We start from the raw sequence: 52,963 nt of genomic DNA, 5'->3' as shown, positions 1-52,963 counted from the left end.
ATCCAGCGGTCTCCCCACCATCTGCCATACCCAGAGCCCCTGGGTCCCGCTGATCTTACGAATGATCATTTCGAACCCACCAGAAAGGTAGGGCCACCTCCATGTCTTCCCGCACACGTCTGCGTATCGCTCTGGCCTCCCTGGCCACACTGGCGTCCGCCGCCATCGCCCCCTTCCCCTCGCCGACTGCCCAGGCGGACCCGGTGGCCACCACCCACCTCACCGGCACCCTCTCCGACGGCGCCACCTGGATCGCGGAGGTCCCCGACGCCTGGAACGGCACCCTGCTGCTGTTCAGTCACGGCTTCGGCCCTACCGCCGCCGAGGACGCCCCCTCTGACGCCGTACGCACCGAGTTGCTCGCCGAGGGCTATGCGATGGCCGGGTCGTCGTACGACCCCCATGGCTCGATGTGGGCCATGAACAGCGCCGAACGCGACCAATTCGCCACGCTCGACGCCGTCACCGCGAAGATCGGCACACCGCGCCGCACCCTGGCCGTTGGCCAGTCCATGGGCGGGCTCGTCAACGCTCAGATCGCCCGCGACGGTGCCGGCCGTGTCGACGGCGCGCTCGGCCTGTGCGGTCTGGTCGCGGGCGGCACCGACCTGGACAACTACCAGCTCGACGCCGAGTACACCATCGCCCGGCTGCTCCTGCCGGGGCAGGACGTCCGCCTGGTCCGTTTCGGCTCCGCCGACGACGCGGCCGCTACCGCGAAGAAGCTCACCGACGCCGTCACCGCCGCGCAGTCCACCCCGCAGGGCCGCGCCCGGGTCGCGCTGGCCGCGGCTTTCCTCAACCTGCCCGCCTGGGCGCCCGGGAAGGACCGGCCCGCCCCGACCGACTGGGCAGGCCAGGAGGAGCAGCAGTACACGTGGTTCGCGCAGGGCATCCTGTCGTTCGTCGAGGGTGGCCGGTACGCCATCGAGCAGTCCGTCGGCGGCAACAACTCCTGGAACCAGGGCGTCGACTACACCCGACTGCTCGCCGGTTCCGTCCATGCCCCGCGGGTCCGCGCGCTGTACCGGACGGCCGGACTGGACCTGCGCGTCGACCTGATGTCCCTGGCCCAAGGCGCCTCGATCGCCGCCGACCCCGCCGCGGTCCGAACCGCGCAGCGCACCTCGTCCGCTGGTCAGGGCCTCGCCGTGCCGCTGCTGGACGTGCACACGATCGCCGACAACCTTGTACCCGTCGAGCAGGAACGGCAGTTCGGCGACCGAGTGCGCAGGGCCCGGAACGGCGCGATGCTGCGTCAGGCCTACGTCGAACGGCAGGGCCACTGCACGTTCACCACGGCCGAGACCGTGGCCGCCCTGCACGCGCTCGAACACCGCGTCACCACCGGCCACTGGGACGACGCCGCGACCCCGGCCGCGCTCCAGCGGTCCGCCACCGCGCTCGGTCTGGACGGGGCGGCGTACGTCCCGTACCGCCCGGCACGTCTGACGGTTGGCCGCGACCGCCCGGAGAACACCGCCCGCCACTGACGTTGGGACCCTCTCACCTCCGACGCACCCGCCTCTTCTCCCTCCGTATCCGCTGCCCCCGTCTTTCGCGCGGCACGCTCGTCGCCGCGAGCGCCTCCGGCATCCAACAACTGTGGGCGGGGCAGGCGCCGGCCGGTCTCGGCGCCGCCGCGCTCTTCCCCACCTCGCTGATTCCGCCACTCGGCCTGGTCGGCATCGGTTTCGCCTTCACGGTGTCGTCCATCACCGCGACCGCCGTCGACACGGTGCCACTGCCGCCACCTCCCCGCCGGGCGCGGCCCGCGCGTACGCCCTCGATGCCCTCGGCCACGGCTATGCGATCGGCTTCGTGGTGTGCGGCTCAGCCGCCCGGTTCAGGACGGCGAAATGACCGCCGCACCCCGCCGTGGCGGTCAGGACGTCAGATAGGCCTCCACCTCGCTGAACTGGGCCGCCGGCCATCCCGTGTTGGCGGTGACGTGGAGCCTCAGATAGCGCAGGTCGGTGTTCTGGGGCAGGGTGAGGGTGACGGCGTTGCCCCGTTCCGGGGCGAAGCGGTAGTCCTGCGAGCCGACCACCGTGGAGTATGACGAGCCGTCGGTGCTGCCGAGTACGGACAGGGTCTGGATGCGGGCCTGCCATGCGGAGGAGGGCGGCAGCTTCAGCACGACCCGGCGCACCGCCTGGCGGGAGCCGAGGTCCACCGTCCACGACTGGGGGAAGGCGTTGTTGGTGGACTCCCAGTAGGTGTTCGCGTCGCCGTCCACCGCCTTGCCGGGGGTGTAGACGTCCTGTGAGCCGGTCGCGGTGGCCGGCCGGCCCATGAGGAGGTTGCGGGCGGGGTGCGGGTCGGGGTTGCCCTGCCCCGGCTGCGGCCAGGTGGAGCAGTCCGACCAGGTGCCGCTCCAACCGGAGTTGCCGCCACCGTCGGTAAGTTCGAAGGAGCCGGAACCGGCCGGGTAGGGGCAGTTGTAGACGCCCGCCGCGCCGACGCCGGTGGCCGCGACATCGCTGAGCTCCGCCGCCCCCGGCGCCTCGGCTTGGACGACGACGGTTCCGGTGTTCTTCACGGTCGCGCCGCTCACGTTGACGTATCTGACCGCGTAGCCGTGGCCGCCGCCGGAGACGAACTCGAACGCGCTGTAAGGGCTGTCCGTGATGGTCGTGTTGGTGATGTTGACGGTGGCGTTGACGGCGCTGTCGTAGGAGTCGACGCGCAGGGCCCCCATCGGGTGGTTCCAGTTGGGGTTCATGGCGCCGGTGCGCACCAGCGTGTTTCCGTCGACCGTGATCGTGCCGGAGAGAGGATGGAAGGGGTCGAGGAACTTCTGGTTGGAAATGGCGATCCCGCTGCCGAGGGCGTTGGTGTCGGAGATCAGGTTGTTCTTGACCGCGATGTCGGTGCCGCCGTAGATCGCGATGCCGTTGGCGAGGTTCGGTTGCGAGATGGTGTTGTTCTCGAAGCTGCTGTCGGTGTCCGGCGCATACAGAGACCACATGGCGAGCGCGTCGTCGCCCTGGTTGCGCAGGAAGTTGTCGCGGACGCGCACACCCTTCGCACTGCCGTTGAGGTTGAGCCCATCGGCGGTGGTGTCGAGGATGCGGTTGTGTTCGACGACGAGATTGTCGTTGTTGCCCATCAGCCAGAGGCCCACCTTCAGGTGCTGCAGCCACATGCCCGACACGCTGGAGTTCGGGCCGAGTGAGCCGTTGACGAAGTTGTCGGGGTTGGAGTCGACGCGCTCGGTGACCTCCCCGATGACCGCGAAGTCCTTGATGTGGACGTTGCCGGACGAGCTGGACTGGTCGATGAAGCGCGAGGTGTGCACGGTGGAGTACCAGTGCCCGGCGCCCCGCAGGGTGACGTTCTGGACGCCGCTCAGGGAGGAGGTCAGCTTGTAGTCGCCCGGTGGGATCCAGACCACGCCGCCCTGGACGGAGGCAATGGCATCGCGGAACGCCTGCGTGGAGTCGCCCTGTCCGGTCGGGTCGGCGCCCTTCGAGGTGACGGAGACCGATCCCGCGGGCTGTGTGGCGGCCGGCTCCGCCTGCTCGAAGTCGACCACGTCGACGGTGGCCTGGACGTTGCCGGCCTCGAACGCGATCCTGTCGCCGGCCTGGACGCTCCGGCCGAGCAACAGCCGGGCGTTGTCGTAGAAGTGGTGGGTCTTCGCCCCGGGGATCCAGCCGGTGTCCACATACGAGTACTTGGAGGTGACCTGCAGGGTCTTCGCGAGCTTGGTTCCGTTGACGTACACGTTGAGCGTGCCGGACTGGCCGTCGGGCACGCTGTAGGAGACGTTCACGGCATTGGCCGCGCGGGGTGCGGTGAATTCGACGCGTTGGCCTGAGGCGAGACGGACGGCCTGGCGGCCGGATGCCTCGGAGGCGAGGGTGCCCTGGGTGTAATCGGGGCCGATCTTGGTGCCGGTGGTGGTGGCCGACTCGGCCTCGACCGAGGTGAAGGGGAGGGCGGCGCCCCCGGCGGCGTACGCGGAGGTGGGGGGCAGGACGAGCAGCATGCCGGCTGCCAGAACCACGGTTGCGCCGATCGTCGTCATGCGCCTGACCGATCCGAAGGTATTGCTGCGCATGTGCTGATCCCTTCGCGTGTGGGGGTGTGGGGTGGGAAGGAAGTGCGGTGCGGTGGCGGCTCAGGCGCGCAGCCAGGCCGCGGTGTCCCGTGGCAGGTGGCCACGGTCGTCCAGTGGCCCGCTGACCAGCAGGGACCGGGAATGGGCGGGCAGCCGGGCGGGCGCGTCCGCGAGGTTCACCACGCATATGAGCCCGTCCGCGCCGGCGAAGGCGAGGACGTCATCGGGGGCGGGAAGCCAGGTGAGCGGGGTGTCGCCGAAGCCGGACGTGGCGCGGCGGATACGGAGGGCCGCGCGGTAGAGGCTGAGCATCGAGCCGGGGTCCTGCGCCTGGCGGTCGGCCGCGTAACAGGGCCAGTCGGCGGGCTGCGGCAGCCAGGGTTCCACGCGGGAGCCGAAACCGGCGTACGGCGCCTCGGCCGCCCACGGCAGCGGCACCCGGCAGCCGTCCCGGCCCGGGTCGGTGCCGCCGGAGCGGAAGTACATAGGGTCCTGGACGCGAGCGCGGGGGATGTCCGCCTCGGGCAGGCCGAGCTCCTCGCCCTGGTAGACGTAGACGGCGCCGGGCAGGGCCAGCGACAGCAGGGCGGCGGCCCGCGCCCGCCGGGTGCCGAGAGCGAGGTCGGTGGGGGTGCCGAAGGCCTTGGTGGCGAAGTCGAAGGCGGTGTCCTCGCGGCCGTAGCGGGTGACCGTGCGGGTCACATCGTGATTGCACAGCACCCAGGTGGCGGGCGCGCCCACGGGAGCGTGCCGGGTGAGCGTCTCGTCGATCGACGCCCGCAGGCGCCGGGCGTCCCAGGGGCAGGCCAGAAAGGAGAAGTTGAAGGCGGTGTGCAGTTCGTCGGGGCGCAGGTAGCGGGTGAAACGCTCGGTGTCGGGCAGCCACACCTCGCCGACGAAGATCCCGCCGTATGCGTCGGCCACCGTCCGCCAGGAACGGTAGATGTCGTGCAGTTCATCGCGGTCGACGTAGGGGTGCCGGTCACGACCCTCGACGAAGTCGGGCAGGCGGGGGTCCTTCACGAGCAGGGCGGCCGAGTCGACGCGGACCCCCGCGACGCCCCGCTCGAACCAGAAGCGCAGGATGTCCTCGTGTTCCCGGCGGACGGCCGGATGGCTCCAGTTGAGGTCGGGCTGCTCGGGGGCGAACAGGTGCAGATACCAGCTGCCGTCGGGCAGTCGGCTCCACGCCGGACCGCCGAACTGTGATCGCCAGTCGTTGGGCGGCAGCTCACCGTGGTCGCCACGGCCCGGCCGGAAGTGGAACAGCTCGCGCTCGGGACCCCCGGCGAGAGCGGCGCGGAACCAGGGGTGCTGGTCGGAGACGTGATTGGGCACGATGTCGACGATCGTGCGGATGCCGAGGTCCCGTGCCTCGGCGATGAGCTTCTCCGCCTCGGCCAGGGTGCCGAAGGCCGGGTCGATGGTGCGGTAGTCGGCGACGTCGTAGCCGCCGTCCTTCAGCGGCGACAGATACCAGGGCGTGAACCACAACGCGTCGATGCCGAGATCGGCGAGATAGGGCAGTCTGGCCCGGACGCCCGCGAGGTCGCCGGTGCCGTCACCGTCGCCGTCGGCAAAGCTGCGCACGTACACCTGATAGATGACCGCGGAACGCCACCAGTCGCGGTCCCTCCGGGCAGGGGTGGGCTGTGCCACGGCGGTGCCTTTCTGTAGAGGGGGCGGGCCTGCGGGCGGGGGTCAGCCCTTTGTGCTGCCCGCGCTGATCCCGGCGATGATGTGCCGTTGGAAGACGAGGAACAGCGCGACCATCGGGATGCTGGCGATGACCATCGCGGCGATGAGCACGGTCAGCTGGATGTTCTGGGACAGCTGGACCAGTGCCACGCTGATCGGCTGCTTGTCCGGGTCGGAGAAGACCATCAGCGGCCACAGGAAGTCCTGCCACACCGCGACCAGAGCGAAGATGGACACCACGCCGAGCACGGGACGCGACATGGGCAGCACGACCGACCACAGGGTGCGCAGCCTTCCGGCGCCGTCGATCTCGGCGGCCTCCAGCACATCGCGCGGAATCTGGTCGAAGAAGCGCTTGAGGAGATACAGGTTGAAGGCATTGGCGACCGCCGGAAGCCAGATCGCCAGAGGGTCGTTGAGCAGGCTGGTATGGAGCAGTGGCAGGTCGGCGACCGTCAGGTACTTCGGTACGACCAACGCCTGGGCCGGGACCATCAGGGTGGCGAGGATGCCGCCGAGGATCACCTTGCCGAAGGCGGGCTTCAGCTTGGCCAGGGCGTAGGCGGCGGCCGTGCAGAACACCAGCTGGAACAGCCAGGCACCGGCCGCCTGGACCACCGTGTTCCACAGGTGGGTCGGCAGCTGCATGAGCTCCCAGGCGTCGGTGTAGCCACTGAGGCGCCAGTGGGACGGGACGAGGGTGGGCGGGGTCCGGGCCACCTCGTCCGGTGACTTCGCGGCGCCGGTCACCATCCAGTACACGGGGAACAGGAAGGCGAGCGCGAAGAGCACCACGATGCCGGCGAAGACGGTCCAGTAGACGGCCTTGCCGCGGGGGCGGGCCAGGGCCGCGGGGGAGACGAGGGTCCGGGTGCTCATGCGTCCTCCTCCGCGGATCGGGTCAGTCGCAGATAGAGGGCGGAGAAGAGCCCCAGCAGCACCAGGAGCATGACGCTCAGCGCACAGGCGCCGCCGAAGTCGTTGTAGAGGAAGGCGTACTTGTAGATGAGGTACAGAACGGTGACCGTGGCGTCCTCAGGGCCCCCGCCGGTGATCACGAAGGGCTCGGTGAACACCTGGATCGTGGCGATGATCTGCAACAGCATCAGCATGAGGATGACGAAACGGGTCTGGGGAACGGTCACATGCCGGATGCGCTGCCACAGGTTCGCGCCGTCCAGCTCGGCGGCTTCGTACAGCTCACCGGGGATGGACTGCAGCGCGGCCAGATAGATCAGGACCGTGCCGCCCATGTTGGCCCAGGTCGCGACGGCGACCAGGGACAGCAGGGCGGTGTCGGCGCCGTTGGTCCAGTTCGAGGTGGGCAGGTGCGCAAAGCGGAGCGCCTCGTTGGCCAGGCCGGCGCCGGGGTCGTAGAACCACTTCCACAGCAGGGCGGTGACCACCGGCGGGATCATCACCGGCAGATAGACCACGACCCGGAAGAAGGCCTGAGCATGCCGGAGTTCGTTGAGCACCAGCGCCAGGACGAACGGGATCGCGAAGCCGATGAGCAGGGCGAGCAGGGTGAAGGTGAGCGTGTTGCGCCAGGCGGCACCGAACTCGGGGTCGTGCAGGACCCGGGTGAAGTTGGCGGTGCCGACCCACTCGGGCGCGGAGCCCGGTGTGTACTTCTGGAAGGCGATGACCACCGCGCGGATCGCCGGATACCAGGAGAAGAGCGCGAAACACAGCAGGCCGCCGAGGAGGAAGGCGTAGGCGCGGGCCTGGTCGTGCAGGCGGCGCCGCCTCCGGCCCGCCACCGGGGGCGGCGCCTTGACGGGCCGTACGGCGATCGCGTCGGCGGGGCGCCGGGCCACGGTCCTGGTCATCGGTGTCAGCTCCGGGCCAGAATGCTGTCGATCTTGCCGGAGGCGTCATCGAGGAGCGCGTCGATGTCGGCGTCCTTCTTGGTCAGGACCGCGGAGACGGCTCCGTCGAGGACCGAGTAGATCTGCTGCGCCTTCGGCGGCTCGATCTTCATCCGCAGGTCCTGGTTGCCGTCGAGGAAGGCCCGGTAGTTCTCCACGGGGACATTGGCGTTGGCCATCTTGATCCGCTGGTCCTTGGCGTCGGCGGCGCCGGTGAACAGCCGCGGCTCGGGCAGGCCGACGGGGGCGTCGCGCCTCTTGGCGCGGGCGTAGTCGCCGAGGAACCCCTCGCCCGGCGTGAGGAACATGTGGTCGAGCCACTTCAGGCCGGCTCGGATCTGGGCGGGGGAGTCCCCCTTGTGGAACATGTAGCCGTCGCCGCCGATGAGTGTGCCCTTGCCACCGGGCATGGGGGCGATGGCAAGGTCCTTGTAGTCGCCGCCCTTCTCCTTGACCAGGATCGGGATGTTGTCGGGCGCGGCGAGGTACATGCCGAGCTTGCCGGAGCCCATCAGCTGCTGGACGTCGTTGAGGATGAGGAGCTGTTTGCTGCCCATGGAGTCGTCCACCCAGCGCATGTCGTGCAGGTTCTGCAGGACGGCGCGCCCCTCGGGGGTGTCGATGGTGGCCTTCTTGCCGTCGGGGCTGACGACGTCGCCGCCTTGGGAGTACAGCTCCGCCGTGAAGTGCCACCCGCCCTGGTTCTGTGCGCTGTAGTCGGCGTAGCCGACGGTTCCGCCGCCCAGCTCCGCGATCTTCTTGGCGTCGGTGCGGACCTCCTGCCAGGTCGTCGGCGGCTTGTCGGGGTCGAGGCCGGCCTTCTCGAACAGCTTGCGGTTGTAGATCAGGCCCATCGAGTACCCGGTGCGCGGGATGCCGTAGACCTTGCCGTCGACGGTGTAGATGTCGCGCAGTTCCTTCCGGATGGTGCGGTAGCTCCTCAGCTCCTTGATGTACGGGGTGAGATCGACGGCCTGACCGATGTCGACGACGTGCTTGGCGTCGGTGAAGTACGTGTAGAAGACGTTCTCCATCTGGCCGCCGGCCAGCTTGGCGTCGAACGTCTTCGGGTCCTGGCAGGGGAACGCGTCGTGTGCGACAACATCGATGTCCGGGTTCTGCTTTTCGAAAGAGGCGACGTCCTCTTCGAATAACGCGTGGTCGACCCTGGCGCTCTTGGGCGGCATGCAGTTGACGGTGATGCGCGTCTTTCCGCTCGCCGCGTCGTTGTCCGAGCCGCATGCGGTGAGGACGAGGCAGCAGGCACTCAGCACGATGAGGCGACGACGGAACCCGGTGCTTCTCATGGTGGACCCCTCTGGACAGGAGCAGGGAAGCCCGCCGCCGGTGGGTGGAGCGCACACAGCGGTGGGTGCGCCGCACACTCAAGCACCGTCGACATCGTGCTGCAAGATGTCGAGCAGAAACTGAAAAGAATCGACAGGAGGTTTGGGTTCGGGTCGAGCTCACCCCTGCGGGGCTTGTGCGGTGGAGGCGCGCACCACCAGTTCGGGCTCGAACAGCAACTCCTCGGCCTGCACAGCCAATCCGCTGATCTGCGCGTTCAACAGCTCCACCGCCGCCCTGCCCATGGCCTCGATGGGCTGGCGCACGGTGGTGAGCGGCGGCTCGGTGCAGCTCATGAGCGCGGAGTCGTCGTAGCCGATGACGGATACCTGCGACGGCACGCCGAGCCCCTTGCGGCGCGCGGCCCTGATGGCCCCCAGGGCCAGCGGGTCGCTGGCGCAGACGATGCCCGTGACCCCCCGGTCGATCAGCCGGGAGGCCGCGGCCTGGCCGCCCTCGATCGAGAAGATGGCCTGGGCGACGAACTCGTCCGGCAGATCGTCGGCGACGGCTCGGGCGGCGGCCAGCTTGCGGGCCGACGGCATGTGGCCGCCCGGCCCCAGCACCAGCCCGATCCGCTCGTGGCCGAGGGAGGTCAGATGGCGCCAGGCCTGCTCCACCGCCACGGCGTCGTCGCAGGAGACGCCCGGGAAGCCGAGCTGCTCGATGGCCGCGTTGACCAGCACCACCGGGATGTTGCGGTCGGCGAGCAGCCGGTAGTGACCGTGCTCCGCGTCGGCCTGCGCGTAGAGCCCGCCGGCGAACACCACGCCGGAGACCTGCTGTTGCAGCAGCAGGGCCACATAGTCGGCCTCGGAGACCCCGCCCTTGGTCTGTGTGCACAGCACCGGAGTCAGGCCCATCTGGGCCAGTGCCCCGCCGATGACCTCGGCGAACGCCGGGAAAATGGGGTTCTGCAGCTCGGGCAGCACCAGTCCGACCAGGCGGGCGCGGTCGCCGCGCAGCTGCGTGGGCCGTTCGTAGCCCAGGACGTCCAAGGCGGCCAGCACCGACTGCCGGGTGACTTCGGACACTCCGGGCTTGCCGTTGAGCACCCGGCTGACCGTGGCCTCGCTGACTCCCACCTTTTTCGCCACTTCAGCAAGTCGTCGCGTCATGCACGCAAGACTATCGCAAGTTATGCAAGTCGCTTGCGTAAATACTCCAGCGGTCTCTCAGGCTGCTGACCGCACCCCCCAGCCGATGGACAGCGGTCCGCGCTCCGGCCACCGGCTGTACCGGTCCTGGGTCAGTGCGAGGCGGCCTGCGGCGCAGGGGGGACGGGCGAGAGCCGGTAGGCGTCCCCATGGATGACCACGTGGCCGGCGGTGGGCGGCGGGAAGTGGGTGCCCAGCACAAGCGCGCCGGTGCCGGCGTACGAGCCGAGCAGCTTGCGGCGCGATGCCTCGGACTGCTCCGGATCGATATCGACGCAGGAGCCGATGGAGGGGTGGGCGAACTGGACCGGGTGGTGGATGCAGTCGCCGGTGATCAGTGCCGTCTCGCCCTCGCTGGTCAGTTGGACGGCGACGTGGCCGGGGGTGTGCCCGGGGGTGGACAGCAGGCGCAGGCCGGGCACGATCTCGGCGCCCTCGGCGGGGACGTCGACGGTGTCGAGCAGGCCCGCCTCCTCTACCGGGATCACGGAGTCGCGGAACATCTGCTTGCGCGGCTCGTCCATGTCGTAGCCGGCCCAGAACTCCCGCTCGACGCGGGAGGTGACATAGCGGGCGGTGGGGAAGGTGGGGACCCACTTGCCGTTGACTTCCCGTGTGTTCCAACCGACGTGGTCGGTGTGCAGGTGGGTGAGGATCACCAAGTCGAGGGTTTCCGGTGCGAATCCGGCGGCCGTGAGGCGCTCCAGGTAATCGGTCCGCAGGTCGTGCCAGGCGGGGTTGGCTCGCGTCTTGCCGTTGCCGATGCCGGTGTCGACCAGGACGCGCAGTCCACCGACGGTGAAGGCGAAGCTGTGGCTGTCGATGCGCAGGATGCCCTCGTGGTCGGCGAAGTCGGGACGCAGCCAATCGTGTTGGTTGACGACGTCCGCGGTGGCGTCCGGTAGCAGCCAGGGTCCGGTTGCGGGGGGCAGGGGGGTCTCGTCGATGCGGTGGACGATGATGCCGCCCACGGTCCACGAGGGGATGGCGGTGGTCTCGTCGGCGGGTGAAGTGCTCATGGTCGTGTTCCCTTGGTCTTCAGCGGAGGTGAGTGTCTGCGGCGACCGCGCCTGGCCGGCGCAGCGCCGCCGTAGGCAGCGGGCAGGCCGGCACGTGCAGACCGAGCAGGCTCAGGGCGCGGACGGGAGGACGGCCAGGCTTCCGCCGGTGCCGGTGCCCCGGTTGCCCGTGCCGGTGGCGGCGACCGGGGCGATGCTGTTGGTCAGGGTGGATCGGCCAGGGCGCTGAAGACCACCGTGACCGTCAGGGCGGTCAGGCCCCACTGGCCTCGACGGCAGGGGGCGGGCGCGCCTGCTGTGACGCCGGACATGGGACTCCCTTCCCGCTAAACGCAATGAATTTGCCTTAAGCCACCGTAAGCCCTAGGGTCACTTAAAGCAAACCGTTAGCTTTTAATGGGCGGGTTGCTGCTCCGTCGCTCCAGTCCGATCGGGAGGGAACGTCCATGTCCGCCGATGAACTCACACCACCGGAAGCGGCCCGCTGGGCCGACCGTGCCGGTCTCCCGCTTCCGGCCGACCGCCACGCCGCGGTGGCCGCCACCGCCGACCACATCCACTCCGTCGTCGCGATCCTGCGGGAACTGGACTTCGGCGACACCCCGCCTGCCGCCGCCTATCGCGCGGGAGAGGAGATGCGCGATGCAGCCGTATGAACTGCCCCTCGCGGCAGCATCTGAGGCGATCCGGACCCGGAAGCTGTCCCCGGTCGAGCTGGTGGACTCCGTACTGGACCGCCTCGGGGCGGTGGAGCCGCAGCTGGAGGCCTACGTCACCGTCACCCCGGAGCAGGCCCGCCGGGCGGCGCGCAAGGCCGAGCAGGATGTCGCGGCCGGACGGCTGCGCGGCCCGCTGCAGGGCATCCCCATGGGCTTGAAGGACCTGATCGACGTCGCCGGCGCGGCCACCACGGCCAGTTCCAGGGTCCGCGCGGACCACCGCGCCGACACCGACAGCACGGTCGCCGCCCGCCTGACCGCGGCCGGCGCGATCCTGATCGGCAAAACACACACCCACGAGTTCGCCTACGGACTGACAACCCCGCAGACTCACAACGCCTGGAACCGGGATCACGTCGCCGGCGGCTCCAGTGGCGGATCCGCCGTCGCCGTCGCCGCGGGCACCGCGACCTTCGCCCTGGGTACCGACACGGGCGGCTCAATCCGCGTGCCATCCGCGCTCAACGGCGTCGTCGGCCTCAAGCCGACGTACGGCCTCGTCCCCCGCCACGGTGTCACGTCGCTGTCCTGGTCCCTGGACCACGTCGGGCCGATCACCCGCACCGTCGAGGACGCCGCACTGGTCCTTGCCGCCATGGCCACCCACGACCCCCGCGACCCCGCCTCCCTCGCCACGTCCGGGGACTACCGGCCGGGCGCGGACACGGACCTGACCGGCCTGCGCGTCGGAGTGCCGCGCAACTACTACTTCGACCAAGTCGACCCGGAGGTCGAAGCAGCCGTCCGGCGCGCCATTGACACACTCGGGAGCCTCGGCGCCCGCCTCGTCGAGGTCGAGATCCCCATGACGCGCTACATCCAGGCCACCCAGTGGGGCCTGATGGTGCCGGAGGCCACCGCCTACCACGAGCGCACCCTGCGTGCGGTCCCCGACCTCTACCAGGCGGACGTGCGCATCCTCCTCGAGGCCGGTGAACTCATGCCCACCGGGGACTACTTGCGCGCCCAGCGCTCCCGCACCCTCATGCGGCAGGCCTGGGCCCGCGTGCTGGACGACGTCGACGTCATCGCCGCCCCCACGGTCCCGGTGACCGCGGTGAAGGCCGACCAGAACACCCTCACCTGGCCCGACGGCGCCGTCGAGGGCGTTTCCGACGCCTACGTACGCCTCTCGGCCCCAGCCAACATCACCGGGGTGCCCTCACTCTCGGTACCGGTCGGCAACGACACGGCGGGCCTGCCGATCGGCATGCAGCTGCTCGGTCGACCCCTCGATGAGCCCACGCTCCTGCGGATGGGCCACGCCTACGAGCAGACACAGCCCGCGCGCGGACTCGCGACGGTGTGACGAACGGACGAACGCGGGCACCGGCCGAGTGACGGGGATCGAGCGCTTGAAGCAACAAATTTGCTTTAAGCTGGTTTCATGGGTCGAAAACCGATGGTACGCCCTGGTGGGCGCAGCGCCAGGGTGCAGGCGTCGGTGCACGCCGCCGTACGCGAGCTCGAGTCGGAGGTGGGCCGGGAAGGTCTGACCGTCCCCCTGGTGGCCGCCCGGGCCGGAGTCACCCCTTCCACGATCTACCGTCGCTGGGGCGACCTGCAGGAGCTGTTGTCGGACGTGGCGGTTGAGCGCCTGCGGCCCGAATCCGCGCCGGAGGACAAAGGGGATCTGCGTTCAGATCTCGAGGCTTGGACCGAGCAGTTCCTCGAGGAAATGGCCGCCCCGACGGGCCGCGCCTACATCCGCGACGCCCTGCTGGGCGACCCGGACGGCAGCAACGCCGGCCAGTGCTCCGCCTACGCGGCCGAGCAGATCGACGTCATCCTCACCCGCGCGGCCGATCGAGGGGAGAGCACACCCGACGTCGAAATGGTCCTCGACCGCGTCGTCGGCCCGGTGATGTACCGCATCCTCTTCCGCCCGGACGGGCTCGACGCCGCCTACGCGCATCGGCTCGTGACAGGGCTCCTCGGCTCGGCCGATTGATGACGCTCCGCCTCGCCGCCCGCCGGTGATCATCAGGCTCGCACCCGGTGCCCAGACGGTCTTGTCGCGGGTCCGGCTGGTACCGAAGAAGGCCCCGCAGGAGGCGCGCCCCGTGCCCATCCTCGGCGTGCCGTGGCCCGGCGTCCCGGCACGAGGGCGGGGCGCCACCGATCGAGCGGTAGAGAAGCGTCAAGGCAGACCGAGGAATCGTCGAAGGCCCCCCGGCGGCCATCAACCAGGTGGTCAGCTATGGGCGCTGACGTTGACGCGTGACCCGGGCGGGCTCGGCCTTCCGCCGAGCCCGCCACGCCGGCTCCATACCGGAGCCGGACTCGTGTCACGCCGTCAGCGCTGCAGTGTCAGCAGACCCGGACGGTAGGGCAGGAGGCCGTAGTCGCCACCGGAGTTGGGGCTGCGCCCCTGGTAGAGCAACTGCAGATTGCAGGGATCGACGGTCATGGTCTGATCGGGGCTGGTGCGGATCAGTTCGCCATGGCTGATGTCGTTGGTCCAGGTGGCGCCACTGTTGGCCTTGCCGGCGAAAGGATTGCTCTCGGTCGCGGCCTGGGGTGTCCATGAGCCGTTCAGACTGGTGGCCGTGAACGAGCGGAAGTAGCGGCCCTGCGAGCCGATCGCCTCGACGATCATGAGGTAGCGGTTCTGGCCCTGCAGCTTGTAGACCTGCGGGGCTTCGAACAGGTTGTTCGTCGTATCGCTCATGATCACTGTCGAGGTCGTGCCGAAGCTGCCCGGGAAGTTCCCGATCGGCATGCTGGCCCGGTAGATCTTGCCGTTGTCACCGGCGAAGAACAGGTACATGTTCGTCCCGTCACCGATGAGCGTCTGGTCGATGGGTCCTGTTCCGGAGCCGGAGATGCTTCCGGAGAAGAGCACCTGCTGGGATGACCAGCCATTCGGGTTGGTGGGGTCGCTCGACGTCCGGTAGGAGAAGGCGGTCCCACCCCATTGGTAGGCCAGCACCCAGATGTTCTTCGGCGCGAAGTAGAAGAGCGTGGGCGCGACGGTGGAAGCCGACATCGTGTTCTGACTGGCCGAGGCCATCTCCGACCAATTGGTGAACAGGCCGAAGTTCATCGAACCCCATCTCGTCCCCGTGTCGTGCGTCGTCGCATAGACGAGTTGCCTGCCGTTGTAGGGGACGACGGTGAAGTCCTTGAGCGAGACCCATCCCGGCTTGGGCTGCGCCAGCGCGCCCGTTGATGTCCAGCGGTATGTCGATGGAAGATCGCACGGGCCGGGGTTGCCGCCGCCGACCTTGACGAGCTGCCACTGCTGGTTGGCGCCGCCCCAGTCGTCGTACTGGACGACGTTCGCGTCGTCGGCGGTGGAGGCACCTTGTACTTCGAGGGCCTTGTTGCTGTGGCGCGAAATGAACCTCACGTAGCCATCAGAGCTGTCGGCCAGCCGCCACTGCTGGTTGGTGCCGTTCAGGTCGGCCCACTGGACGATCGGGCCGCCGTTCGCGGTGGACCAGTTGTGGACGTCCAGGACCTTGCCGGAGTGGCGGGACTTGATGCGGTAGTAGCCGTCCCCGGAATCGACGAACTGCCACTGCTGCTGGTTCTGATCGTTCCTGGTCCACTGGGTGATGCGGGCGCCGTCGTCGGTCGCCATGTTGTAGACATCCAGGGCCTTGCCGCTGTTGCGGTTGACCAGCACATACGAGGCGTTGAGGTCTACGGTCGCCGCGCCGGCGGGCTGGGCACCGAGGAAGGTGGCCACGAGCAGCAAGGGCGCAAGGGCGGCGAGTAAGCGTCTCAGACGGACCGGGGACGGGTGGCGAAACCACATAAGAGGGCCTCCTTTGGGGGGGCGGGGGTGAGGTGACCTCGATGAACCGCGGAGCGCACGTGCCGGGGGACAGAGACAGCCTGGAAAGTTTCGAAGAATTTCCGGATGCTTTGACGCCACAAGCTAGGAATGTGGGGCCCTCTGGTCAAGGCCTGTCACCGATCTGTCCACAAACAGCGCCTTCCTCTTGGGCCTGACAAGTCAGGTAAGTGGCGTCCGTGCAGCGTCCCGACCCTGACCCCGACTCTGGAATGTTTCGGGCGAGGAGCCGAAATTTTTTCTGCAGGGAGTATTGACGATCACCGTCAATGCCTCAATCATCCCTGTCTGAGAAAGCGGTCATAGTTCGAGATGCCGAACGACGTCGGCCCTGAGCAATCTGTGCCGCACGGCAGATCCATGCAACAGCTGCACGACAGATCCGCGCATCAAAGCACCTGCGCCACCCCGTTTCGTTCCGGTGAGGTTCGCACCAGCGCCTCTGGCTCTTCGCGCAGTTGGAGAGGTACGCGACGCCGCGGGGCGGTCCCTCACCTGGCTGAGCCGCGATGGAGTACCCCATGCCTGTATCGAAACACCGCCGCTGCCCGCCGTACGTCACCCGACGACCGACCGGGCGCCGTCCGTGCCGGTTGAGATCGTCCCGGTCCCATGATCGCGGTGTCGGGTGATTGCGTGCTGCCCGGGTTCCGGCCCGCCCCGTCCATCTGCCGAGTGGGAGCGGACGACGCATTCCCCTGCGCTTCAGTCCTTCCGTGATTCCTACCTTGGAGGCACAGTCATGGGCTCGTATGCCCTTCCCAGACCCGTTATCCGCCAGAAGATCCGCGGCCTGCTGTTAGCGCTGGTCGTCGGCGTCCTCGGTGCGGTCGCCACACTCGTCGCGCCGCAGACCGCACACGCCGCCGAGAACACGCTCGGCGCCGCGGCGGCGCAGAGCGGCCGCTACTTCGGCACCGCCATCGCCTCGGGCAGGCTGGGCGACTCGGCGTACACGACGATCGCGGGCCGTGAGTTCAACATGGTGACGGCCGAGAACGAGATGAAGATCGACGCCACCGAGCCGCAGCGGGGCCAGTTCAACTTCACCGCCGGTGACCGCGTCTACAACTGGGCGGTGCAGAACGGCAAGCGGGTGCGCGGTCACACCCTGGCCTGGCACTCCCAGCAGCCCGGCTGGATGCAGAGCCTCAGCGGCAGCACACTGCGCCAGGCGATGATCGACCACATCAACGGCGTGATGGGCCACTACAAGGGCAAGATCGCCCAGTGGGACGTCGTGAACGAGGCCTTCGCCGACGGCAACTCGGGAGGTCGGCGGGACTCCAACCTGCAACGCACCGGCAACGACTGGATCGAGGTCGCCTTCCGCACCGCGCGCGCCGCCGACCCGGCCGCCAAGCTCTGCTACAACGACTACAACATCGAGAACTGGACCTGGGCCAAGACCCAGGGTGTGTACGCCATGGTCCGGGACTTCAAGCAGCGCGGCGTACCGATCGACTGCGTCGGCTTCCAGTCGCACTTCAACAGTGGCAGCCCCTACAACAGCAACTTCCGCACCACCCTGCAGAGCTTCGCCGCCCTCGGGGTCGACGTGGCCATCACCGAACTCGACATCCAGGGCGCTTCGGCCACGACCTACGCCAACGTGACCAACGACTGCCTGGCCGTCCCGCGCTGCCTCGGCATCACCGTCTGGGGTGTGCGCGACACCGACTCCTGGCGACCGGGGGACACGCCGCTGCTGTTCAACGGCGACGGCAGCAAGAAGCCTGCCTACACCGCCGTCCTCAACGCACTCAACGGCGGCTCCACGACGCCCCCTGCGGATTCCGGACAGATCAAGGGCGTCGGTTCGGGCCGTTGCCTGGACGTGCCCAACGCCAGCACCACCGATGGCACCCAGCTCAACCTGTGGGACTGCCACAACGGCACCAACCAGCAGTGGACGTACACCGCCGCCGGCGAGCTGAGGGTCTATGGCGACAAGTGCCTGGACGCCGCCGGCACCGGCAACGGCACCAAAGTCCAGATCTACAGCTGCTGGGGCGGCGACAACCAGAAATGGCGCCTCAACGCCGACGGATCCATCGTCGGCGTCCAGTCCGGCCTCTGCCTCGACGCCGCCGCAGGCGGCACCGCCAACGGCACCCTGATCCAGCTCTACTCCTGCTCGATGGGCAGCAACCAACGCTGGACCCGCACCTGAGAGGACCTGCACAGACGAAAGGGTGAATCGATGAAGACCTACGGTGCGGCTTCCCTTGCCCCTCCACGAAGACTTCGCTGGTGGTCCCGGGTCGCCGCCGTGGTGGCGGCGACCCTCGCGATCGGCATGGTCGCCGCGGTGAATCCGGCGCCCGCCCAGGCGGCGACGGTGGACACCAATGCCTGGTACGTCCTGGTCAATCGCAACAGCGGCAAGGCGCTGGACGTCTCCGGCGCGTCCACCGCCGACGGCGCGCGGGTCAGCCAGTGGACGCGCAACGACGGAGCCAACCAGCAGTGGCAGTTCGTGGCCTCCGGCGACGGCTTCTACCGCCTCAAGGCCCGGCATTCGGGCCAGGTTCTCGACGTGGCCGGCGCCTCGACCGCAGACGGTGCCGCGATCCAGCAGTGGGCCGACCACAACGGGGCCAACCAGCAGTTCCGCCTGGCCGACTCCGACGCGGGCCACGTCCGGCTGATCAACCGCACCAGCAGCAAGGCGGTGGAGGTGCAGGGCGCCTCCACCGCCGACGGCGGCAACGTCGTCCAGTACACCGACTGGGGCGGCGCCAACCAGCAATGGCAGATGATCAAACTGACGTCTGGTGATGGCGGCGGATGCGGCAGTGCCCCGACTCTGGCGAGCGGTACGCACACGATTCAGAGCGGCGGTAAGAGCCGCAGCTTCATCCTCAGGGTTCCCGCCAACTACGACAACAGCCACCGCTACCGGCTGATCTTCGCGTTCCACTGGCGGGGCGGAACGGCCGGCGAGGTCGCTTCGGGCGGCACGAGCGGGAACGCCTGGTCCTACTACGGCCAACAGGAACAGTCGAACAACAGCGCGATCCTCGTCGCCCCCCAGGGCCTCGGCAACGGCTGGGCCAATTCGGGCGGTGAGGACATCACCTTCGTCGACGACATGATCCGGCGAATCGAGGGCGGCCTCTGTGTCAACCCGGCACAGCGTTTCGCCACCGGATTCAGCTGGGGCGGCGGTATGAGCTACGCACTCGCATGCAGCCGGGCGAACGTCTTCAGGGCCGTCGCGGTCATGTCCGGCGCTCAGATCAGCGGGTGCAGCGACGGCACCCAGCCCATCGCCTACTTCGGAATCCACGGCATCAGCGACTCCGTCCTCAACATCGCGCAAGGACGGTCCCTGCGCGACAGATTCGTCAGCAACAACGGCTGCACCCCCCAGAGCCCGCGCGAGCCCGCGCCGGGCAGCCGCACGCACATCACCACCACCTACTCGGGCTGCCGTGCCGGATACCCGGTCCAATGGGCCGCGTTCGACGGAGACCACATACCCGGTCCGGTCGACGGCTCCCCCGGCGAAAGCGGCGTCGCCACTTGGACCAAAGCAGAGATCTGGAGGTTTTTCTCACAGTTCCAGTGACATGCCCGCACCACGGAGTGGAGCCAGGATGATCCTGGCTCCACTCCGTGGGATCAGCTTTGTGCCGCCGTTCACGGCCTGCCCCGCCGACCCCGCGTCGGCCCGGGCCAGGGTGTTCCGGCTGTACGTGGCGGCCGCCCAGCGCGCGAGCCAGTCCGCGTTGACCGCGTCGATGTCGGCCGGCCAGGCGGGGTGGCCACCGTTTCACGTCAGCAGTTCCCTTGCCAAAGCACCGCATAGGAGCTGCCGATTTCATACAGCCCTGGCGTGGAAACTTTGAAACGGATCCAGTCACCATCACGCTCGATACAACCAGCGCTGGTGCGTAGCCAGGGGGAATAGGGGATACGCAACCTAACCATGCCGGGCCTGGGAACTTGTACTGCAATTTTCGCATTGTCGCTGCTGACGACTGACGCATCTGCACCTGAGATAATTGGCCTGGCACCCTTCACCCGATAAATCTGCCACTGGGAGTCGTGCCATACCGGCTCCAGCCAGCTTGGTCTGCTGCGGACGAGCTCGGCTTCGTCTTTTGCCGCCCAGTCAGGCTCACCCCCCGGCAAGACGACATAACCTACCGCCCACTTGTCGAGCCATGCGCGATATTTCCCAATCGTGAACTGGTTTTCATAGAACAGGCCCCCACGTTCTACATCGAGCTGACGATTCCACCCCCGTGCCAGATTCACGTGAGGACCGAGTACGGTGGTTTCACGATGATTGACAGCAGGCACTACCTCCACACGCGTGCGGTCCGCGTGCAAACGGTCGAGTGCTTTCAGCACACCTTGCGTGTGGGACGCCCATGACGGCACAGGTGTCGACATATTGAGCACATGGATAGTGTGTGCCGTCACCCACTGCACAGAAAGAGCGAGGGAAAGCCCGATAGCTATCCTTGACGCTATTTGAACGCCGCGCTCGAGTAGCACGCAGAGAAGCACCGGAGGTCCGAATATTTCAGCGTGGCGGATTACGTTGGAACCAACAGGCGAAGGAATCAGTCCGGTCAAAACCACACCTGAGGCATAAACCGCTGAGCTGAAACGTAGAGTCCTCCACTCTCGCGGTGCCAGCAGCGCCAGAACGATTCCGAAGAGGGCTGGCTTCCAAATATCGCCCATTGCCATGGGCATTACGCCGCTAAAAGGAAAGAGTAAGATTGCCAAAGCGACCACTGCGACCGGCGGTGCACAAACAGCGATAGCTCTTCCGATATCCCGGTTCAAGAGCCACCCCGCCCCAAGAACCAGGAGGAACAGCCCTGCGACGGGACTGGCGAGAGTTGCCAGGGCGCTGAACGCCGATGCCAGGACCAAGCGCCGGCTGGAACCTGCCAGGCTAAGACAGGACACTAGTGCCAGAGTCACGCCCAGTGCGAAAGTCGAGCGCCCCGATGCGACATTCGCCCAGACAGACAGGGCCGCCAGGAGTGCAGGCCACAGCGGACGACTTACTCCGCTACGTACGAACACACGCCCCGTGAACCACGTGGCAATGATTCCCGCCCCCGCAGTGACAGTCCGCACACCAAGAAAAGCCATCAACTGCGGCGCCATTACACTGTAGTTGCCGACATGGATGCCCCCGTACCAGCCCAGGTTGTAGGGGGATCCGGGGTTTCGGGAGACGAAATCCGCCCATGAAATTTGCGCGGCAAGATCACCGCCGCCTGTTGCCAGATATGCGGCCCATACTGCATACAGCGGCAGGGCTAGGGCGGTAGCCGAAATCGGGACGTAGTGTCGGCGCCAGTGTGTACGCGCCCATGCGAATCTGCCGACATGAACACTGTCTACAGGCAGTTGGACCGCCGAGACGGAGAGAGGCAATGGTCGTCCGTTCAGTATTTCCCGCGGAACTCCTGTGGAGCTGACGAACGTCCCGCTGGGCAATGTGATTGAGTTCTGGCTCGATGATCGGCCAGAATTACTCGAACATCTTACCGGCGACGGGTGTTCGCCGTCTCGATCTCGTCGAATTAGTCCATCCGTCTTCAGTTGGCCGCGGTGCTGGACAGTCGAATTCCGCCGAGTTCATGTACTCACTCCAGCGGGCTACATAATCGATGACGACAACGGCTTTGGCCGGCTCGGTGATTGTCGACGGGCGGGTACGGGAGGGGAAACCGTCCTGACCGCGGCAGGGCCACGTTCACAGGCGGACATCGGCGACAGGGCCTTTCAGCAGTGGCGAAGACACTCCGCCAGCGTGCCCGGACCTCGTTGACCGGATGCTGACCCAACCTGACCGGCCGATCAGGAAGGCGGGCCGGCGCTGTGCGAGGCTGCACCGCATGCGCATCCTGGTGGTCGAAGACGAGGTTGACCTTGCCCACACCCTGCACACCGGTCTGACCGCCGAGGGCTACAGCGTCGACCTCGCCCATGACGGCCGGCAGGGACTGTGGATGGCCCGGACCGGCGAATACGCCCTTGTCGTACTGGACTTGATGCTGCCCGGACTCAACGGCTACAAGGTCTGCGCCCAGCTGCGCCGGGAGGGCAACGCGACCCCCATCCTGATACTCACCGCCAAGGACGGGGACTGGGATCAGGCAGAGGCCCTGGACACGGGGGCCGATGACTACCTGGCCAAACCCTTCTCCTACATGGTGCTCGTCGCACGGCTGCGGGCCCTGGTCAGACGAGCCGCCGCGGTCGCCCCGCCCGTCCTTGCCGTGGGCGACCTCTCGTTGGATGTCGCCGGCCGGGTCTGCCGCCGGGCCGGGGTCCGGGTGGAACTCACCCCCCGGGAGTTCGCCGTGCTGGAGCTGCTGGCCCGCCGGGCGGGCCAGGCGGTCTCCAAATCGGATCTGCTCTATCACGCGTGGCCCGAGGAAGCCGAGGATCCCAACCTGGTGGAGGCGCGCGTCAGCGCCCTCCGCAAGAAGGTGGACGCCGCGTTCCACCGGAAGTCCCTGCAGACCGTACGCGGTATCGGCTACCGGCTGGTGGACGACCGTGAACGCGGCTGAGCCGCGACGCCGCTGGTGGCCGCGTTCGGTACGAGCCGGAGCGGCCCTGGCCGCCGCCCTGACCACCGCCGTCATCCTGGCCGGCATCGGCTGGTGGGTCCACCATGACGTCTACCGCCTGAGCACGCAGATCGCCGAAGACCAAGCCAAGGCACAGCTGTGGTCTTTCTGCGATCAGTTGAGCCAGGGTGTCATTCCCGACTCCACAAGCACCGTGCCGTACGAGGTCGTCGCGACCGGCCGACGCACCGCTGTCGCCTATGGCGGAGGCATGGACGACTTCGATCCCGGCACCCACCACGTGATGCCCGCCCCGCCGAAAGCCCGGCGGGTCGAGCTCATTACCACCGTCCGCCTCCCTCTGAACCCCGACTACGATCCCAGTGACAAACTCTCCGTAGCCGGCGGGACCACTCGGGTCATCACGGCCGACATCTGGGCCGATGAACTGAGCAGCGCCAAAGCCGCCGCTCTGGGCGTCGCCGTCGACGCCCACCTGCGGGTCTATGTGGTGGTGCTCCCGCACACAGCCGAGGCCATCGCCACGACCACCGACCGCCTGCTGCTGTGGGCCGGACTCGTCAGCCTCGTACTGGTCGCCGCCGTCACCTACTTCGCCGTCCGCATCGCGCTGCGGCCGGTCGAAGCCATCCGCGTCCTCACCGCCTCGGTCACCGCGAGCGACCCCCGCGAACGCGTCACCGTCCCCGCCGCGGGGCACGAGATCACCGCCCTGGCCACCACCATCAACGCCACCCTCCAACGCCTCGACAACGCCGCCGCCCAGCAACGCCGCTTCGTCGCGGACGCCGCCCACGAACTGCGCAGCCCCCTCACCACACTGCTGACCAGCCTGGAAGTCGCGCTCGCCTACCCGGAACGCACCGACTGGCCCGCCGCGGCCACCACCGCCGCACGACAGACCCGCCGCCTCCACGCCCTCACCGAAGACCTGCTGCTCCTCGCCCGCCTCGACACCCGCACCCCCACAGCCGGCCCCGAAACCGTCGACCTGACAGCCCTCGCCTCCCGGCTGACCGAGCAATACCCCCTCACCGGACGACCGTTGACCCTCACCTGCGACAGCACCGCCCCCGCACACGCACACGGAAACCCCGACGAATACGAACGGCTGCTGCGCAACCTCATCGACAACGCCGCCCGCCACGCCGCACACCGCATCCAGATCACCATCCGAAACCAGGACGCCTGGGTCGTCCTCACGGTGCACGACGACGGACCGGGCGTGCCCACCGAGGACGCCGAGCGCATCTTCGAACGCTTCGTCCGACTCGACGACGCCCGCTCCCGCGACCACGGCGGCACCGGCCTGGGCCTCGCCATCGCCCGCGACCTGGCCCACCGCCACCGAGGCACCCTCACCCTCACCCCCCGGACCCTCGGAGCATGCTTCCGGTTACGCCTCCCCCGAGCCCCCACCCCAGCCGAGAAATGACGCGCTTCACCGCGGCCGCGCCGGCCACCCGATGAGACGCCGCTGGTCGGCCAAGCACAAACGGCACGGGCTGCTGGTCATCGCCCTGACCGATGCAAGGGGCGGCTGCTGTGGACCTCCACCGCCCGACCCGCGCGCGGCTCGGTGATCACCGTCTGCCCGCCACGACAACCTCGAGCCCACCTGCGCAAAGACTGGCCCGGCATCGCGACCCGCTACGACAATTCACTGATCGATCGTGCGTGGTTGTTTCGCGTCGGGGACCGACGGGGACCAGAGTGCATGTCGCCGGAGCGCGGGCCTCCGCCTGGCGGGCGGCGGCATCGCCGTTCCACCTGAACCGGGCGAACGGCCCGCAGAGGCATGCCGGAGCCACAGAAGGATGCCGGAGCCACGGACCCTCGCACCAACTCCCAGGCCAGGCTCTGTGTGCCGTCGCCATCACCGGCGTGCTGTGGTCATGCCGCGACCGAAGGCCGGAGGGCAGCACCCACGGCCTCGGCTGGGACATCGCCTGGGTCGTGGACGCAGTGGGCCCTGCCGTGGTGTGGGAGCCCGGCCAGCCGGTGATCGCCCTCAGCCGCGCCTTCACGGGGATGAACCGGGGGCAGGCCGAATACGTCGTCGTCCCCAGCGAGGCGATCGCCCACGCGCCCGCGGGCATCGACCTCGACCTGCGCGCCCCAGAAGACCGCCCGAGCGTCATCCCCCTGCCTGCTGCCTTAGTCCGACGGCGACGGCTACTCGGCGGCCTGCTCAACGAGTACCACACCACCCCAACGACTTCTCCATCCACAAGAGACACCCAGCTCAGCGGCCGGCGATGTCCGGGCTGGTCGCTACGGTGTCGGCATGCGTACAGCGGAGCTCTTCGACAGCGGTGAACTGGCAACGATTTTACGGGAGGAGCCGGAGAAAGTCGGGTATGCGGTGCAGTCCGCGTCATACGACGATCGTCTGGATGTGCTCGAGTTCGTCCTGCGACACGAGCCGCTGCAATTCGATCTCGATGCCGCGTTGTCGACGGCGACCGAGCGTCGGGGGAGTGCGGCGTTCGTGCGTGCGCTCCTGGCCGCCGGGGCTCGGCCGGCGCCGGGGTGGCAGAGATTCCCGCTGTGGGCCGCGGCGACAGTGGGGGATGTGGATACCGTGCGGCTACTCCTGGAAGCCGGCGCGGACCCGAACGCGCGCACGGACGACCGGGACAGCCCGGACGGCTGCCGTCTCCCGCTGGTCGGCGCCATCCGCGCCGACGCGCACGCCGCGGTCGCGGCCCTGCTCGACGGAGGCGCTGACCCGAACGCACTGACCGACGCCCTGCGTCGCCCGCTCGACATCGCCTTGGAGACGGGCGGCACCGCGATAGCGGAGCTGCTGTGTGCACGAGGGGCTACGGTCTTCGCACCTGAAGAGGCTGACCTGGTCCAGGCGACACGGCGGGGCTTCCTCGCCCGGGTGCGGGAACTGCTGCCGACGCAGGAGCCGGCAGCACAGGGCGGCGCGCTGATCGTCGCCGTGCAGGAGCGGCAAGTCGATGTCGCGGTGGCGGTCTTGGAGCGCGGTGAGGTCGGCTCGAACGATCTGGGAGTGGCACTGGGCCAGGCGATCGCTTTCGACGTGCCTGCAGTGGTGCCGCACCTGATCATCGCCGGGGTCGACACCGACGCACCCGACAACTACTACCGCACCCCACCGATCGTCCTGGCCGCCGACCGCGGGCGTGTCCAGGTGGTGCGCGACCTGCTCGACGCCGGGGCCGACATCCAAGCCCGTGACGAGGAAGGCCGCAACGCCCTCGCAGCGGCTCGGCAGCAGGGCCGCACCGAGATCGTGCGGCTGCTGCGCACCGCCGGAGCGAACGCGCGGACGCCACAGGAGATCACACGGGCGGTGAAGGCCAAGCTTGCCCATGTCGCCCGTCTCGCATGGAGCCCGCTCATCGGCGCCACAGACGGGGACGGGGAACCGGGCGCCTCGCGGTTCGGCGGCCTGCCCTGGTTGGGCGCGGATGAACCATGGCCTGGCTGCGCCGACTGCGCGGCCCCGCTGACGTTCTTCGTGCAACTCGACCTCGCGGGCGCGCCCAAGCAGGCGCGGGATCTGGGCACGGGGTTGTTGCAGTTGTTCCACTGCACCGCGTGCGACCCGTACCGCGCCTTCTCGGGGGGCCACCTGGTTCGGGTCGTCGACGCGGCCGGCCAAGCGTCGTCGCCGACACTGCCCGACGGTGTCCGACTGTTCCCAGAGCGGCCGATTGCCGGGTGGGCGCGTGCGGTCAGGGACTATCCGTATCGCGAGGCAGACGAGTCGGAACTACTCCCGGAGGAACGTGCCGCCGTGTTCGGGCTCAACCGCCCGGGCGACAAGCTGGGAGGGTGGCCGAGCTGGGTCCAGGACCCCGGGTACCCGAACTGCCCCCGCGGGGACCACCGCATGACGCAGCCGGTCCTGCAGATCGCCTCCGGACGCGGGGTGCCCCATGTGTGGGGCGACAACGGTGCGGGTTACATCGTGCAGTGTCCCACGCACCGCGATCAGGTCGCCTTCCTGTGGCAGTCGGCGTGACCGCAGCGGTTGATGTCCGCCGCCCACAGGGCGTCTTCGGAGACGTTGTCCTCCACAGCGATCGAGTCGCGTCAGCGCAGCCGGCGTGCGCGCAGCACCAGGTCGTCGGTATGGTGCGCGCCGGCGCCGCCGTCGGGTGCCACGCGTGGCCGCTGCTCGTCCACCTCCACCTCCCAGTCGTCGTTGAGCAGAGCGGCGACCATTGAGGGCCAGACGTAGTCAGCCGGGTCGAAGCCGCTGTCGTGCGCCTGCTGGTTGTCCATCCCTGCGTGGTGTACGAGCAGCAGCACGCCGCCGGGCGCGACGGCCGCGAGCAGCGCTCGCTCGGCTGCGGCGTGGGGGGTGCGCAGCAGGGCTGGGTACTGCGCGGAGACCAGGTCAAAGGAGGCCGGCGGGAGCGCCGCCTCCGTCAGGGCGGCGTGTACCCAGCGAACGGTGAGGCCTGCGTCCCGTGCGTGCTCGGCCGCCCGCTCCAGCGCCACGCCCGAGACATCGAGCGCGGTTACGTCCCAGCCACCGCGCGCGAGCCAGACGGCGTCCGCGCCCTCGCCACAGCCGACGTCGAGCACCCGCCCGGGTGTGAGCCCGGCGACCTCGGCCACGAGCGCACCGTTGGGCCGGCCGCTCCACAGTTGTTGTCGGTCGGCGTACCGGTTGTCCCACTCCGCCCGCACCGCGGGGTCTCCGACGTAGCCGTCGGCAGGCGAGGGGGTGTCGGATGCGGGCGATCCTGCTGTGATGTTGTCGGTCACGGACCCACCGTCGCCCATCGTGTCCTGGGCACGCCACTACTGTTGCCGGTCCGGCAAAACGGCGCCCAAGGGGCGAAGAACAGGTGGTCACGCCGGCCGGTCGGCCGCCACGCCCACGCGGTGTGCGGCGTCTCCAGCAACTCGGGCAGCAGGCGGAGGAGGCCTGATTTCTGAGTACATAGCTGAGTATCGGGTCGGATGCGGGGCGGGCGGCCTCGGCCGATCCTTGTCCGCATGAGTGAGACATCAGTCAGGCAGCAGAGTACGGCCGCGTTCTACGGTCAGGCGGTCGCCTCCTTCGCTGTCGCCATGGCGGCCACCGCTATCGGCATTTTCCGGCTGAACGCCGACGCCTGGGTACGCGGCTTCCTGGCCATCGCCGTCCTCTATCTGGTGACCTCCGCCTTTACCCTGGCCAAGGTGATCCGGGACCGGCAGGAGGCCGGGCAGATCGTCAGCCGGGTCGATCAGGCGCGGATGGAGAAGTTGCTCGCCGAGCACGATCCGTTCGAAAAGCTGTGAATCATTCCGTATCCCAAGGATCTCGGCGTTGTTTGTGGCGGTCGAAGTGGGGAGTATTCGCCCGTCGGACAAAAGCGGTGCGGAGAATGTCGGGTGATCGGGCCGGTGTCGTCGCACGATGGGGGCATGGATGACACGATCTTGGTATCCCGTTTCCTCCGCGACGGATTCGTGAAGTTGGAGGGCGCCGTCGCGCCGCGCGTGGCCGCGGACTGCGCGCGGCTGCTGTGGCGAGAGACGGGCTGCGCCCCGGACGACCCTTCGACGTGGACGCGGCCCGTGCACTGGGTGGCCGGCATGGCGCAAGGGCCGTTCGCTGCCGCACCCAACTCCCCATCACTGCATCACGCGTACGACCTGCTCGTCGGCGCAGGACGCTGGGAGCCGCGCTACTCGCTGGGCACGTTCCCGCTGCGCTTCCCGCACAAGGACGAGCCGGACGACGCGGGCTGGCACATCGAGGGCAGCTATCTGCCGGAGGGCGAGAGCTGGTACTTCACCAATCTGCGCTCCCAGGGCCGGGCGCTGCTGATGCTGTTCCTGTTCAGCGAGGTCGGTGAGGAGGACGCCCCGACTCGGATCCGGGTCGGCTCACACCTCGACGCGCCGAAGGTGCTGGAGAAGTACGGGGAGGACGGGGCGAGCGGGCTGACCCTCGCCCCCGATTTGGTGGCGGCGTCCGACCACCGGCCACTCGCCCTCGCCACCGGGTCCCCGGGCGACGTCTTCCTGTGCCATCCGTTCCTGGTGCACGCGGCGCAACCGCACCATGGGGTGCGGCCGCGCTTCATGGCCCAGCCGCCGCTGATGCCGGCCGCGCCGTACGAACTGGAGCGGGCCGACAGCGCGTACTCACCCGTGGAGATTGCGATCCGCCGGGGCCTGGGACAGGACACCCCCGGTCCGGACGGGGACGGTACGGACCGCAGCGCCGGATAGACGTGCTTCACGACCATCGCCAGCAAGGTGGTCGTGAAGAGGGAAGAGGAACGAGGCCGGGCATGCTGGAGCGGCTGAACCAGACCATGGAGCACATCGAGTGCCATCTCGATCAAGCCGTCGAGGCGGGGGAGCTGGGATCGACGAGCCCGAGCGCACGCATCGCGGCGCGAACGCGTTGGTCACTCCCAGGTAGGCCAGTCGCAGCAGCACGGTCGATCACCATGACGCGTCGACTACGGGCTACGCGAGAGCGCCGACTCGAGCGACGAGGCCGACGACCGCCAGTCCAGGTGCAGGCTTCCGACCAGGGCGGATGACATTCTCGGCAAGCGCAACGACGAGCGGAACGCCGCCATCGCCGCCTGCATACGCCGGCACAACGCCCGCGCTGAGCCGAAGACCCGCATCGCATCCGAGTCACCCATCCGGCAGTGGGGACCGCATACCCGGCCAAGGCTGCGTGACAAAGGCCGGCAGCAGCGATCTTGGCGGGGTGCACGTGGGGCCGACGGGCGGCCGCGGTCTGCTCGACGGGGAACGCATCCGAAGGTCAGGTCACCAGGGCACGACCCCGTTGTCGTCGAAGAGCTGGCCGGTCGGGCCGTCGTCCGGCAGGGTCGCCAGTCGGATGGCGATCGCCGCGCCCTGTTCGGGGGTCTGGGTCCCGCTGAATCCGTTGAGGTCGGTGGCCACGTAACCGGGGCAGGCGTTGTTGATCAGGATGTTGGTGCCGCTCAGCTCCTTGGCGTACTGGATGGTGATGGCGTTGAGGTAGGTCTTCGTCGGCGCGTAGGCCCCGCTGATCCCCCCGAGGTCGACGCCGGGCGTGGTCTGCAGCGTCAGGGAGCCGACATGGCTGGACTGGTTGACGATCCGCGGGTGTGCCGAACGGCGCAGCAACGGCAGCATCGCGTTGGTGACCCTGATGACGCCGATGACGTTGGTCTCCACCAGTCGCCGCACGGTCTCGAGGTCGATGGTGGTGGGCTCCTCCGGCCAGCCGCCGGCAATGCCGGCGTTGTTGACCAGTACGTCGAGCCGTCCTGCACGCTCCTCGATCAGTTGGACAGCGGCGGACACGCTCGCGCTGTCGGTCACGTCCAGGGGTACGCCGAACGCGTCGGCACCAGCCGCGCGCAACTTCGCCACGGCGTCCTCCCGGCGCTGCTCGTGTCGGGCGCCGACACCGACACTCCAGCCCCGCGCACCCAGCCCGGCCGCGATCTCATACCCGATTCCCTTGTTCGCGCCGGTGACCAGCGCGATCGTCTTCTCGCTCATGACAGCGAGCATGCCTGCGCCGCAGCCGGGCACCAACACCATCTCGGTAGTGCAGGAATACCCGAGCGATATCGATCAGCCGTCTGCCCGTCATTAGCCTGGGCTCATGGAAATACGCGAGCTGCGGTACTTCGTCGCCGTCGCCGAGGAGCTGCACTTCGGCAAGGCTGCCCAGCGCCTGGGGATAGCCCAGCCGCCGCTGTCGCGCACGATCACCCAGCTCGAACGGCGGCTCGGAATCGCACTGCTGGAACGCAACAGCCGCAAGGTCACGCTCACCGAGGCCGGAGCCGTGCTGCTGGCCGAAGGACGAGCGATCCTCAGCGCAGTGACCGCGGCTGAGCGGCGTACCCAACGGGCCGCGACAGCACATCCCAGCCTCGTCCTCGCCGTCAAAACCGGCACCGCCGGCGAGCTGCTGACAAAGTTGCTCGACGCCTACGCCGCGGAACCCGGCGCAGCCACCGTCGATCTGCTGCTCTGCGAGGCACACCAGCACCAGCAGCTGCTGCAGGACGGGCAAGCCGACGTGGCTCTGCTCCACCTGCCCTTCGACTCAGCAGTCGGGCTCGACACCGAAACCCTGCACACCGAGGGGCAGGTCGCGATCCTGCCGACCTCACACCCGCTCGCCAGCCGCTCCCAGGCCCGGATGGACGACGTCACCACACTGCCAAAGCTCCCGATGGCCCGCTGGCCCGGCCCCGGCGGCAGCTACCCGGAAGGACCTGGCGCAGAGGTACGGAACCTGACACAGCTCTTCCAGCTGATCGCGCTCGGCCGCAGCACCGCGGTCATCCCCGAGTCAGCCGCCGCCGACCTGCGCCGAGACCTCGCCGCCGTGCCGGTCCTGGACGCTCCGCCCGTGACAACGGTGATCGCCTGGCCGCCGCACAGCCGCCTTCGTCCGGTTGCTGACCTCATCCGCGTCGCAACACGTCTCTGAACCCGTTTGAGGAGTGCAGCCGCCCAACGACGGCCCTGATCAAGCAACTGGCGACTCAACGCTCCTGCATCAGCGAGCTGGTGTCCTTGACCGTCTGGCCCTGGGCGGACATCAGCACCACGATCGCCCACCGCAGCCGCACCGGGTCCTTCGCCGTCCGGCTGCCGGCGAAGACTGTGTTGAACGACTCGGTCTCCTTGCTGTCCTTGTCGCGGGGGTCAGGTCGCGTGCTTGCTGCGTTGAACAATGTTCGGTGGGGTGAGCGGTGACGTCGGCCTGCCCAGCGGATAGCCGATCTCCGTGATGTCCCCCGCGAGGTCGGCCAGCGTGACCTCTGGGTTCAACGCGCTGACCACACCTTCGGTCAGCGGACGTGAGGAATAGACGTGACGAACGGCCTCCAAGTTGACCGAGGCCTCGTAGTAGTCCTGAGCCCACCGCTGAAACGCTTCCGCCGAGCGATCCACCAGCAGTTGGAACAAGGACCGGGCGCCGTCCGGATCTCCCGTGGTCTCCTCGGGGAAGTCGATGGTCCCCGTCTTCCAGTCGCTGTCTCCTGGCTCCCGCCACATACACACGGTGATGACAGGCATCCCGTCTTCGTCCGAGAACGCGGGTTCCTCAACACACGACCGGAAGACTTCGGGTACATCGTCGAGCACGCCGGGCCATGGCCCGTCCTGTGCGTAGGGGCTCATGGGCGACTCGTGAGCGAACCCACGGACGTAGGCGCCGGCGGCCGAGAAAACGATCGAGTACTCGTCGCCCGACCCGTTACGCATCGAGGCCATCGACTCCGTGTCGGACCAGTGGGCATCGAAGGAGTGGTAACGGTCCTCCCACTTGGGACTCAGCACCGCCTCCAGCATCGCCATGGAACGGCAGTGATCTCGGAGGACGGCTATCCCGGGCAGCCGCCGAGCAATGTCATGAACGGTCACGCGCACATCCAAGCGCATGGCTCTGACACTCGGGATGCTCGCCCGCCGGCTGTCTCATGAGACATCGAAACAGTGCAGAACCTCTCCTTTTCGCAGGCAACCGGGAGCAGCGGCCTCTGTCGAGACGGCATCAGCCAGCCGTAAAACGTCGAATGACGGAGTCCATCGGCCCATGCTCCGCGGAGATCCGTCAAGGTTCACCAAGGTCGTCCAGGCCCTGAGCCACACGCGGATCTGCGGGTCTGTGGGGGAGACCACTGAGCGAAGGCAGCTGCGACGGATGCGCTTATGGGAGCACCGCGTTGACACTTGACGGCTGCCGTATATGGCGTCATAAGGAGCTTGACAGAGCGCCGGAGGCGGCCCTAACCGTTTCCGGGCCGGGAGCAAGTGGGAGCCCTCTGGGAGCCCTCGTGCTCCCCACTCGCAGACGTGTCAACGGTGCCCGATTTGTCCATCACTCGATCCGGTAGACCTACCGCGCCGTACCGCGCCCCCTGCGCCGTCGACTGACCGCAGCCCGGCTGGCTTGATGGGGATTCTTGGAAACGACCGGTATTGCTCCCCGCCTCACTTGATCCAGTTCTCAACGACCGGGGAGGGTTGGCAGGTATCACGCCGGCGACAAGCCGGTGCCGCGAGGCTGGCCAGGTGCAGCCCGTGCTCGCGGCCCTGCTCAAGGCTGTACGAGGCTCTTCCGGGCGGACTTACGCCTCTTCCGCGGGAATGGTCGGCCGTGCCGCGTAGCGGCTGCGCATCGCGTCGCTGGCTGCGGGGCCCGCGGTGAAGACGTAGGCGGCGCTGTCGTCGAGTCGGCGGCCGGTTTTGGCGTCGACGACGACGGGCTCGACTTCCTCGCCGCTGTGCGCGTCGACGAGGATCATGCTGCGCTCCGTCGGCGTGAGGCGGGCATTGCCCCACGCGGCCAGAGCGACGATCACCGGGCGCAGCGAGCGCCCGAGTTCGGTGAGTACGTACTCGTGCCGGACGGGGCTGGTCTGGTAGGGCCGGCGCTCCAGCAGACCGTCCGCGACCAGGGTCTTCAGCCGGGTGGTGAGCATGCTGGAGGAGATGCCCAGGCTCTCCTGGAACTGGTCGAAGCGGGTGTACCCGTCGAAGGCGTCGTGGAGGATCAGCAGTGTCCACCACTCGCCGACGTGTTCCACCGTCGTGGACAGCGGGCACTCCCGGTCCTCCAGCCTGATCCGGCTTGCCACGGCGACCATCCCCTCAGTTACTGCTAAAATCGAAGTTAGTAGGTTCTATCTTAGCAGTCGGGGCGGGAGCGGCGCCCCGCATACCCGCGCCCGGGAACGGAGCACAACGTGACCACATCCATCAGCGAATCCCTCGAAGGCCGACGCGCTCTGGTCACCGGCGGCACCAAGGGCACCGGAGCCGCGATCGCCCGACGGCTCGCCGAGGCCGGCGCGACCGTGCTGGTCACCGCCCGCAGCCGCCCCGACGACGTCGGGGAGAAGACGTTCATCACCGCCGACCTGTCCACCGCCCAGGGCGCCGCCCACGTCGCCTCCGAGGTGGACGCACGCGTGGGAGGCGTCGACATCCTGGTCAACACCCTCGGCGGCTCCGAGGCACCGGCAGGAGGATTCGCCGCGCTCGGCGAGGACGACTGGGCCAGGGAGCTGAACACGAACCTGCTGGCCGCCGTCCGCCTGGACCGCGCACTCCTCCCGCACATGATCGCCACGGGCAGGGGCGCGGTCGTGCACGTCACCTCGATCCAGCGCCGCATGCCGCTGTGGAACGGGACCCTGGCCTACGCCGCCGCCAAGGCCGCCCTGACCACGTACAGCAAGGGCCTGGCCAACCAGGTCGCCCCGCACGGCGTCCGCGTCAACACCGTCTCGCCCGGCTTCGTCCAGACCTCGGCCGCCGACAACCTCGTCGCCCGGATCGCCCACGACGCCGGCATCAGCCAGGAAGCGGCGCTGGGCCGGCTCATGGACTCCCTGGGAGGCATCCCGCTCGGCCGCCCCAACCGGCCCGAGGAGGTCGCCGAACTCGTCGCCTTCCTCGTTTCCGACCGCGCCTCGGCCATCGTCGGCGCCGAACACGTCATCGACGGCGGCACCACCCCCACCGTCTGAACCCGCCACCATCATCAGGAGCGTCATGCACGACAACCAGCCCCGGACCATCACCCCGGATGACCTGCCCGCGGTGATCACCCGCTACCTCACAGCGCACCGCGCCCACGACACCGCCACCGCGGTCACGACGTTCACCGACGACGCCACAGTGATCGACGACGGCAACACCTACCAGGGCAGCACCGCGATCGAGCGGTGGCTGGACCGATCAGCCACCCAATTCACCTACACCATCCAACTCACGAACGCCCAGCAGACCGACACCGCCCACTACATCGCCACACACCACCTCGAAGGCAACTTCCCCGGCGGCACCATCGATCTCCACTATCGGTTCACGCTCCGCGACGACCTCATCGAACACCTCGCCATCGAACCCTGAACCCACTCCCACACCACCTGTTCCCGCCCACAAGAGAGACCCCACCCACCCCGGACCGCCCCGTCCCCACCCAGCCACCCGACCAAGAACCAGCCCTCAAGTAGCACAGGGTGAGGAGATTCAAAGGTCCCCATCAGGCTACCGGCTCTATGGCCTGCGTGCGCTCGCGCGTCTGGACCTCGTGCGGACACTGCGTGACCTGGGCCTCGACCTCGCCGTCATCCGGCAGGTGCTGGACCGGGAGGTCTCGGTGCCTGAGGTCGCGACAGCGCATGCCGACGCTCTGGACGTGCAGATCCGCACCCTGCGACTAGGTCGCGCGGTGCTGAGAGCGGTAGCCAAGCGGGGCTCCACCCCGCAGGAAGTGGACCTCATGCACAAGCTCGCGAAACTCTCCGACGAGGAGCGCCGCCGCCTCGTCACGACCTCACCGAAACCGTCCGCGCCCAGGTCGGCCACGCCCTCACCGCCGGCATCGCCCCGCCTCAGCCGATGCCGCACCCATCATCGACGCCCTCACCGCCCGCTACGCCCAGGTCTTTGGTCGTGCTGACGACACTGACCTGCGTCGCTGGCTGCTGACACGCCTGGAGGTCGCCGGCGACCCCCGGGCGGAACGCTATTGGCACCTCTTGGCCGTCATCAACGGATGGCCCGTGCCACCGAGCCTGGCGCCGGTGTTGCCTGGTTCATGGAGGCCCTGCGCGCTGGTCTCAAGTCGTAGCCTGCTGCGGCGCCCGCTCTGTCCGGTCCGTGCCCGCGCCACAGGTCATGGCATTTCCGACAAATCTGGTGTCGCCGTTACACGGTGACGGTCGGTGAGCCTCTCAACTTGTGCCGGGTCGCGGTGGCCCCGCATCGCCCAAGATCGAGACGGTTCGCGCCGCCATGCCATGGGAGGCGGCGGCGTCCCGCCGCGGTGCGAAACTGCCGCCCACCCTCCGTCCCAGCCCTTGTTTCACCTATCGACTTTCGATAGATTCCCATCGTAAGTCGATGGGAGGTTGGGTCATGGGAAAGCTGGCAGTGCGTGCGCTGCGCGTCGTGCTCGTGGTGGTGCTCGCCGGCACCGTGTTCGTACAGGCATTGATGGTGTGGGCGTTGGCCACCGACCCCGAGGACGGGGCGCTCCCGCTGACCCCGCTGCGCGTGATCACGATTCTGGGCATGGCGTCGGTGCAAGTCGCCCTGTTCTGCGTATGGCGGCTGGTGACGATGGTGCGACGCGGAACCGTGTTCTCCCACGCCGCCTTCCGGTACGTGGACGGCGTGATCGGCGCGGTCGTGGCGGCTGCCCTCGTGTGGTTCGCGGTCACGGTCATCAATGCGCCGGGCCAGCGGGACGACCCGGGCGTCACCGTCATCATGGGCGGGGTTGGCGTGGCCATCCTGGGGGTTGCGCTCATCGTGCTGCTGCTGAGGATGCTGCTCGCCCAGGCCGTCGCGCGCGACGTCGAAGCGGCGCAGATGCAGGCCGAGTTGGACGAGGTGATCTGATGCCGATCGCCGTCGACATCGACGTGATGCTGGCCAGGCGGAAGATGTCCGTGGGCGAGCTGGCGGACCGTGTAGGGATCACGCCCGCCAACCTGGCGGTACTCAAGAACGGCCGCGCCAAGGCGGTGCGCTTCGCGACGCTCGCCGCGCTCTGCGAGGTGCTCGAGTGCCAGCCGGGCGACCTGTTGCGCTGGGAAGCCGAGGACGCCCCAGGCGGATGACCTGCCCTTCCACGATGAGTCGGCCTGTCGGCCGCGGACGGCAGCGGTTCCAACGGCTGTACAGTCAAGTCCCTCGCGATCTGCTTCGGCCAGGGCGTGAGCACCGCCCCCATCCGTCGCACGGCCTGGGGGCGGAGCCGGATTCCCTGCCCGGCCCCGATGACGTGCTGCCGTGGTGCTACGGGGTGGCGCGGGGCTGCCTGGCGAATGCCCGCCGTGCCGACGGGCGCCGGCTCCGGCTGATGGAGCGGTTGATCCGGACGCGGGAACAGCAGTCGGCCGGGGTCGCCGACCACAGCGATCTGCGTGCCGCGCTCGCCGCCCTCGGGGCGCTGGACCGTGAGGTGGTGCGGCTGTGGGCGTGGGAGGGGCTGGCGCCCCGGCAGATCGCGGAGGCGACCGAACCGACACCGCGCTCCAGACCGGCAATACGGCCCCCGCGAAGCCCGCTGCGCGACGGAGTCACCGTCAGCTCCTGGGACTCGCGGCGGCGGCCGGTCTGCTTCTGCTCGGCGGCGGCATCGCCGGAGCAGTCATGGCGAACAACGACACTGGGCACTCGGCCTCGACCGGCCGACACTCACCACCCACAGCGGCTTCGGCAGCCAGAAGTGTGTGACACCCAGTCCCGACACCCTGCGCGGGTACCCGACCATCTTCGCGGGAACGGTCACCTCCATCAAGGGCTCCACGGCCACCTTCCGCTGTCGACTACTGGTTGAAGGGCGGCGACACGGAGACGGTCGTGCTCGACGGCGACCCGAGCCGGCCGGAGGCGCTGACGTTCTGGGAGGGTGAGCGCTACATCGTGGCTGCCGAGAACGGTGTCGTCCCGGTGTGCGGCGCAAACGGGGCTTCGAACGAGACCGTCGACGAGTTCCGCCAGGCATTCGGGAAGTAACGGAAAGCAACTGCACGTTGCGGCGCCAGCGCAGTACCGTGTCGGGCCGTACGAGCAGCCGTAACTGTCGCAGGACGTGCCGTGGCAGCCGGTGCAGCAGCAGCGCCGCCAGGAACGCCTGATCGCCGGGCATGAACCGGATCTTTTCCTTGCCGAGTTGGCGTTCCCGTGCGGGACTGGAGAGGCGACCGGCCGCCATGTGAGCACTATCCACGAGGCCGGCTTCGCTCCGGCACCAAAGGGCTGTCCATCCGCCCAGCCCGGCCATTCGATCGGCTTGACCTGCGGCGTTCATCCATGAAGTCCTGCGAAATATTTCGGCGTTGCTCGCGAATCTTGCGAGAGGTATTGACGCCGCTCACCGGTCTCCTACCATCCAGATTGCTCGACACTTCGATCCTTGTTCGACATCTCGGACATGTAGAGCCGCTCCACCCGCACAGCAGGGCACCTCCGTCACGCCCACCGAAACGGCCGAGCCGCAAGGAGCATGCCGCTCATGCAGATGTCATGGCTTCATCAGCTCTCCCGTCGTCGTGCGCTGGGGACCGCCACCGGCCGCATTCAGGGCCTCACCTCCACCGCCACGGTCCAGCTCGACCGACGACGCTCGGAGTCCGACACGGGCCGGTGCGTTTCGCAGCGGCCCGAAGGCGTAGGGCGCCGCCGGTGTGTCAAAGGGTCCTGCGGGACCGGGTAGCCGCAAGGGGTCGGTCCGGTGCCCACGGACCGCTGCGAGCCGCAACCACATCGACAGTCCGGACAGCCTCTGACGGGGCCAACCGGAACCGCTCACTCAAGAATCAAGAGGTCCTCATGCGCAGAGGAAGTTTTAGCCGCAAACGTCTGTCTACGATGCTCGCCGCCGCGGTTGCGGCCCTGGGCTCGTTAGCGGCGGCGCTCGTCGCCAACCCAGCTCAGGCGGCCACCAGCGCGTGTTCTCTTCCGTCGACGTACCGGTGGACGTCGACGGGTGTGTTGGCGCAGCCGGCGAACGGGTGGGTCTCGCTGAAGGACTTCACCAACGTCGTGTACAACGGCAAGCACCTGGTCTACGGGTCGAACGTGTCGGGATCGTCCTACGGCTCGATGAGGTTCGCCCCCTTCACGAACTGGTCGGACATGGGGTCGGCCGGCCAGGCCGGGATGAACCAGTCCGCGGTGGCCCCCACGCTGTTCTACTTTGCACCCAAGAACATCTGGGTGCTGGCGTACCAGTGGGGTCAGTGGCCCTTCATCTACCGCACCTCCAGCGACCCCACCAACCCCAACGGCTGGTCCTCGCCACAGCCGCTGTTCACCGGGAGCATCTCCGGCTCCGGCACCGGCCCGATCGACCAGACCCTGATCGGTGACGGTCAGAACATGTACCTGTTCTTCGCCGGTGACAACGGCAAGATCTACCGGGCGAGCATGCCGATCGGTAACTTCCCGGGTAACTTCGGCTCGTCGTACACGACGATCATGAGCGACACGACGGCCAACCTGTTCGAGGGGGTGCAGGTCTACAAGGTTCAGGGCCAGAACCAGTACCTCATGATCGTGGAAGCGATGGGTGCGAGGGGGCGCTACTTCCGCTCGTTCACGGCCTCCAGCCTGAACGGTTCGTGGACCCCGCAGGCCAGCAGCGAAAGCAACCCCTTCGCGGGCAAGGCCAACAGCGGTGCCACCTGGACCAACGACATCAGCCACGGTGACCTGGTCCGCAACAACCCCGACCAGACCATGACCGTCGACCCCTGCAACCTGCAGTTCCTCTACCAGGGCAAGTCCCCCTCCGCAGGCGGTCCCTACGACCAACTGCCCTGGCGGCCGGGTGTCCTTACCCTGCAGCGCTGACCTGCCTGATCCACGGTGATCGCGATGTGTGCGGTCTACCGGCGCGTAGACGAGCGGTTTACGGCGTGGGCAACGTCCACCTGCTGACCGCCCGATACTCACCGCCTCGAGGAACCCCAAGCCCGCGCCGGCTGGGGTTCCTCTCCTTTGTGAACGTTCATCGCGGGTACGGAGGCTTGCCGACATGTCATCCGCCCTGGTGGGAGGTGGTGCGCGCGGTGTACGGGAGGTCGACCGGAGAAGTCGCCCGAGCGGGCGCTCTCGTGAGGGTGGAGCTCACCGCGGCACGAGGATCGACCGTGCTGCTGCGACTGGCCTGTTTGGGCGTGGCGAATGTGTTCGCCACGCTGCGCCTGCTACCGATGCATGATCGGGACAACACTGTCGGGAGACTCGCCTTGCGCCGCCAGGCTCACCGACGTGGAGGAGAAGATCACCGCGCTGGACGTTGTCCGTACACGGCTCATCGAAGTACTGGCCCAGGCCCAGCGGCCGCGTTGGCCGCAAACGTCCGCCGGGATTGGTCACGCGGCTTTGCCTCGTTGCGATTTCGGCGTCGTGCACAACCGGCTCCGCGGCATGGTCGGGAGTAGTCCCATCGGCAGACGGCGGCGTTTGACCAGCGGCGATGAATAATCGAGCCCCACAGGTCTGATCCAGGCAAAACATGGGATGGATCGGGTTCCGAATCGGCGAGTCATGCCTATTGACAGTGTGATGACCCTGTGGGATCACTATGCGACATGGGATGTCTCGAGTGTTCCCTGTGAGTGCTCGCGGGCCCGCTGACGGGAGCGGTCGACGCCCCCTCTGAACACCCTCTGACAGGCACGGCGCTCTCTGTCCCCTTCCCCGCATATCCAAGGAACAGAATGCAGCCTTTATCCGCTCCGCCCCGGAGCCCCGCGGCTCGTGGACCACGCTTACCGGCCGCCGTCGCATGCGTGATGGCACTGCCGACCCTGTCGCCGGCGTCCCGGCCGGCGTCAGCGTCAGCGGCACCCCTGGTGAGCTCGGCGTCGGGGCGGTGCCTGGACGTCAAGGGCAACGTCGACACGCCGGGAACGGGGTTGGACATCCGGGACTGCAACGGCCAGGTCAATCAGGCGTTCGAGTTCACCTCGGCGAGCTGAGGACGATGAACTGCACCCGGCGCGTGGACGCCTACGCCGACCGGACGGCTCCGGAAGCCCCGGTGGTCATCCGGTGGTGCGACGGGCGGGCGGCGGCCCAGGCGTGGCGACAGAACTCCGAGGGGTCCGTCACCGGTCTCCGATCCGGATTCTCCCTGGACGTCTACGGCGCCGACGGCAACGCGGGCCGGCAACTGGACCAGTGGCGTGCAAGAACGCGCCGGGCACCAACCAGGACTTCATCGTCCGCTGACCACACAGCCATCGGGTCCTGCGGCCGGACCGCCACCCCCGGCCACGGGACACCTCCGACCTGCGAAAGGAACCCACCGTGTCAGCATTCAGACGGCTGTTACGGCGCCTGCGCGCCTCGACGGCCGTGTTCGCGGGCCTCCTCCTGACCGCCGGCGGCATCGTGGGCACGGTCGCCGTGCCGGCCCAGGCCGCCACCTCCATCACGATCAACGGCGCCTCCGGCGGCCGGACCTTCGACGGCGTCGGCGCGATCAGCGGCGGGGGCGGCAACAGCAGACTCCTGATCGACTATCCCGAGCCCGAGCGCGCCCAGATCCTCGACTACCTGTTCCGGCCCGGCTACGGCGCCTCCCTGCAGATCCTCAAAGCGGAGATCGGCGGTGACACCAACTCCACCTCGGGGGCCGAACCGAGCCACCAGCACACCCGGTCCGACCTGAACTGCGACCGGGGCTACGAATGGTGGCTGATGGAGCAGGCCAAGGCGCGCAACCCCGACATCAAGCTGTACGGGCTCGCCTGGGGCGCGCCCGGCTGGATCGGCGGTGGGAACTTCTGGTCCACCGACATGGTCAACTACGCGCTCTCCTGGCTGGGCTGCGCCAAGCAGCACGGACTGAGCATCGACTACCTCGGCGGGTGGAACGAGCGGGGCTACAACGTCTCCTGGTACCAGCAGCTGCGCGGCGCGCTCAACAGCAACGGCTACGGCAACGTCAAGATCGTCGCGGCTGACTCGGACTGGACCGTGGCGGGCGACATCAACTCCAACCCGGCGTTCGCCTCCTCGGTGAGCGCCATCGGCACGCACTATCCCTGCGGCTACCGGTCGTCACAGTCCAACTGCTCCGTGCCGTCGGCCGCCATATCGTCCGGCAAGCCGTTGTGGGCGAGCGAGAACGGCTCGGACGACTACAACGGGGGAGCGCAGGCCATGGCCCGCGGCATCAACCGCGGATACATCGACGGACGCATGACCGCATACCTCAACTGGCCGGTGGTCGCCGCGCTCACACCCAACCTGCCGTACCCCACCATGGGCCTCGCCCTGGCCTCCCAGCCCTGGTCCGGTGCGTACTCGATCGGCAAGAACACCTGGGTGATGGCGCACACCAGCCAGTTCACCGCCCCGGGGTGGCACTACCTCGACTCCTCCAGCGGCTACATCGGCGGCAACCGCAACAACGGCAGCTACGTCTCGCTGAAGTCCACCAACAACTCCGACTACTCCACGGTCATCGAGACGATGGACGCCGGCAGCGCCCAGACGCTGAACTTCAACGTCACCGGGGGGCTGTCCACCGGGACCGTCCACGTCTGGTCCACCGACGTCAGGTCCGGCAACCCGGCCGACCACTTCGTGCACAACACGGACATCACCCCGTCCGGCGGCGGTTTCAGCCTCACCGTCCAGCCCGGCCACCTGTACACCGTGACCACCACGACCGGACAGGGCAAGGGCACCGCCACCGGTCCCGCCAAGAGCGCGATGAAGCTGCCGTACAGCGACTCCTTCGACGGCAACGCCACCGGTACCGAGGCGAAGTACCTCATGGACTGGCAGGGCGCCTTCGAGACGGTGGGCTGCGGGGGCGGCCGCAGCGGCAAGTGCGTGCGCCAGATGAGCCCGCAGAAGCCGATCACCTGGGACTCGCTGACCGATCCGCACGCCCTGCTCGGTGACGTGGGCTGGGGCAACTACACGGTCTCGTCGGACGTGATGCTCGAACAGCCCGGATACGCCGAGCTCATCGGCCGTGCGGGCGCACACGACTACGACCGTGGCGGAGGGCAGAACGCCTACCGCCTGCGGGTGAGCGACACCGGGGCCTGGTCGATCCTGAACACGAACACAGGCGGCACCGTCTCCACCCTGGCCCGCGGCACGACCGCCGCGCTGGGCACCAACCGTTGGCACACCCTGGGCCTCATCTTCTCCGGCACCACGATCACCGCGGTCATCGACGGTGCCACGGTCGGTTCCGTGAACGACAGCACCTGGGCCGCCGGACAGATCGGCTACGGGACCAGCCAGGGCGAGACGGCTCAGTTCGACAACCTGTCCATCACTCCGGGCAGCGGCGGGAACGACGGTACGACCGGCGCGATCGTCGGCGTGGCTTCCGGCCGGTGCGTGGACGTGCCGAACCAGTCGCACACGGCCGGCACGCAGGTGGCGCTGTGGGACTGCAACGGCGGCAGCAACCAGCAGTGGACGGACACCTCGGCCGGTGAGCTGCGGGTCTACGGCAGCGTCTGCCTGGACGCCGCGGGCCAGGGCACCACCCCCGGCACCAAGGTGGACATCTGGGACTGCAACGGCGGCAGCAACCAGAAGTGGACGCTGCACGCCGACGGCACGATCACCGGTGTCCAGTCCGGCCTGTGCCTGGACGCCACCGGCGCGGGCACGGCCAACGGCACCCTGCTGCAGCTGTGGACCTGCAACGGCAGCAGCAACCAGAAGTGGACGCGCGACTGATCCGGTGACGGGCTGAACGACCTCCCGCACCACCTCCGTCATCCCCCCGAGAGGCACCCATCCATGTCTTCATCCTCCCTGCCGCTCAGCCGGCGCCGACTGCTGGCGGCGGCCGGCGCCGCGACGGCCGTCGGTCTGCTGCGGTTCGCCCCCGAGGCCGCCGCGACCGACGGCCCCGCGAGCTACACCCCGAGCTGGTCCTCCGTGGACCAGCACCCGCCGGCCCCGGCGTGGTTCCAGGACGCCAAGTTCGGCATCTACTACCACTGGGGCGTCTTCAGCGTCCCCGCCTTCGGGAACGAGTGGTATCCGCGCAACATGTACATCGGCGGCTCGGCCGAGAACCGGCACCACATCGACACCTACGGCGACCCCTCGTCCTGGCCATACCACAACTTCATCGACGGCGCCCGCGACAGGGCCGGCAACTACGTGCAGTTCGCCCCGAAACTCGCGTCCCAGGGCGGCAAGTTCGATCCGGACGCCTGGGCGCGGCTGTTCAAGGCCGCGGGCGCCAAGTTCGCCGGACCGGTCGCCGAGCACCATGACGGCTTCTCCATGTGGAACAGCCGCTCCAACCCGTGGAACTCGGTCCAGCACGGCCCCCGACTCGACCTCGTGGGCTTGCACGCGCAGGCCATCCGCGGGCAGGGGCTGAAGTTCATGGCCTCGCTGCACCACGCCTACCACTTCAACGGCTTCTTCGACCACGTGCCGTCCCAGTCCGACCCGACGCTCCGCGTCCTCTACGGCCAGCAGGGCTCGGCCGCGGAGAACAAGCTCTGGTACGACAAGCTGATCGAGATCATCGACGGCTACCAGCCGGACCTGGTCTGGCAGGACTTCGACCTGAACCTGGTGCAGGAGTCCTACCGGCTCCAGTTCCTCGCGCACTACTACAACCAGGCGGTCTCGTGGAACAAGGACGTGGTCGCGACCTACAAGGACGGCCTCAACAACAAGGGTGAGGTCTTCGACTTCGAGCGCGGCGGCCCGGCAGGGCTGCTCACCCCCTACTGGCTGACCGACGACAGCATCTCCTCCTCCAGTTGGTGCTACACGGTGGGCATCGGCTACTACTCGACGCAGGCACTGCTCCACTCGCTGATCGACCGGGTCAGCAAGGGCGGCAGCATGCTGCTGAACATCGCTCCGATGGCCGACGGCACCATCCCCTCGGGGCAGCAGTCCATCCTGCTCGCCATGGGCGACTGGCTCGGCCGCTTCGGAGAGGCGGTCTACAACACCCGCCCCTGGGCCAGTTACGGCGAGGGCCCCACCAAGATGGGCGGAGGTTCGTTCAGCGGACCGGTGGCCGGCAAACCGCAGGACGTCCGGTTCACCCGCAGCCGGGACAACAAGGTCCTCTACGCCACCGCGCTGGGCTGGCAGGGCGGCACGATGACCATTACGACGCTGAACTCGAACCAGATCAACCTCAGCAGCCTCACAGGCGCCAAACTGCTGAACAACACCGCCGGCACCTACATCGACCTGCCCGCACCGGCCCAGGACGCTTCCGGCCTGCACCTCGCCATGCCCTCGTCCAACCCGCCGTTCAGCGCCCTGGCGTACACGGTCAAGCTCACCTTCTCCGGTGAGATCCCCGTCCTGGGCGCGCCGGGCGGCTCCACGACCTGGGTGAAGATCGCCAACGTGACCAGCGGACTGACGCTCGACAGCGGGGGCAACGTCGCCTCCGGATCCAGCCTCAAGCAGTGGAACTACGACGGGAGCACCAACCTGCAGTGGCAGCTGATCGACCTCGGCAACGGCTACTACCGCATCATGAACCGCACCAACGGCATGGCCGCCGACAGCTGGGGCAATTCCGCCAACGGGGCTCCCGCCCGCCAGGAGGCGTGGAACGGCGGCAACAACCAGCAGTGGTCATTCAACAGCCTCGGCGGCAACCGCTACCAGATCGTCAATCGGGGCACCGGCACCGCCCTTGACGGCAGCGGCAGCACCACGGCCGGCTCCACCACGGTGATGTGGTCGCCGAACCCCAGTACCAACAACGCATGGACCATCACCGCCGTCTGAACCGACCCCGACGCTCCCTGTCCATCCTTCGACCACGGAAGAAGGAGTGTATGAAACGCAAACCGCTCTTCATAGCCATCGTGGCTGCGGTACTTCTCGTCCTGTCAGCCGCGGGGACCTCGTTCAGCAGCGGCCCTGGCGCGCCCGCGTCGGCCACGACCACCGACGCCGTCCGGGCGACCGCCGGCTGCGGTAAGGCCCCCACGCTGACGAGTGGTACACACACGATTCAGAGCGGCGGCCAGACGCGCAGTTACATACTGCGGGTTCCTGCCGGCTACGACATCAACCACCCCTACCGGCTGATCTTCGGTTTCCACTGGCGGGGCGGCACGGCCAACGACGTCGACTCGGGCGGCACGGACGGGTACAACTGGTCCTACTACGGCCTCCGGCGCCTGGCGGACAACGCGAACAACAGCACGATCTTCGTCGCCCCCCAGGGCATCGGCAACGGCTGGGCCAACTCCGGCGGCCAGGACGTGGCCTTCGTCGACGCCATGGTCAGCCAGATCGAATCAGCTCTGTGCGTCGACACCACCCAGGTGTTCTCCGCCGGCTTCAGCTACGGCGGCGCGATGTCGTACGCCCTCGCCTGCTCCCGGGCGACGGTCTTCCGCGCGGTCGCGGTCTACTCCGGCGCGAACCTCAGCGGGTGCAACGGCGGTACTCAGCCCATCGCCTACATGGGTCTGCACGGCATCAGGGACAACGTGCTGCCCATCTCGTCGGGGCGGGAACTGCGCGACACCTTCGTCCGGGCGAACGGCTGCACCCAGCAGAACCCGCCCGAGCCGGCCTACGGAAGCCTGACACACATCATCACCGCCTACTCCGGATGCAGGTCCGGATACCCCGTCGTCTGGGCCGCGTTCGACGGAGCGGGCCACGACCCCGGTCCCATAGACGGTTCCACCGGTGACGGATGGCGCACCTGGACGTCGGCAGCGGTGTGGCAGTTCTTCACACAGTTCGGCTCGGACTCGCCACCGTCCGGCGGCAACCAGGAGATCGTAGGGCAGCAGTCGGGGCGCTGCCTCGACATCAACAACTCCACCACGGCCAACGGCACGCAGGCACAACTGTGGGACTGCAACGGTGGCTCCAACCAACGGTGGACCTACACCGCCGGAAAGCAGCTGGTTGTCTACGGCAACAAGTGCCTGGGCGTCGGCCAGGCAGCGGGCAACGGCACCCCGGCGGCGATCTGGGACTGCAGCGGGCAGGCAGACCAGCAATGGAACATCAATCCCGACGGCACGATCACAGCAGCGCAGTCGGGACTCTGCCTGGATGCCAGCGGCCAGGGGACCGCCAACGGGACGAAAGTCCAGCTATGGAGTTGCGCGGGCGGTGCTAACCAGCGCTGGCGCCTGGTGAACTGACAGGCCCGGGGCCAGGCACGGCACCGTGCGGGCCTGGCCCCACAGACCTCGACGCACGCCAAGCCGGATCCGCGCAGGCGCACTGCATAGGGCCGGGTCAGCCGCGCGTCTGCCCCGAGACGTCGAGCCGTGGCTTTGCCGCCATCAACGAGTGGTTGTGACGTACTGGTCCGACGACAACTCGAACACCCGGACTCGCCGACCGCCGGTGGGATTGACGGTCTCACGGACCGGACGCATCCCCAGTTTGGTCATGATCCGTTCGGAGGCGTCGTTGCCCACTTGAGCGATGCTGACGATCCGCTCCAGCCTTCGCTCTTCGAACCCGAACCGTACAGCGGCCGCAGCGGCCTCAGTGGCCAAGCCCTGCCCCCAGTGGGAACGTCCCAGCCGCCAGCCGACCTCAACCGCCGGCAGTACCTCCGGCAAGAAGGCGGGCACCGAAAGGCCGGTGAACCCGGCCAGCTCGCCAGTGGACCGGATCTCCACGGCGAACAGGCCGAAGCCCTGTGACTCCCACTCGCTCTCCCATGCCTGGATCCCGTCGCGAGTCTGCTGTTCGTCACGGACGCTGCCGTCACGGATCCACCGCATGACCTCGGGGTCGGCATTGATGGCAGCCATGGGCGCAACGTCTTCCTCGCGCCAGCGACGCAGGATCAAACGGGGAGTCTCAAGCGTGACCATCCAATCATTGTGGATCACAAATGGGCTCTCCACCATCCTCACCAGGCACTTTCGACACATGCCCTACGTCATGTTCCTGATCATCCCACTGGATTTCTTCGGCTATCCGACGCTGTACTTCTCCCTCGCCAACATCGCGCTGTGGTCCGGCGTCGGCTTCAACATGGTGGTCATCTACACCGCGCTGCGGTCCATCCCGCCCTCGGTCTACGAGGCGGCCCCGCATCGACGGCGCGAGCGAACTGCAGATCGCTCTCCGCATCAAGGTCCCCCTGGTCGCGCCCGCCTTCGTGCTGACCGGCCTGTTCTCCGTCATCGGCACCTTGCAGTTGTCCAGCGAACCGGCCACGCTGCGGCCGAGCCCCCTGGGGTCCACCAGCGTGAACGCGCACGCATCGGGGTGCCTCTGATGGGATTCTTTCTCCTGGTCGCGGTCGTGTTAGCGGGACGTTAGCGGGTCGGCAGTGTTGCGGTAGTGCCCCCGGCCAGAGTTGTTGTCGTACCGACCAGACGACGACACCGACCTCTCCGGGGGACCCGAAATGCGCTCCAACACCACTGCCCGCACCGCCCGCCGTCGCACCTTCCGCGTCGCCGCCGCCGCCCTGACCGCGGCGGCCGCCCTGACCCTGACGGCCTGCAACGGCGATGAGAAGGCCGCGGGCCAGGCCGACACGGCCCCGAGCAGTTCATCCTCCGGCGGTGCGCAGGGTTCCGACGCCAAGGGCAAGGGAGGCTCGGAGGCAGGCGGCGGGCAGGACGCCACCGACGGTGCGGCGAAGGGCGGGGGAAAGAGCAAGTTCTGCCGCACGAACGACCTGATCATGGAGGCTGTGGACAGCTCGCCCGATGAGAAGGTGGGTGAGGTCACCGTTCAGATGACCAACAAGGGTGCGAAGACCTGCTCGGCGACGGGCTTCGCGGGCGTCGACTTGAAGGACATCGATGGCACGTCCGCCCCTGTCCATCGCGGCGGTGAGCAGCCCCGCATCACCGACCTGAAGCCCGGTGACACCGCCACCTTCAGCATCTCGTACGAGGTCGACTTCAGTGGCGACAGCCTCGCGTCCCCGACCAACATCATCGTGACGCCGCCCAACGAGACCCACAGCGTGTCCCTGAAGTGGCCCGCGGAGGCGCTGAAGCTGGCCGGCCCGTACGACGACAAGATCCAGGTCCACCCCGTCGGCATAGCCAACTGAGCACCGCGAAGTCGGCCCTGTGCTGGTGAAAGCACAGGGCCGACTTCGCGCGGTCCCGTAGCTTGATCAATATCGATGAGTTCGGGAGTCACCATCACGGCCGGGCGAGGGGAGGGACTGACTCATCGGCGGATGACTTGAGTTGCCTCCGTCGCCGCTCTTCCTCGGCGATGCGGTCGGCGAGTACGGCTTGGCCGATGTATGGGTCGACGGCGGCGAGGACCAGGCGCTGAAGCTCGGTCGGGTCAAGCGCCACGACCTCCCACCGCACCGGCTGGCCCAGGTCGAGCCCGTACCGGCGTGCGAAACGGCCGTCATCGCCGACGAACGGCGCCAGCGGCGAGCATGCGCGGCCCGCGTCGGAGGAGCCGCCGCCTTCCTTAACCGCTGGCCCGACTGGTCAGAAGCAGCGCCTGGGGCTTGCGGTGTGTTGCGCGGAGCTCCCCCAGCCGGGAGGCTGGGCGGGAGCGGTGCCGTTCCCTCCGGTTGTCGGTCAACGCCGACGCGCTGGAACACCGCCCACCCGCCGTCGGCAGGACACCGTGATCCGTTCCTTCGCCTGCCCGGATGGACTTTTCGGCACTCGCAACGGCACCCCCGACGCCTACCGCTCCACACTGAGCAGCCTCGAGGGCCACTGCGCCGTGGTGGGACGCGATCCGCAGGACATCCGCAAGTCGGTGACCTTCCGAGCGGTCCTCGGCGAAGACCCACGCGAGGCCGAGGAGCGCGCCGAGGAACTGCGGCGGCGCATCGGAGCCGACTCACCCGTCTGGTCGGAGTACGTGGTCGTCGGCACACCCGAGCAGTGCGTCGAGCGCCTGCTGCCCTACCTCGCCCTCGGTGTGCGGGACTTCCTGCTCGGCGCACGCCCGCCGGTCGACTGGCGCACATGCGAACTCTTCGCCCGGCATGTCGCACCCGCTCTCCGGGCCCACCGGGCCGGCCGAGACCACGGCCGGCCCCGTCATGTCACGACCGGGGCCGGCGCCCGACAAACCCCGTGTAGGCGCGTCCGCGCGGCGAATCGCGATTTCATCGCCCTTTCAGCGCCCCGCGCCAGGATGAGCGTTCACCCAAGGTGGACCACACCACCAACACTCCGACCAGACAAAGGGGGGTGCTCTGGCATGAGCCCATCCAGGCCACACGCCTTCTACCGGGCACTGACTGTCCTCATAGCCGCGCTCGGTGTCACCCTGGGCCTCACCGCCCAGGCCGGCGTCGCGCAGGCCGCCGACGACTGCTCCGGTCTGTCCTGTCTGACGTTCACTTCGGTCAACAGCGGGCTGAACCTGGACGTTCAGAACGGCAACACCGGCGATGGCGTCTACATCGTCACCAACGCCGCGCCGGGCTACCACCAGAAGTGGGAAGCCCGCCTTCAGGGGCCCGACTCGTCGTTCACCATCGTCAACGACGCGACAGGCAAGTGCATCGAGACGGGCCTCCCGCTCAAGCAGCAGCCCTGCTCCGGCGCTTCCGCGCAGCGCTGGTACTTCCAGCCCGTCAACGGCACCACGGACACGTTCATGATCCGTAATGCCGGGGACAACAAGTGCGTCGACGTGGTGCTCGGCGCGAAGTACAACGACGCCTGGACGCAGAGCTACGGCTGCAATGGCAGCAAGGCTCAGCAGTGGAAGATCCCGGGCAGCGCCGGCGACGCGGTGCTCAAGGCTGCGGTCGACTACGCCTCGAACCGCTGCCAGAAGGACGGCTCCACGTGCTCGTGGACGAAGGGCACCCAGGCCCCGGCCGAGCCGCTCCCAAAGAAGTGCGTCTCTCCGGTCTGGTACAACGGCACCGAGGCGCCGGTGCCGTGGACGTTCTCGCTGAACACCTCCACCGGCTGGTCGAGCCAGCTCGGCGTGTCCTTCACCTCGACCGTCGGCGCGGGTGGTGCGAGCCCTGTCCAGGCCAGCGTCAGTCTCACCCTCAGCGGCCAGGTCAGCTACAACCTGCGCGAGGATCTCGGCAACAGCCTGACGATCAGCGTTCCGTCGCACCAGTACGGGTGGGTGGCGCTGTCGGAGCTGGCGACGAAAGTGACCGGTGAGTGGACCTTCGACGCGAACGGGTTCCCGTGGAAGGCGCAGGACACCGTCACCGTTCCGCTGAAGAGTGACGACCAGGGCCGGTCCAGCATCTATCTGGCCCAGACCAGCCCGGACTTCACGACCTGCAACAGCTGAACCAGAAAGAGACCAGAACGAGGGGGGGCTCGCACGGTCGTGCGGGCCCTCTCTCGTGCCGCTCCCCGGTCCGCTGGTCGGGATCCCCGGGCAGCGCCACCGTCTGGTGCGGGACCGGGGCGCGGAGCCGGGTGGCGAGCTGCGGCGGGTGCACGAGGCGGTGCAGCGACACGATCAACCCACCATGGTCGCAGCTCTCTGCACGCCGGGTGGGGCGTTTGACCAGTAGCGATGAATAACCGACCCCACACGACCGCGGCATGACCGCGCTGACCGTCCCCGAGATCCAGCGCCTTCTCACCGTGATCACACGGCGAATACAACAGGTTCATGAAATGACTGTGCGTATCAGGCTGCGAGTCCGACGGCCGTATCAGATCGGTTACGCGCGCAACGCCTGCGACAGCGCGTCAACGGTCACGCCCACGATAGCCAGGAGCTGCGCCGGGCTCGCCCCGGCCCTGCTCATGACGGCGAGCGACTGGTTCACAGCCGCCGCGTGTACAGCGAAGGCCTCGGCGCCCTGGTCGGTCAGTCGGCCGGCCTTCAGTGCGGCGCGCAGGCGCAGGCGCTGGAAGCCGAGCGCCTGCTTGGCGTGCGCTGCGACGCTCGGACTCAGCACGGGAATTGCCATGGCTGACTGGGCAATCAGGCATCCATCAGGCAGTTCGGGATCGGCGATGCGCTCGAGGGTGACGTCGAAGAACGCACGAACAGCGGCAACGGGTTCCGAGGCTGCACACGACAGGGCGGCGTCGTACTTCTCGCCATAGCGCGCGGCGTAGAGATCCAGGCAGCGCAGGAAGAGCGTGTCCTTGTCGCCGAGGGAGGAGTAGATGGAACTGCGGTTCAGGCCGGTTGCCCGAGACAAATCATCCAATGAGGTATCGGCGTAGCCGTCGCGCCAGAACTGGATCATCGCGGCGTCGAGCGCCGTGTCCATGTCGAACTGCTTCTTGCCTGCCACGCGGCACTTCCTTGCCGATGCGTCGATGGTTCGGACTGTGTTGCGCACCATTCTATCTTGAACTAATCAGTTCAAGATGTGTTAGCCTTCAAAACCTGACACCGATGGAGGACCCCCGTGACCGGCCCGGCAACCAGCACTCCGCATGTCTCCGAAAGCAACCCCATCCGCGACCTGCCCCTGCAGCATCTGGCCGGATTCACTCACCGCTGGGTCGACGCGGACGGCGTCCGCCTTCATGCCGTCGAAGGCGGACGGCCGAGCGGCCCGGCCGTCGTCCTGCTCGCCGGATTCCCGCAGACCTGGTGGGCCTGGCGAAAGGTGATGCCCGGCCTCACTCACCGGTTCCGCGTCATCGCGATCGACTTGCCGGGTCAGGGCCACTCCGAGCGTCCGGAGCGCGGCTACGACACGCACGCGGTCGCCGCGCACGTCCACGCCGCCGTGAAGGCTCTCGGAGTGTCGACTTACTCCCTGGTCGCCCACGACATCGGCGCCTGGGTCGCTTTCTCCCTCGCCCTCAACTTCGAGAGTCACCTGCGCGGGGTCGCTCTGCTCGACGCCGGAATTCCCGGTATCACTCTCCTGGAGGCGATTCCCACCGACCCGGATCGAGCGTGGAAAACCTGGCATTTCGCGTTCCACATCGTGCCCGACTTGCCCGAGACGCTGCTTGCCGGCCGCGAACGCGAGTACGTCGGCTGGTTCCTGAAGGCGAAGGCCCTGTCTCCCGACACGTTCGACGACGCCGAGCTCGACCACTACGCGGCGGCCATCGCCGTCGACGGCGGCCTGCGCGCTTCCCTCGCGTACTACCGGGACGCCGCGGAGTCAGCGCGTAAGAACCGCGAGGCGCTCAAGCGGCGACACCTGACTGTGCCGATCCTCGGAGTCTCCAGCAGTCACGGCTCCGTTCCGGACATGGCCGCCTCCATCAGCCCTTGGGCCGACAACACCACCCGAATCATCGTGCCCGACGCTGGACACTTCATCCCCGACGAGCAGCCCGAAGCTATCGCTGCCGCGATAGCCGACTTCATCGCCGCCGACGACTGACACCCGTCGAACCTACCCGACCGCGCTGCCCAAGGCCGCGCGAAACTCAGACCACGAAGTCTGACTGCCGTACTGGCTGGGCAGGGGGCTATTCGCCCGGCAACCGGCGCCCCAAGATGCCAGCCGGCTCGTGGGCCACGCCGCGAGCGAGTAGTGGCTCACGCCCGCCTGGCGCTTCGATCAGCGCCTACAGGCGCGCCTCGTCCATGCGCTGACCAACCGGGCGCGGGGCGCCACGGGTCAGGCAGCACCGAGGAATGTGTCCCCCGCCTCGGTGTCGTCGGGCAGGCGGGTCAGGCGGACCGCCATGGAGGGACGGCCCGGCAGTTGCACGCGAACGCTGGTGCCCGCCGTCACGCCGACACGGTCGATCGTCATGGCCCACGTGTCGATCACGAGCGCGCCTTGCTCCCCGCCTCATCACGTCCGTACAGATCTGCGGATCACCGAGGCACGACTGTCGCCCGGGTCCCCGGCGTGGCGGGTCAGCCGCGTTCCGCGAACACCTTTACGGCCCACGGACCGAGTTCGACGATTGGTCGGCCTCGTAGGCGAGCCAGGAAATGCTCCTGGGGACCTAGGCCCTGATCACCGGCCAGGTGCCGGGGGTCGAGCGTGGATCCACACGCTGCCTGAGGTCGCGCCGGCCGACGTGGTCACCCGGGCCGACTTCGACCCGACCGCGGGAAAGGGCTTCCTGACGGTCACGGCTGCGACGACCGGGCAGAAACAGGTCGGCTGATGCGCCTGTCGCAGCACTGGTGCCGTGACAGGCGCCGCGCTCTCCCGTCAGGACAGGCAGCCCACGTGGGCGAGTGCCTGCTTGAGCAGGACTCCCTGGCCGCCCGGCATCTCGTTCTGCACCAGGGGCGACGCGGCCTCTTGCGGGCTGAACCAGACCAGGTCCAGGGCGTCCTGGCGGGGGCGGCAGTCACCGGTCACCGGGACGATGTAGGCAAGGGC

Annotated in this window: 43 protein-coding genes and 2 pseudogenes; 27 read left to right on the top strand and 18 right to left on the bottom strand. The window is 68.1% G+C overall.

Annotated features, from left to right (window positions below):
• The first annotated feature begins 101 nt into the window (after positions 1-101).
• Positions 102-1,493: an alpha/beta hydrolase gene (locus ACFZDL_RS45565; protein ID WP_353596618.1), complete on the top strand. Its 1,392-nt coding sequence runs from the start codon at positions 102-104 to the stop codon at positions 1,491-1,493.
• A 392-nt stretch (positions 1,494-1,885) separates the two neighbouring features.
• Here the strand turns inward: ACFZDL_RS45565 and ACFZDL_RS45560 are convergent, their stop codons facing one another.
• The 7 genes from ACFZDL_RS45560 to ACFZDL_RS45530 all read right to left on the bottom strand — a co-directional run bounded on the left by ACFZDL_RS45560 (position 1,886) and on the right by ACFZDL_RS45530 (position 11,158).
• Positions 1,886-4,066, bottom strand: a complete 2,181-nt coding sequence (locus ACFZDL_RS45560; RefSeq protein ID WP_353596619.1) for a discoidin domain-containing protein — start codon at positions 4,064-4,066, stop codon at positions 1,886-1,888.
• 60 nt (positions 4,067-4,126) lie between these two features.
• Complete coding sequence (locus tag ACFZDL_RS45555) at positions 4,127-5,725, bottom strand: glycoside hydrolase family 13 protein (RefSeq protein ID WP_353596620.1); 1,599 nt, start codon at positions 5,723-5,725, stop codon at positions 4,127-4,129.
• Positions 5,726-5,767: 42 nt separating this feature from the next.
• Entirely contained in the window at positions 5,768-6,643 is an 876-nt protein-coding gene (locus tag ACFZDL_RS45550) for a carbohydrate ABC transporter permease (protein ID WP_352135701.1), read from the bottom strand.
• Positions 6,640-7,596 (bottom strand): sugar ABC transporter permease, encoded by a 957-nt coding sequence (locus tag ACFZDL_RS45545; RefSeq protein ID WP_353596621.1) that lies wholly within the window; start codon positions 7,594-7,596, stop codon positions 6,640-6,642. The genes ACFZDL_RS45550 and ACFZDL_RS45545 overlap by 4 nt, the downstream gene beginning before the upstream one ends.
• A 5-nt stretch (positions 7,597-7,601) precedes the next feature.
• On the bottom strand, positions 7,602-8,942 hold the full coding sequence (locus tag ACFZDL_RS45540; RefSeq protein WP_353596622.1) for a sugar ABC transporter substrate-binding protein: 1,341 nt from the start codon (positions 8,940-8,942) through the stop codon (positions 7,602-7,604).
• 159 nt (positions 8,943-9,101) lie between these two features.
• On the bottom strand, positions 9,102-10,100 hold the full coding sequence (locus ACFZDL_RS45535) for a LacI family DNA-binding transcriptional regulator (protein ID WP_353596623.1): 999 nt from the start codon (positions 10,098-10,100) through the stop codon (positions 9,102-9,104).
• A 131-nt stretch (positions 10,101-10,231) separates the two neighbouring features.
• A complete protein-coding gene (locus ACFZDL_RS45530; RefSeq protein WP_353596624.1) occupies positions 10,232-11,158 on the bottom strand; it encodes an MBL fold metallo-hydrolase in 927 nt (308 codons plus the stop codon).
• A gap of 446 nt (positions 11,159-11,604) precedes the next feature.
• On the opposite strand from ACFZDL_RS45530, the gene ACFZDL_RS45525 reads away from it, so the two are divergent.
• From ACFZDL_RS45525 to ACFZDL_RS45515, 3 genes are all read left to right on the top strand, one after another.
• The gene (locus ACFZDL_RS45525) at positions 11,605-11,814 is read left to right on the top strand and encodes a hypothetical protein (RefSeq protein ID WP_353596625.1); all 210 of its coding nucleotides are present in this window, start codon (positions 11,605-11,607) and stop codon (positions 11,812-11,814) included.
• Positions 11,801-13,186, top strand: a complete 1,386-nt coding sequence (locus ACFZDL_RS45520) for an amidase (protein ID WP_353596626.1) — start codon at positions 11,801-11,803, stop codon at positions 13,184-13,186. The genes ACFZDL_RS45525 and ACFZDL_RS45520 overlap by 14 nt, the downstream gene beginning before the upstream one ends.
• A gap of 78 nt (positions 13,187-13,264) precedes the next feature.
• A complete protein-coding gene (locus tag ACFZDL_RS45515; RefSeq protein WP_353596627.1) occupies positions 13,265-13,828 on the top strand; it encodes a TetR/AcrR family transcriptional regulator in 564 nt (187 codons plus the stop codon).
• 345 nt (positions 13,829-14,173) lie between these two features.
• Here the strand turns inward: ACFZDL_RS45515 and ACFZDL_RS45510 are convergent, their stop codons facing one another.
• Positions 14,174-15,640: a non-reducing end alpha-L-arabinofuranosidase family hydrolase gene (locus ACFZDL_RS45510; RefSeq protein ID WP_353596628.1), complete on the bottom strand. Its 1,467-nt coding sequence runs from the start codon at positions 15,638-15,640 to the stop codon at positions 14,174-14,176.
• Positions 15,641-16,421: 781 nt separating this feature from the next.
• Here ACFZDL_RS45510 and ACFZDL_RS45505 point away from each other — a divergent pair.
• Positions 16,422-17,852: an endo-1,4-beta-xylanase gene (locus ACFZDL_RS45505; protein ID WP_353596629.1), complete on the top strand. Its 1,431-nt coding sequence runs from the start codon at positions 16,422-16,424 to the stop codon at positions 17,850-17,852.
• Between the two features lie 99 nt (positions 17,853-17,951).
• A complete protein-coding gene (locus ACFZDL_RS45500; RefSeq protein WP_353596651.1) occupies positions 17,952-19,253 on the top strand; it encodes an RICIN domain-containing protein in 1,302 nt (433 codons plus the stop codon).
• 209 nt (positions 19,254-19,462) lie between these two features.
• Here ACFZDL_RS45500 and ACFZDL_RS45495 read toward each other — a convergent pair whose 3' ends face one another.
• On the bottom strand, positions 19,463-20,386 hold the full coding sequence (locus ACFZDL_RS45495; protein ID WP_353596630.1) for a hypothetical protein: 924 nt from the start codon (positions 20,384-20,386) through the stop codon (positions 19,463-19,465).
• 1,166 nt (positions 20,387-21,552) lie between these two features.
• On the opposite strand from ACFZDL_RS45495, the gene ACFZDL_RS45490 reads away from it, so the two are divergent.
• From ACFZDL_RS45490 to ACFZDL_RS45480, 3 genes are all read left to right on the top strand, one after another.
• A complete protein-coding gene (locus ACFZDL_RS45490; protein ID WP_353596631.1) occupies positions 21,553-22,233 on the top strand; it encodes a response regulator transcription factor in 681 nt (226 codons plus the stop codon).
• On the top strand, positions 22,220-23,689 hold the full coding sequence (locus ACFZDL_RS45485) for a HAMP domain-containing sensor histidine kinase (protein WP_353596632.1): 1,470 nt from the start codon (positions 22,220-22,222) through the stop codon (positions 23,687-23,689). The genes ACFZDL_RS45490 and ACFZDL_RS45485 overlap by 14 nt, the downstream gene beginning before the upstream one ends.
• 852 nt (positions 23,690-24,541) lie before the next feature.
• Entirely contained in the window at positions 24,542-26,254 is a 1,713-nt protein-coding gene (locus ACFZDL_RS45480; RefSeq protein ID WP_353596633.1) for an ankyrin repeat domain-containing protein, read from the top strand.
• A gap of 71 nt (positions 26,255-26,325) precedes the next feature.
• On the opposite strand, the gene ACFZDL_RS45475 is transcribed toward ACFZDL_RS45480, so the two are convergent.
• The gene (locus tag ACFZDL_RS45475; RefSeq protein ID WP_353596634.1) at positions 26,326-27,006 is read right to left on the bottom strand and encodes a class I SAM-dependent methyltransferase; all 681 of its coding nucleotides are present in this window, start codon (positions 27,004-27,006) and stop codon (positions 26,326-26,328) included.
• Positions 27,007-27,240: 234 nt separating this feature from the next.
• Between ACFZDL_RS45475 and ACFZDL_RS45470 the strand changes: the two genes are divergently transcribed.
• Both ACFZDL_RS45470 and ACFZDL_RS45465 read left to right on the top strand, forming a co-directional pair.
• On the top strand, positions 27,241-27,528 hold the full coding sequence (locus ACFZDL_RS45470) for a YiaA/YiaB family inner membrane protein (protein ID WP_353596635.1): 288 nt from the start codon (positions 27,241-27,243) through the stop codon (positions 27,526-27,528).
• Positions 27,529-27,654: 126 nt separating this feature from the next.
• Positions 27,655-28,467 carry a phytanoyl-CoA dioxygenase family protein gene (locus ACFZDL_RS45465; RefSeq protein ID WP_353596636.1) on the top strand — a complete coding sequence of 271 codons (813 nt, stop codon included), beginning with the start codon at positions 27,655-27,657 and terminating at the stop codon, positions 28,465-28,467.
• Positions 28,468-29,025: 558 nt separating this feature from the next.
• On the opposite strand, the gene ACFZDL_RS45460 is transcribed toward ACFZDL_RS45465, so the two are convergent.
• The gene (locus tag ACFZDL_RS45460) at positions 29,026-29,763 is read right to left on the bottom strand and encodes an SDR family oxidoreductase (protein ID WP_353596652.1); all 738 of its coding nucleotides are present in this window, start codon (positions 29,761-29,763) and stop codon (positions 29,026-29,028) included.
• Positions 29,764-29,857: 94 nt separating this feature from the next.
• On the opposite strand from ACFZDL_RS45460, the gene ACFZDL_RS45455 reads away from it, so the two are divergent.
• A complete protein-coding gene (locus ACFZDL_RS45455; protein WP_353596637.1) occupies positions 29,858-30,697 on the top strand; it encodes a LysR family transcriptional regulator in 840 nt (279 codons plus the stop codon).
• A gap of 55 nt (positions 30,698-30,752) precedes the next feature.
• Here ACFZDL_RS45455 and ACFZDL_RS45450 read toward each other — a convergent pair whose 3' ends face one another.
• The 3 genes from ACFZDL_RS45450 to ACFZDL_RS45440 form a co-directional block, all read right to left on the bottom strand.
• Complete coding sequence (locus tag ACFZDL_RS45450) at positions 30,753-30,944, bottom strand: hypothetical protein (RefSeq protein WP_353596638.1); 192 nt, start codon at positions 30,942-30,944, stop codon at positions 30,753-30,755.
• Entirely contained in the window at positions 30,916-31,656 is a 741-nt protein-coding gene (locus tag ACFZDL_RS45445; RefSeq protein WP_353596639.1) for a hypothetical protein, read from the bottom strand. Before ACFZDL_RS45445 ends, ACFZDL_RS45450 begins: the two co-directional genes overlap by 29 nt.
• Positions 31,657-32,345: 689 nt before the next feature.
• Positions 32,346-32,864: a helix-turn-helix domain-containing protein gene (locus ACFZDL_RS45440; protein WP_275772370.1), complete on the bottom strand. Its 519-nt coding sequence runs from the start codon at positions 32,862-32,864 to the stop codon at positions 32,346-32,348.
• Positions 32,865-32,963: 99 nt separating this feature from the next.
• Here ACFZDL_RS45440 and ACFZDL_RS45435 point away from each other — a divergent pair, with 99 nt between their 5' ends.
• The 11 genes and pseudogenes from ACFZDL_RS45435 to ACFZDL_RS45385 all read left to right on the top strand — a co-directional run bounded on the left by ACFZDL_RS45435 (position 32,964) and on the right by ACFZDL_RS45385 (position 45,893).
• On the top strand, positions 32,964-33,749 hold the full coding sequence (locus tag ACFZDL_RS45435) for an SDR family oxidoreductase (protein ID WP_353596640.1): 786 nt from the start codon (positions 32,964-32,966) through the stop codon (positions 33,747-33,749).
• A 25-nt stretch (positions 33,750-33,774) separates the two neighbouring features.
• Entirely contained in the window at positions 33,775-34,134 is a 360-nt protein-coding gene (locus tag ACFZDL_RS45430) for a nuclear transport factor 2 family protein (RefSeq protein WP_353596641.1), read from the top strand.
• Positions 34,135-34,258: 124 nt separating this feature from the next.
• Positions 34,259-34,858: pseudogene (locus ACFZDL_RS45425) on the top strand (MerR family transcriptional regulator); the annotation flags it as partial.
• A 287-nt stretch (positions 34,859-35,145) separates the two neighbouring features.
• A complete protein-coding gene (locus ACFZDL_RS45420; RefSeq protein ID WP_353596642.1) occupies positions 35,146-35,631 on the top strand; it encodes a DUF2975 domain-containing protein in 486 nt (161 codons plus the stop codon).
• Entirely contained in the window at positions 35,631-35,852 is a 222-nt protein-coding gene (locus ACFZDL_RS45415) for a helix-turn-helix transcriptional regulator (protein ID WP_014173884.1), read from the top strand. Before ACFZDL_RS45420 ends, ACFZDL_RS45415 begins: the two co-directional genes overlap by 1 nt.
• A gap of 745 nt (positions 35,853-36,597) precedes the next feature.
• A complete protein-coding gene (locus tag ACFZDL_RS45410; protein ID WP_353596643.1) occupies positions 36,598-36,753 on the top strand; it encodes a hypothetical protein in 156 nt (51 codons plus the stop codon).
• Positions 36,754-37,422: 669 nt separating this feature from the next.
• Entirely contained in the window at positions 37,423-38,592 is a 1,170-nt protein-coding gene (locus ACFZDL_RS45405) for a non-reducing end alpha-L-arabinofuranosidase family hydrolase (protein ID WP_391194407.1), read from the top strand.
• A gap of 1,007 nt (positions 38,593-39,599) precedes the next feature.
• Positions 39,600-39,725, top strand: coding sequence for a hypothetical protein (locus tag ACFZDL_RS45400; RefSeq protein ID WP_353596645.1), 126 nt, complete (start codon positions 39,600-39,602; stop codon positions 39,723-39,725).
• 331 nt (positions 39,726-40,056) lie between these two features.
• Positions 40,057-42,462, top strand: a complete 2,406-nt coding sequence (locus ACFZDL_RS45395) for a ricin-type beta-trefoil lectin domain protein (protein WP_353596646.1) — start codon at positions 40,057-40,059, stop codon at positions 42,460-42,462.
• 63 nt (positions 42,463-42,525) lie between these two features.
• Positions 42,526-44,508, top strand: coding sequence for an alpha-L-fucosidase (locus ACFZDL_RS45390; protein ID WP_353596647.1), 1,983 nt, complete (start codon positions 42,526-42,528; stop codon positions 44,506-44,508).
• Positions 44,509-44,558: 50 nt separating this feature from the next.
• Positions 44,559-45,893 (top strand): RICIN domain-containing protein, encoded by a 1,335-nt coding sequence (locus ACFZDL_RS45385; protein WP_353596648.1) that lies wholly within the window; start codon positions 44,559-44,561, stop codon positions 45,891-45,893.
• A 144-nt stretch (positions 45,894-46,037) separates the two neighbouring features.
• On the opposite strand, the gene ACFZDL_RS45380 is transcribed toward ACFZDL_RS45385, so the two are convergent.
• Positions 46,038-46,580, bottom strand: a complete 543-nt coding sequence (locus ACFZDL_RS45380) for a GNAT family N-acetyltransferase (RefSeq protein WP_353596649.1) — start codon at positions 46,578-46,580, stop codon at positions 46,038-46,040.
• Positions 46,581-46,692: 112 nt separating this feature from the next.
• On the opposite strand from ACFZDL_RS45380, the pseudogene ACFZDL_RS45375 reads away from it, so the two are divergent.
• The 3 genes and pseudogenes from ACFZDL_RS45375 to ACFZDL_RS45365 all read left to right on the top strand — a co-directional run.
• Positions 46,693-46,939: pseudogene (locus ACFZDL_RS45375) on the top strand (carbohydrate ABC transporter permease); the annotation flags it as partial.
• Positions 46,940-47,122: 183 nt separating this feature from the next.
• Positions 47,123-47,782 carry a DUF4232 domain-containing protein gene (locus ACFZDL_RS45370; RefSeq protein ID WP_391194390.1) on the top strand — a complete coding sequence of 220 codons (660 nt, stop codon included), beginning with the start codon at positions 47,123-47,125 and terminating at the stop codon, positions 47,780-47,782.
• A 542-nt stretch (positions 47,783-48,324) separates the two neighbouring features.
• Complete coding sequence (locus tag ACFZDL_RS45365) at positions 48,325-49,977, top strand: RICIN domain-containing protein (protein ID WP_353595561.1); 1,653 nt, start codon at positions 48,325-48,327, stop codon at positions 49,975-49,977.
• Between the two features lie 382 nt (positions 49,978-50,359).
• Here ACFZDL_RS45365 and ACFZDL_RS45360 read toward each other — a convergent pair whose 3' ends face one another.
• On the bottom strand, positions 50,360-50,944 hold the full coding sequence (locus ACFZDL_RS45360; protein ID WP_353595562.1) for a TetR/AcrR family transcriptional regulator: 585 nt from the start codon (positions 50,942-50,944) through the stop codon (positions 50,360-50,362).
• Between the two features lie 117 nt (positions 50,945-51,061).
• On the opposite strand from ACFZDL_RS45360, the gene ACFZDL_RS45355 reads away from it, so the two are divergent.
• Entirely contained in the window at positions 51,062-52,000 is a 939-nt protein-coding gene (locus ACFZDL_RS45355; protein ID WP_353595563.1) for an alpha/beta hydrolase, read from the top strand.
• A 240-nt stretch (positions 52,001-52,240) separates the two neighbouring features.
• Here the strand turns inward: ACFZDL_RS45355 and ACFZDL_RS45350 are convergent, their stop codons facing one another.
• Positions 52,241-52,396 carry a DUF5605 domain-containing protein gene (locus ACFZDL_RS45350; protein ID WP_353595564.1) on the bottom strand — a complete coding sequence of 52 codons (156 nt, stop codon included), beginning with the start codon at positions 52,394-52,396 and terminating at the stop codon, positions 52,241-52,243.
• 393 nt (positions 52,397-52,789) lie between these two features.
• On the bottom strand, positions 52,790-52,963 hold a 174-nt coding region (locus ACFZDL_RS45345), incomplete at its 5' end, for a DUF4916 domain-containing protein (RefSeq protein WP_353595573.1).

This window comes from Streptomyces sp. NPDC007917, assembly GCF_042959105.1.
Lineage (GTDB): Bacteria > Actinomycetota > Actinomycetes > Streptomycetales > Streptomycetaceae > Streptomyces.
The sequence above is the reverse complement of the archived record's forward strand: the minus strand, read 5'-3'. Positions and strand labels throughout refer to the sequence as shown.

Bases quoted from the DNA above. Each gene is read 5' to 3' on its own strand.
- ACFZDL_RS45465 (WP_353596636.1), top strand. From the start codon at position 27,655: ATGGATGACACGATCTTGGTATCCCGTTTCCTCCGCGACGGATTCGTG.
- ACFZDL_RS45540 (WP_353596622.1), bottom strand. From the start codon at position 8,942: ATGAGAAGCACCGGGTTCCGTCGTCGCCTCATCGTGCTGAGTGCCTGC.
- ACFZDL_RS45480 (WP_353596633.1), top strand. From the start codon at position 24,542: ATGCGTACAGCGGAGCTCTTCGACAGCGGTGAACTGGCAACGATTTTA.
- ACFZDL_RS45495 (WP_353596630.1), bottom strand. From the start codon at position 20,386: ATGGCAATGGGCGATATTTGGAAGCCAGCCCTCTTCGGAATCGTTCTG.
- ACFZDL_RS45515 (WP_353596627.1), top strand. From the start codon at position 13,265: ATGGGTCGAAAACCGATGGTACGCCCTGGTGGGCGCAGCGCCAGGGTG.
- ACFZDL_RS45525 (WP_353596625.1), top strand. From the start codon at position 11,605: ATGTCCGCCGATGAACTCACACCACCGGAAGCGGCCCGCTGGGCCGAC.
- ACFZDL_RS45530 (WP_353596624.1), bottom strand. From the start codon at position 11,158: ATGAGCACTTCACCCGCCGACGAGACCACCGCCATCCCCTCGTGGACC.
- ACFZDL_RS45415 (WP_014173884.1), top strand. From the start codon at position 35,631: ATGCCGATCGCCGTCGACATCGACGTGATGCTGGCCAGGCGGAAGATG.
- ACFZDL_RS45560 (WP_353596619.1), bottom strand. From the start codon at position 4,066: ATGCGCAGCAATACCTTCGGATCGGTCAGGCGCATGACGACGATCGGC.
- ACFZDL_RS45490 (WP_353596631.1), top strand. From the start codon at position 21,553: ATGCGCATCCTGGTGGTCGAAGACGAGGTTGACCTTGCCCACACCCTG.
- ACFZDL_RS45440 (WP_275772370.1), bottom strand. From the start codon at position 32,864: ATGGTCGCCGTGGCAAGCCGGATCAGGCTGGAGGACCGGGAGTGCCCG.
- ACFZDL_RS45420 (WP_353596642.1), top strand. From the start codon at position 35,146: ATGGGAAAGCTGGCAGTGCGTGCGCTGCGCGTCGTGCTCGTGGTGGTG.
- ACFZDL_RS45520 (WP_353596626.1), top strand. From the start codon at position 11,801: ATGCAGCCGTATGAACTGCCCCTCGCGGCAGCATCTGAGGCGATCCGG.
- ACFZDL_RS45445 (WP_353596639.1), bottom strand. From the start codon at position 31,656: ATGCGCTTGGATGTGCGCGTGACCGTTCATGACATTGCTCGGCGGCTG.
- ACFZDL_RS45545 (WP_353596621.1), bottom strand. From the start codon at position 7,596: ATGACCAGGACCGTGGCCCGGCGCCCCGCCGACGCGATCGCCGTACGG.
- ACFZDL_RS45385 (WP_353596648.1), top strand. From the start codon at position 44,559: ATGAAACGCAAACCGCTCTTCATAGCCATCGTGGCTGCGGTACTTCTC.
- ACFZDL_RS45370 (WP_391194390.1), top strand. From the start codon at position 47,123: ATGCGCTCCAACACCACTGCCCGCACCGCCCGCCGTCGCACCTTCCGC.
- ACFZDL_RS45455 (WP_353596637.1), top strand. From the start codon at position 29,858: ATGGAAATACGCGAGCTGCGGTACTTCGTCGCCGTCGCCGAGGAGCTG.
- ACFZDL_RS45550 (WP_352135701.1), bottom strand. From the start codon at position 6,643: ATGAGCACCCGGACCCTCGTCTCCCCCGCGGCCCTGGCCCGCCCCCGC.
- ACFZDL_RS45380 (WP_353596649.1), bottom strand. From the start codon at position 46,580: ATGGTCACGCTTGAGACTCCCCGTTTGATCCTGCGTCGCTGGCGCGAG.
- ACFZDL_RS45510 (WP_353596628.1), bottom strand. From the start codon at position 15,640: ATGTGGTTTCGCCACCCGTCCCCGGTCCGTCTGAGACGCTTACTCGCC.
- ACFZDL_RS45470 (WP_353596635.1), top strand. From the start codon at position 27,241: ATGAGTGAGACATCAGTCAGGCAGCAGAGTACGGCCGCGTTCTACGGT.
- ACFZDL_RS45505 (WP_353596629.1), top strand. From the start codon at position 16,422: ATGGGCTCGTATGCCCTTCCCAGACCCGTTATCCGCCAGAAGATCCGC.
- ACFZDL_RS45460 (WP_353596652.1), bottom strand. From the start codon at position 29,763: ATGCTCGCTGTCATGAGCGAGAAGACGATCGCGCTGGTCACCGGCGCG.
- ACFZDL_RS45565 (WP_353596618.1), top strand. From the start codon at position 102: ATGTCTTCCCGCACACGTCTGCGTATCGCTCTGGCCTCCCTGGCCACA.
- ACFZDL_RS45430 (WP_353596641.1), top strand. From the start codon at position 33,775: ATGCACGACAACCAGCCCCGGACCATCACCCCGGATGACCTGCCCGCG.
- ACFZDL_RS45390 (WP_353596647.1), top strand. From the start codon at position 42,526: ATGTCTTCATCCTCCCTGCCGCTCAGCCGGCGCCGACTGCTGGCGGCG.
- ACFZDL_RS45535 (WP_353596623.1), bottom strand. From the start codon at position 10,100: ATGACGCGACGACTTGCTGAAGTGGCGAAAAAGGTGGGAGTCAGCGAG.